Source organism: Spirillospora sp. NPDC047279 (assembly GCF_040643285.1).
In the GTDB taxonomy this organism is placed as follows: domain Bacteria; phylum Actinomycetota; class Actinomycetes; order Streptosporangiales; family Streptosporangiaceae; genus Spirillospora.
Genome location: NZ_JBEYUA010000021.1, coordinates 112,609 through 162,496 on the forward strand (window position 1 = coordinate 112,609; position 49,888 = coordinate 162,496).

The 49,888-nt window shown below is 72.8% G+C and carries 52 protein-coding genes (1 of these 52 cut by a window edge); 26 read left to right on the plus strand and 26 right to left on the minus strand.

The genetic code is table 11. The features are described 5' to 3' along the window. Positions 1-758 carry the start of an alanine racemase gene (locus ABZ810_RS39780; protein WP_358412081.1) on the minus strand. Its footprint begins 973 nt before the window's first position, so 758 of the gene's 1,731 nt are visible here — the first part of the coding sequence; its start codon is at positions 756-758; the stop codon falls past the left edge of the window. Positions 759-1,103: 345 nt separating this feature from the next. On the opposite strand from ABZ810_RS39780, the gene ABZ810_RS39785 reads away from it, so the two are divergent. Continuing rightward, on the plus strand, positions 1,104-2,846 hold the full coding sequence (locus ABZ810_RS39785; protein ID WP_358412082.1) for a hypothetical protein: 1,743 nt from the start codon (positions 1,104-1,106) through the stop codon (positions 2,844-2,846). Here the strand turns inward: ABZ810_RS39785 and ABZ810_RS39790 are convergent. The 8 genes from ABZ810_RS39790 to ABZ810_RS39825 form a co-directional block, all read right to left on the minus strand. Then, a complete protein-coding gene (locus ABZ810_RS39790; protein WP_358412083.1) occupies positions 2,819-4,054 on the minus strand; it encodes a 4-hydroxy-3-methylbut-2-enyl diphosphate reductase in 1,236 nt (411 codons plus the stop codon). The genes ABZ810_RS39785 and ABZ810_RS39790 overlap by 28 nt on opposite strands. 138 nt (positions 4,055-4,192) lie before the next feature. Next, a complete protein-coding gene (locus ABZ810_RS39795; RefSeq protein ID WP_358412084.1) occupies positions 4,193-4,894 on the minus strand; it encodes a class I SAM-dependent methyltransferase in 702 nt (233 codons plus the stop codon). Between the two features lie 122 nt (positions 4,895-5,016). Further along, on the minus strand, positions 5,017-5,913 hold the full coding sequence (locus ABZ810_RS39800; RefSeq protein WP_358412085.1) for an SRPBCC family protein: 897 nt from the start codon (positions 5,911-5,913) through the stop codon (positions 5,017-5,019). Between the two features lie 158 nt (positions 5,914-6,071). Further along, complete coding sequence (locus ABZ810_RS39805; protein WP_358412086.1) at positions 6,072-6,932, minus strand: xanthine dehydrogenase family protein subunit M; 861 nt, start codon at positions 6,930-6,932, stop codon at positions 6,072-6,074. Then, the gene (locus tag ABZ810_RS39810) at positions 6,929-9,355 is read right to left on the minus strand and encodes a xanthine dehydrogenase family protein molybdopterin-binding subunit (protein WP_358412087.1); all 2,427 of its coding nucleotides are present in this window, start codon (positions 9,353-9,355) and stop codon (positions 6,929-6,931) included. The genes ABZ810_RS39805 and ABZ810_RS39810 overlap by 4 nt, the downstream gene beginning before the upstream one ends. Beyond that, positions 9,352-9,846 carry a (2Fe-2S)-binding protein gene (locus ABZ810_RS39815; protein ID WP_358412088.1) on the minus strand — a complete coding sequence of 165 codons (495 nt, stop codon included), beginning with the start codon at positions 9,844-9,846 and terminating at the stop codon, positions 9,352-9,354. Before ABZ810_RS39815 ends, ABZ810_RS39810 begins: the two co-directional genes overlap by 4 nt. A 166-nt stretch (positions 9,847-10,012) precedes the next feature. Continuing rightward, a complete protein-coding gene (locus ABZ810_RS39820; RefSeq protein WP_358412089.1) occupies positions 10,013-11,932 on the minus strand; it encodes a DUF6596 domain-containing protein in 1,920 nt (639 codons plus the stop codon). Further along, a complete protein-coding gene (locus ABZ810_RS39825) occupies positions 11,929-12,249 on the minus strand; it encodes a YciI family protein (protein WP_358412090.1) in 321 nt (106 codons plus the stop codon). Before ABZ810_RS39825 ends, ABZ810_RS39820 begins: the two co-directional genes overlap by 4 nt. Positions 12,250-12,396: 147 nt before the next feature. Between ABZ810_RS39825 and ABZ810_RS39830 the strand changes: the two genes are divergently transcribed. From ABZ810_RS39830 to ABZ810_RS39840, 3 genes are all read left to right on the plus strand, one after another. After that, positions 12,397-12,738: a DUF1801 domain-containing protein gene (locus ABZ810_RS39830; protein WP_358412091.1), complete on the plus strand. Its 342-nt coding sequence runs from the start codon at positions 12,397-12,399 to the stop codon at positions 12,736-12,738. A gap of 61 nt (positions 12,739-12,799) precedes the next feature. Continuing rightward, positions 12,800-13,093, plus strand: a complete 294-nt coding sequence (locus ABZ810_RS39835; RefSeq protein WP_358412092.1) for an MTH1187 family thiamine-binding protein — start codon at positions 12,800-12,802, stop codon at positions 13,091-13,093. Positions 13,094-13,210: 117 nt separating this feature from the next. After that, a complete protein-coding gene (locus ABZ810_RS39840) occupies positions 13,211-13,483 on the plus strand; it encodes a WXG100 family type VII secretion target (RefSeq protein ID WP_358412093.1) in 273 nt (90 codons plus the stop codon). Here the strand turns inward: ABZ810_RS39840 and ABZ810_RS39845 are convergent. Together ABZ810_RS39845 and ABZ810_RS39850 are read right to left on the minus strand one after the other, a co-directional pair. Continuing rightward, a complete protein-coding gene (locus tag ABZ810_RS39845; protein WP_358412094.1) occupies positions 13,480-14,472 on the minus strand; it encodes a hypothetical protein in 993 nt (330 codons plus the stop codon). The genes ABZ810_RS39840 and ABZ810_RS39845 overlap by 4 nt on opposite strands. Positions 14,473-14,585: 113 nt before the next feature. Beyond that, positions 14,586-16,097, minus strand: a complete 1,512-nt coding sequence (locus ABZ810_RS39850; protein ID WP_358412095.1) for an alkaline phosphatase D family protein — start codon at positions 16,095-16,097, stop codon at positions 14,586-14,588. 353 nt (positions 16,098-16,450) lie between these two features. Here ABZ810_RS39850 and ABZ810_RS39855 point away from each other — a divergent pair, with 353 nt between their 5' ends. Continuing rightward, the gene (locus tag ABZ810_RS39855) at positions 16,451-16,888 is read left to right on the plus strand and encodes a cysteine dioxygenase (RefSeq protein ID WP_358412096.1); all 438 of its coding nucleotides are present in this window, start codon (positions 16,451-16,453) and stop codon (positions 16,886-16,888) included. Positions 16,889-16,980: 92 nt separating this feature from the next. Here ABZ810_RS39855 and ABZ810_RS39860 read toward each other — a convergent pair whose 3' ends face one another. The 3 genes from ABZ810_RS39860 to ABZ810_RS39870 all read right to left on the minus strand — a co-directional run bounded on the left by ABZ810_RS39860 (position 16,981) and on the right by ABZ810_RS39870 (position 20,225). Beyond that, positions 16,981-18,303, minus strand: a complete 1,323-nt coding sequence (locus tag ABZ810_RS39860; protein ID WP_358412097.1) for a dicarboxylate/amino acid:cation symporter — start codon at positions 18,301-18,303, stop codon at positions 16,981-16,983. A gap of 310 nt (positions 18,304-18,613) precedes the next feature. After that, the gene (locus ABZ810_RS39865) at positions 18,614-18,841 is read right to left on the minus strand and encodes a hypothetical protein (protein ID WP_358412098.1); all 228 of its coding nucleotides are present in this window, start codon (positions 18,839-18,841) and stop codon (positions 18,614-18,616) included. Beyond that, complete coding sequence (locus ABZ810_RS39870) at positions 18,834-20,225, minus strand: PspC domain-containing protein (protein WP_358412099.1); 1,392 nt, start codon at positions 20,223-20,225, stop codon at positions 18,834-18,836. The genes ABZ810_RS39865 and ABZ810_RS39870 overlap by 8 nt, the downstream gene beginning before the upstream one ends. A 155-nt stretch (positions 20,226-20,380) precedes the next feature. Here ABZ810_RS39870 and ABZ810_RS39875 point away from each other — a divergent pair, with 155 nt between their 5' ends. From ABZ810_RS39875 to ABZ810_RS39885, 3 genes are all read left to right on the plus strand, one after another. Continuing rightward, the gene (locus tag ABZ810_RS39875; protein WP_358412100.1) at positions 20,381-21,607 is read left to right on the plus strand and encodes a PspC domain-containing protein; all 1,227 of its coding nucleotides are present in this window, start codon (positions 20,381-20,383) and stop codon (positions 21,605-21,607) included. Then, entirely contained in the window at positions 21,604-22,239 is a 636-nt protein-coding gene (locus tag ABZ810_RS39880) for a response regulator transcription factor (protein WP_358412101.1), read from the plus strand. The genes ABZ810_RS39875 and ABZ810_RS39880 overlap by 4 nt, the downstream gene beginning before the upstream one ends. Before the next feature lie 321 nt (positions 22,240-22,560). Beyond that, the gene (locus ABZ810_RS39885; RefSeq protein ID WP_358412102.1) at positions 22,561-23,283 is read left to right on the plus strand and encodes a DUF4190 domain-containing protein; all 723 of its coding nucleotides are present in this window, start codon (positions 22,561-22,563) and stop codon (positions 23,281-23,283) included. Positions 23,284-23,406: 123 nt separating this feature from the next. Here the strand turns inward: ABZ810_RS39885 and ABZ810_RS39890 are convergent, their stop codons facing one another. After that, entirely contained in the window at positions 23,407-24,528 is a 1,122-nt protein-coding gene (locus ABZ810_RS39890; RefSeq protein ID WP_358412103.1) for a winged helix DNA-binding domain-containing protein, read from the minus strand. A 9-nt stretch (positions 24,529-24,537) separates the two neighbouring features. Then, a complete protein-coding gene (locus ABZ810_RS39895) occupies positions 24,538-24,966 on the minus strand; it encodes a helix-turn-helix domain-containing protein (RefSeq protein WP_358412104.1) in 429 nt (142 codons plus the stop codon). A 205-nt stretch (positions 24,967-25,171) separates the two neighbouring features. Between ABZ810_RS39895 and ABZ810_RS39900 the strand changes: the two genes are divergently transcribed. Next, on the plus strand, positions 25,172-25,774 hold the full coding sequence (locus ABZ810_RS39900) for a short chain dehydrogenase (RefSeq protein ID WP_358412105.1): 603 nt from the start codon (positions 25,172-25,174) through the stop codon (positions 25,772-25,774). Here ABZ810_RS39900 and ABZ810_RS39905 read toward each other — a convergent pair. Further along, positions 25,686-26,678 carry a hypothetical protein gene (locus ABZ810_RS39905; RefSeq protein ID WP_358412106.1) on the minus strand — a complete coding sequence of 331 codons (993 nt, stop codon included), beginning with the start codon at positions 26,676-26,678 and terminating at the stop codon, positions 25,686-25,688. The genes ABZ810_RS39900 and ABZ810_RS39905 overlap by 89 nt on opposite strands. Before the next feature lie 203 nt (positions 26,679-26,881). On the opposite strand from ABZ810_RS39905, the gene ABZ810_RS39910 reads away from it, so the two are divergent. The 6 genes from ABZ810_RS39910 to ABZ810_RS39935 all read left to right on the plus strand — a co-directional run bounded on the left by ABZ810_RS39910 (position 26,882) and on the right by ABZ810_RS39935 (position 33,058). Continuing rightward, positions 26,882-27,880 (plus strand): pyridoxal-phosphate dependent enzyme, encoded by a 999-nt coding sequence (locus ABZ810_RS39910; RefSeq protein WP_358412137.1) that lies wholly within the window; start codon positions 26,882-26,884, stop codon positions 27,878-27,880. A 100-nt stretch (positions 27,881-27,980) separates the two neighbouring features. Continuing rightward, the gene (locus ABZ810_RS39915) at positions 27,981-28,808 is read left to right on the plus strand and encodes a DUF364 domain-containing protein (protein ID WP_358412107.1); all 828 of its coding nucleotides are present in this window, start codon (positions 27,981-27,983) and stop codon (positions 28,806-28,808) included. Beyond that, entirely contained in the window at positions 28,805-30,118 is a 1,314-nt protein-coding gene (locus tag ABZ810_RS39920) for an MFS transporter (protein WP_358412108.1), read from the plus strand. Before ABZ810_RS39915 ends, ABZ810_RS39920 begins: the two co-directional genes overlap by 4 nt. Next, positions 30,115-31,167: an iron ABC transporter permease gene (locus tag ABZ810_RS39925; protein ID WP_358412109.1), complete on the plus strand. Its 1,053-nt coding sequence runs from the start codon at positions 30,115-30,117 to the stop codon at positions 31,165-31,167. Before ABZ810_RS39920 ends, ABZ810_RS39925 begins: the two co-directional genes overlap by 4 nt. 24 nt (positions 31,168-31,191) lie before the next feature. Then, on the plus strand, positions 31,192-31,962 hold the full coding sequence (locus ABZ810_RS39930) for an ABC transporter ATP-binding protein (protein WP_358412110.1): 771 nt from the start codon (positions 31,192-31,194) through the stop codon (positions 31,960-31,962). A 157-nt stretch (positions 31,963-32,119) separates the two neighbouring features. After that, positions 32,120-33,058, plus strand: coding sequence for an ABC transporter substrate-binding protein (locus ABZ810_RS39935; protein ID WP_358412138.1), 939 nt, complete (start codon positions 32,120-32,122; stop codon positions 33,056-33,058). Here the strand turns inward: ABZ810_RS39935 and ABZ810_RS39940 are convergent. After that, positions 33,045-33,695 carry a nitroreductase family protein gene (locus ABZ810_RS39940; protein ID WP_358412111.1) on the minus strand — a complete coding sequence of 217 codons (651 nt, stop codon included), beginning with the start codon at positions 33,693-33,695 and terminating at the stop codon, positions 33,045-33,047. The genes ABZ810_RS39935 and ABZ810_RS39940 overlap by 14 nt on opposite strands. 110 nt (positions 33,696-33,805) lie before the next feature. Here ABZ810_RS39940 and ABZ810_RS39945 point away from each other — a divergent pair, with 110 nt between their 5' ends. After that, positions 33,806-34,531 carry an NAD(P)H-binding protein gene (locus ABZ810_RS39945; RefSeq protein WP_358412112.1) on the plus strand — a complete coding sequence of 242 codons (726 nt, stop codon included), beginning with the start codon at positions 33,806-33,808 and terminating at the stop codon, positions 34,529-34,531. Here the strand turns inward: ABZ810_RS39945 and ABZ810_RS39950 are convergent. The 3 genes from ABZ810_RS39950 to ABZ810_RS39960 form a co-directional block, all read right to left on the minus strand. Next, a complete protein-coding gene (locus tag ABZ810_RS39950) occupies positions 34,521-34,883 on the minus strand; it encodes a DUF3703 domain-containing protein (protein ID WP_358412113.1) in 363 nt (120 codons plus the stop codon). The two genes, ABZ810_RS39945 and ABZ810_RS39950, sit on opposite strands and share 11 nt — an antisense overlap. Before the next feature lie 85 nt (positions 34,884-34,968). Then, positions 34,969-35,670, minus strand: coding sequence for a helix-turn-helix transcriptional regulator (locus ABZ810_RS39955; RefSeq protein ID WP_358412114.1), 702 nt, complete (start codon positions 35,668-35,670; stop codon positions 34,969-34,971). Positions 35,671-35,809: 139 nt separating this feature from the next. Further along, entirely contained in the window at positions 35,810-36,724 is a 915-nt protein-coding gene (locus tag ABZ810_RS39960) for a serine hydrolase (RefSeq protein ID WP_358412115.1), read from the minus strand. A 128-nt stretch (positions 36,725-36,852) separates the two neighbouring features. Here ABZ810_RS39960 and ABZ810_RS39965 point away from each other — a divergent pair, with 128 nt between their 5' ends. Next, positions 36,853-37,470: an AAA family ATPase gene (locus tag ABZ810_RS39965; protein ID WP_358412116.1), complete on the plus strand. Its 618-nt coding sequence runs from the start codon at positions 36,853-36,855 to the stop codon at positions 37,468-37,470. A 140-nt stretch (positions 37,471-37,610) separates the two neighbouring features. On the opposite strand, the gene ABZ810_RS39970 is transcribed toward ABZ810_RS39965, so the two are convergent. From ABZ810_RS39970 to ABZ810_RS39980, 3 genes are all read right to left on the minus strand, one after another. After that, a complete protein-coding gene (locus tag ABZ810_RS39970; protein ID WP_358412117.1) occupies positions 37,611-38,063 on the minus strand; it encodes an SRPBCC family protein in 453 nt (150 codons plus the stop codon). A 101-nt stretch (positions 38,064-38,164) separates the two neighbouring features. Then, entirely contained in the window at positions 38,165-39,112 is a 948-nt protein-coding gene (locus ABZ810_RS39975) for a nucleoside hydrolase (protein WP_358412118.1), read from the minus strand. 53 nt (positions 39,113-39,165) lie between these two features. Continuing rightward, positions 39,166-39,849, minus strand: a complete 684-nt coding sequence (locus tag ABZ810_RS39980) for a PIG-L deacetylase family protein (RefSeq protein WP_358412139.1) — start codon at positions 39,847-39,849, stop codon at positions 39,166-39,168. 172 nt (positions 39,850-40,021) lie between these two features. On the opposite strand from ABZ810_RS39980, the gene dhaK reads away from it, so the two are divergent. Genes dhaK through ABZ810_RS39995 form a run of 3 tightly spaced genes read left to right on the plus strand, consistent with a single transcriptional unit; the run spans position 40,022 to position 42,022 of the window. Further along, the gene (dhaK, locus tag ABZ810_RS39985; RefSeq protein ID WP_358412119.1) at positions 40,022-41,017 is read left to right on the plus strand and encodes a dihydroxyacetone kinase subunit DhaK; all 996 of its coding nucleotides are present in this window, start codon (positions 40,022-40,024) and stop codon (positions 41,015-41,017) included. After that, a complete protein-coding gene (gene dhaL, locus ABZ810_RS39990; RefSeq protein ID WP_358412120.1) occupies positions 41,014-41,640 on the plus strand; it encodes a dihydroxyacetone kinase subunit DhaL in 627 nt (208 codons plus the stop codon). Before dhaK ends, dhaL begins: the two co-directional genes overlap by 4 nt. A 1-nt stretch (position 41,641) precedes the next feature. Beyond that, a complete protein-coding gene (locus ABZ810_RS39995) occupies positions 41,642-42,022 on the plus strand; it encodes a phosphoenolpyruvate--protein phosphotransferase (RefSeq protein WP_358412121.1) in 381 nt (126 codons plus the stop codon). A gap of 55 nt (positions 42,023-42,077) precedes the next feature. On the opposite strand, the gene ABZ810_RS40000 is transcribed toward ABZ810_RS39995, so the two are convergent. Both ABZ810_RS40000 and ABZ810_RS40005 read right to left on the minus strand, forming a co-directional pair. Further along, entirely contained in the window at positions 42,078-42,428 is a 351-nt protein-coding gene (locus ABZ810_RS40000) for a protealysin inhibitor emfourin (protein ID WP_358412122.1), read from the minus strand. Positions 42,429-42,543: 115 nt separating this feature from the next. Beyond that, entirely contained in the window at positions 42,544-44,022 is a 1,479-nt protein-coding gene (locus ABZ810_RS40005) for a hypothetical protein (RefSeq protein ID WP_358412123.1), read from the minus strand. A gap of 275 nt (positions 44,023-44,297) precedes the next feature. Between ABZ810_RS40005 and pcrA the strand changes: the two genes are divergently transcribed. From pcrA to ABZ810_RS40035, 6 genes are all read left to right on the plus strand, one after another. After that, positions 44,298-46,562 carry a DNA helicase PcrA gene (gene pcrA, locus ABZ810_RS40010; RefSeq protein WP_358412124.1) on the plus strand — a complete coding sequence of 755 codons (2,265 nt, stop codon included), beginning with the start codon at positions 44,298-44,300 and terminating at the stop codon, positions 46,560-46,562. A gap of 108 nt (positions 46,563-46,670) precedes the next feature. After that, positions 46,671-46,907 (plus strand): hypothetical protein, encoded by a 237-nt coding sequence (locus ABZ810_RS40015; RefSeq protein WP_358412125.1) that lies wholly within the window; start codon positions 46,671-46,673, stop codon positions 46,905-46,907. A 41-nt stretch (positions 46,908-46,948) separates the two neighbouring features. Beyond that, a complete protein-coding gene (locus tag ABZ810_RS40020) occupies positions 46,949-47,332 on the plus strand; it encodes a RidA family protein (protein ID WP_358412126.1) in 384 nt (127 codons plus the stop codon). A 127-nt stretch (positions 47,333-47,459) separates the two neighbouring features. Then, a complete protein-coding gene (locus tag ABZ810_RS40025) occupies positions 47,460-48,044 on the plus strand; it encodes a hypothetical protein (RefSeq protein ID WP_358412127.1) in 585 nt (194 codons plus the stop codon). A gap of 87 nt (positions 48,045-48,131) precedes the next feature. Continuing rightward, the gene (locus tag ABZ810_RS40030) at positions 48,132-48,947 is read left to right on the plus strand and encodes a hypothetical protein (RefSeq protein ID WP_358412128.1); all 816 of its coding nucleotides are present in this window, start codon (positions 48,132-48,134) and stop codon (positions 48,945-48,947) included. Between the two features lie 128 nt (positions 48,948-49,075). Further along, on the plus strand, positions 49,076-49,591 hold the full coding sequence (locus ABZ810_RS40035; protein ID WP_358412129.1) for an NUDIX domain-containing protein: 516 nt from the start codon (positions 49,076-49,078) through the stop codon (positions 49,589-49,591). The last annotated feature ends 297 nt before the right edge of the window (positions 49,592-49,888 follow it).

Genomic DNA, 49,888 nt, shown 5'->3' on the forward strand with positions numbered 1-49,888 from the left:
TTGACCTCCAGCAGCTCCCCGGTGAGCAGGAACGCGTCGCGGTCGAGCGGCTCCCACGGGTCGTCGAAGAAGGTGTCCCGGCCGCCCTGGAGGATGGCCTCCCCGATGCGCAGGTTGTCGACGCCCGGCGGCATCCGGCCCTCCAGCAGGAACGGCAGGCTGCTGGAGTTGCCGCCGGAGACGTACGACAGCGTGACGCCGAACTCCTCCTCGATCGCCGCCGCGTACCCGGCGAGCTCGCCCATGTTCTTCTCGGACGGGAGGACGGCGCCGAAGCAGGTGAGGTTGGTGCCGATGCCGGCCAGCCGGACGCCGGGCAGGCCGAGCACCCGTTCGGCGGCCGGCATGAGGTCGTCCGGCCAGACGCCCTCGCGCAGGTCGCCGAGGTCGACCATGAGGATGACGTCGTGCACCCGGGCGCGGCGCTCGGCGAACCGGGACAGCTCCTCGATCACCGCGAGCTCGGAGTTGAGGCTGATGTCGGCCAGCCGCACGGTCTCGTCGGCCCGGGAGAGCGGCGGGCTGCGCAGCAGCAGGATCGGGCAGTCGATGCCGTTCTCGCGCAGCCGCCGGATGTTCTCGTAGCGCGACTCGCCGATGCCGGCCACACCGCCGCGCAACATCGCGCGGGCGACGTGCGGCATCCCGCAGGTGCCCTTGGTGACGCCGAACACCCCGACGCCGTGGGCCGCGCACGCCTCGGTCACGACGCGCGCGTTGCGCTCGATCACGTCCAGCCTGATGGTGACTCGCGGCACCGCTCGTTCCGCCTCCGACCTGGTCCGTCGCAGTGTCGGGGGGATGCCGGTGACCTACCCGCGGACGGCGCCGGGGAACCCGCGCGGGAGCCGCGCCGGAGCGGGTGTCGCACCGCCACGGGCAGCGGCCGGGGAGTGAGGGGTCGGAATGGCCAGGCCGCCGCCCGGTGGCGGTGGTAGCGCGGAACGGCGCCGGCGCCGCGCGCACAGGGAGGGGAGGCGCGCGGGCGGCGCGGAGGTCCGTGCACGCCAATCGTCCCTCCGGAGGTTCGCTCTCGGTGTTCAATTGGGAGCGGAGGGTGTCAAGGATCGCAAAGATCTTGACGCGGGCGGCGGGATCGGGGCATGGAAAAGCGACGTGACGGCAACGCCGGGCTGGCCGCCCTGCTCGCGGCGGCCGGCTGGAGCGGGCAGGACCTGGCGCGGGCGGTCAACGCGGTGGGGGCCGAGGCCGGCCTGGCCCTGTCGTACGGGCGGGCGTCGGTGGCGCAGTGGCGGGCCGGGATCAGGCCGCGGCGGCCCGTTCCCGAGCTGGTGGCCGAGGCGTTGTCGCGGCGGCTCGGCCGCGTGGTCGACCCGGCCGAGATCGGCCTGGCCGGGCCGCCCGCGGCGGGGCCCGGGAGGGCGCGGCCTCCCGCGGGGGTGATCCGGCCGCGCGTGGACGCGGTGCGCTGGTGGGAGGGCGAGGCCGTGCCGTTGCTCGCCGAGCTGGCCGACGCGGCCGGTCCGCGGCGTGGCGAGCTGCTGCGCGACTGCGTCTTCAACCTGGCCGCGCTGAAGGTCCCCGGATGGGACGCGGCGACCCGTCCCACCGGCCCCGGCCCCGGCTCTGGTCCTGCCGCCGCGCCGGTGCCGGCGGGCCGGGCGGGCGCCGGCGGGCGGCCGCTGCGCGTGGGGGAGGCCGAGGTCGAGGCCGCCTCGACCATGCTCCGGGTGTTCTCCGAGGCCGACACGGCCTTCGGCGCGGGACAGGTGCGCCTGGCCCTGGCCGACCACCTGGGCCGGACGATGACGCCCTGGCTGCGCGCCGCCGAGGGCGCGGTCCGCCGGGACCTGCTGTCGGTCGCGGCCAAGCAGGCCTACCTCTGCGGGTTCATGTGCTTCGACGACGAGCTCCACGGCATGGCGCAGCGTTACTACCGCTCGTCGTTGTCGCTAGCGGCGGAGGCGGGCGCGCTGCCCGACTACGCGGTGACGCTGCGCGCGATGAGCGTCCAGGCCCGGGTCCTCGGGCACGACCAGGCCGCCTACGGGCTCGCCGACTCGGCCGCCGGCGTCGACCTGCGCGGGGTCGCCGCGCCGACGCGGGCCTTCCTGCTCGGCCAGCTCGCGGTCACCTGCGCGGCGACCGGCGCCCGTGGCAGGGCGCTGCGGCACCTGTCGGCGGCCGAGCGCGAGCTCGACCGCGCGACCGGCGGTCCGGGCGTCGTCGGCGCCTACCATCCGGCCGCGCTCGCGCACCAGCAGGCGGCGGTCCGGTCGTTGCTGGGCGACCGGGACGGCGCGATCGGCGCGCTGGAGCAGTCGATCGCACGGCGGCCGGCGGGCGAACGCCGGTCCCGGACGATCACGCTGGCCCGGCTCGCCGAGCTCCAGCTGCGCCGCGGTCATCTCGAACGTGCCGCCGCCACCTGGCATCTGTTCCTGGACGAGTACCCGGCGGTGCGGAGCGGGCGGGCCCGGACCGCGTTCGCCTCGATGTACGCCGGGCTCCGTTCCTTCCGCGCCAACCAGGCGGCCCGCGAGCTGCTCGAACGCGCCGACGCGATGCGTTACCCGATCCCGGCGCGCCTCCCCTCCCACGCCACCCAGACCACCACACCCACCACGCCCCCTACAGCCCCCACGACCGCGACGGCCCCCGCGACCGCCGCGGCCCCTACGACAGCCGTGGAGGGTGTGACGAAACTGGGTGCTGTCGATGGGGGCGGCGTTGCGGCGGTTTCGTCACGTGACGGGCGGGTGCTCGCGCCCGGGTGCGTGGTCTGCGGGCGCCCGCTGGAGCGGGCCGGCACCGGGCGTCCCCGGCGTTACTGCGGCCAGGCGTGCCGGCAGCGTGCCTACCGCGCCCGGACGGCGTCCGGCTGAGCGGCGTCCGGCCGGGAGACGGCCGCCACCTCGCTGACGACGCGCCGCCTGACCACCGAGAGCGGGCCCAGCCCGGACAGCACGCCGACGACCGCGTCGGCGAGCCCGGGCGGCGCGGCGAGCGTGGAGTCGATCCCGATCGTGGCGGCGCCCGCGAGCTCGTACGGGTCGAGGTCGCCCAGCCCGCCGACGATCCGCGCGGCGGCGCCGCGTTCGCGGGCCAGGGCGGCCGGCCCGCGGGCGGCGGCCGAGTCGCCGGAGTCGCAGACCAGCACGAGGTCGGCCTGCTCGGCGATGGCGCGCAGGGTGTCGGCCCGGTCGGCGGCGGCGTAGCACCAGCCGTCGGGATGCGGCCCGCGCGTCCTGCGGTGGCGGGCGCGCAGCGCCGACACGATGGCCGCGGCCTCGTCGGCGGCCATGCCCGTCTCGACGACGTACGAGAGCCGGTCCGGGTCGCCGGGAGCCAGGCGCCGGGCGTCGTCGACGTTCTCGATCAGGACCGTGTCGTCCGGCGCCTGCCCGAGGAACGAGGCGGTCGCCGCGTGCTCGCGGTGCCCGACCACGGCCACGGTGTCGCCCCGGTCGGCGAACCGCCGGATCTCGCCGTGCGCCTCGTTCACCAGCGGGCAGGTCGCGTCGACGACCCGCAGCCCGCGCGCCGCCGCCTCCGCCCGCACCGCGAGCGTCACGCCGTGCGCGGGGAAGACGACCGTCCCGCCGTCGGGCACCGCGTCGAGGTCGTCGACCTCGACGAGGCCGGGCGCCTCGACGGCCTGCCCGACGACGTGCACCGGGCCGCGGTCCAGCGCCGGCTCGATCATCCGCAGGGCCCGGGCGGCCCCCTTGCAGCGCGCCTCGGCCCCGGACACCAGGACCCGGCGCGTGCGCGGGGTCCGCGACCAGGCGTGCATGGCGTGGCGGGCGGTCGCCACGGCCTCGGGGTCGCCGCGGTCGGCGGCCACGCCGAAGCCCTCCGCGCGCCCGTCCCCGGTGAGGTAGGTGGTGGCGAACAGGACGCCGTCGCCGTGCCGGTGCCCCACCCGTACCGGGCCCGTCACGGTGTCACCGCCCAGCCGCGCCGCGATCGCCGGGGCGGCCGCGCAGCTCACCGGCCCCCGGATCGGATGGTCGAACGTGCCGGCCACGAGCATCGTGCCCCGGGTGACGCCGTCCGCGTTGAAAGTCTCATGAAGCAGTGTGCGATTCACTGAAGCCCCCGACATTCCGGCATTTGCAGCCACATTCAGTATCGGAAGGCGGGGGCAAGGCCAGGGTGCGACCTGGTCACGTGAACGGCCGGTATGGGTTGATCGTCGGACAGGAGGGATGATCTTTGGAATTCCCGCTCACACCGGCCGGTGGGCCCTGGCGAAGAGCGTGCCCCCGGGCCACGACTTGAGCGGCAGGCGGCGTTCGAGCGCGATGAGCAGGCTCAGCCCCTCGTTGAGCGCGGGATGGATGTGCGCCATGTCCTCGCAGTGCGCGATCCGGTGCCGCCGCAGCCGGACCAGCGGGCGGAGCAGCACGTTGCGGCTCCACACCCGGTCGAGCGCCAGCCCGGCGTCCGCCAGCGTGTCGGTGAGGGACTGGCGCGTGTAGCGGCGGACGCGGCCCAGCGCCACGTCGTGCGTCGACCAGAGCCGCATGTCGCACGGCACCGAGACGAGCGCCGTCCCGCCGGGACGCAGCACGCGGGTGATCTCCGCGGTCGCGGCCGCGTCGTCCTCGACGTGCTCGAGCACGTTCAGCGCCAGGGCCAGGTCCTGACCGCCGTCGGGAAGCGGCAGGAACCGGGCGTCGGCGTGGTAGGCCTCGATGCCCTGCGACAGGCACAGGTCGACGGCCGTCTCGGCGTTGTCGACCGCGGTGGCCCGCCAGCCGTGGGCGAGGAGCACGCGCGTGTTGCCGCCGCCGGCCGCGCCGATGTCGACGGCACGCCCCGGGACGCCGATGCGGCGCAGCTCGCGGGCGATGATCTCGCGGCGCTCGCGGTACCACCAGTTGTCGTCCTCGATCTCGACGACCCGCTGGATCTCGATGGTGTCCACGGCACCAGCCGACGCGATCGACCGGCGGCACCGCCATCGGCGCCGCCGGTCCTGGCCGGATCCTTGGCCGTTCTTGATCCGGTGATGGCCGAGGCCCCGGTCAAGGGACCATGACCAGCGATCTACCCGCGCCGGCGCCGGATGAGGAAGCGCAGGGCCAGCAGGAACGCGACGGCGGCGGCGACGGCCGGGACGACGCGGCGCACGACGGACGGTCCCGCGACCTCGAGCAGGTCGATGGCGTCGTCCTCCTGCCGCTGCCGCTGCAGCGGCCTGACGTTCGACTCCGCCGCGCTCGCCGGACGTTGCGCCGGCACCGACGGCGCGGTCGCCGCCGCGGGCTCGGACGCCGGGGCCGCGGTCGCGGGGTCGACGACCGGGATGTCGGGACGGGTGTCCGACGACGACTCCGCCTCGGGGCTCGTGGCCGGGGAGCCGGCGGGGGGAGCGGTCGCCTCCTCGGCGATGCTCGCCGACGGCGTCCCGGGCACGGCGTCCCTGGCGGCCTCGGCCGCGGCCTGCTGGTCGACCGCCCCGCCGGCGGCCTGCTCGGCCGCCTCGGTGGCCGGCCCCGCGGGCGACTCGATCTCCTGCGCGAGCGCCTTGGCGAACCGCGAGATGAGCTTCGAGCCCACCTCGGAGAGGATGTTGCGGCCGAACTGCGCCGGGCGGCCGGTCACGTTGAGCTTGGTGTGGACGGTCACGCGGGTGGTGTCACCCTCGTCGTGGAGGCGGGCCTGGACGGTGGCGGCCGCGGTGCCGGAACCGCGCGCCTCCTTGGCCGACGCCTCGATGCTGACGGTGTGGGTGGAGTCGTCGGCGGAGGCGATCCGGGCGGTGCCGCGGTAGGTGATGGTCATCGCGCCGACCTTCACCTTCATCCGGCCCGAGTACTCGTCGCCGTCGATCGAGTCGAGGGTCGCACCGGGCATGCAGAGCGCGACGCGCTCCACGTCGAGCAGGACCGACCAGGCTTGATCCACCGGTACGGGGACGGTGAATTCGTGGTCGAGCTCCATGGTGGGGGTTCCTTCTCGTCAGAGGGGCCTTGTTCGTGACCCTACGACCGTCACGTGCCCGGCCGCCAGGTTCGCCGGGTAGATCACACGGTGGGCGATCAAGTGATCATGCGGCCGGGCCCTGGGGCGTGTGGACCCGGCCACATGATCACGTTTCCTCAGACGGCCGCGGCGGCGGTCAGCGCGCGGGCGGTGAGCACCCGGGCCAGATGGGCCCGGTACTCCGCCGAACCGTGCAGGTCGCCGGGCGGCGCCACACCCTCGGTGGCACGTTCGGACGCGGCGCGGAACGAGTTCTCCGAGACCGAACGGCCCTCGATGAACCGCTCGACCTCGCTCGCCCGCACCGGCGCCGGCCCCATGTTGGTGAGGGCCACCCGCGCGTCCTCGATCGCGCCGCGTTCGCGCCGCACGGCGCACGCGACGCCGACGATCGCCCACGCCTGCGCCGTCCGGTGGAACTTCTCGTAGTGCACGCCCCAGCCCGGCCCGAGCTTGGGCACGCGCACGCCGACGAGCAGCTCGTCGGGCTCCAGCGCCGAGGTCATCCAGTCGACGAAGAACTCCGCCGCCGGGATCTCGCGTTCGCCGCGTGCCGCCGACCGGGCGAGGAACACCGCGTCCAGCGCCAGCGCGACCGCGGGCAGGTCGCCGGCCGGGTCGGCGTGCGCCAGCGAACCCCCGAAGGTGCCGCGGTGCCGGACGGCCGGGTCGGCGACGGTGGCCGTCGCCTTGGCGATCAGCGGCGCGTGCTCCGCGATGAGCGGATGCCGCATGACCTCGTGGTGCGTGGCCATCGCGCCGATGAACAGATGCCCGTTCTCGGGCCGGATCTCGCGCAGCCCGTCGACCCGGTCGAGGTCGATCAGCGCCTCGGGGTAGGCCAGCCGGAGCCGCAGCAGCGGCATCAGGCTCTGCCCGCCCGCCAGCACCTTGGCGTCCTCACCGGCCTCGGCCAGCGCCGAGACCGCCTGGTCGACCGTCGTCGGCCGGATGTAGTCGAAGCTCGGAGGGATCATCGGTCCTCTCCTCCCTGGACCGAGCCGAGCCCGCCGCCGGCTCCCGGCCGCGGGCCGCCCCCGCCCTCGGGGTCCTCGCCGAAGGCGTCGCGGAGCGCGCGCCACACCCGTTCGGGCGAGCACGGCATCGGGACGTCGTTCACGCCGTACTGGCGCAGCGCGTCCACGACCGCGTTGACCACCGCCGGGGTGGACGCGATGGTGCCCGCCTCGCCGACGCCCTTGACCCCGAGCGGGTTGGACGTCGCCGGGGTCTCGGTCCGGTCGGTCGTGAACGTCGGCAGGTCGGCCGCCGACGGCACCAGGTAGTCGGCCATCGTGGTGGTCGTCAGGTTGCCGTCCGCGTCGTACACCGCCTCCTCGTACAGGGCCTGCGCGATGCCCTGCGCCAGCCCGCCGTGCACCTGCCCGTCGACGATCATCGGGTTGACGACCGAGCCGATGTCGTCGACCGCCACGTACGAGCGGATCTTCACGAAGCCGGTCTCGGTGTCGACCTCGACCGCGCACAGGTGCGTGCCGTGCGGGAAGGAGAAGTTCTCCGGGTCGAACGTGGCGTCGGAGTCCAGCGACGGCTCGACGCCCTCCGGGAAGTCGTGCGCCGCCAGCGTCGCGCCCGCGACCTCGGCCAGCGTCATCGACGCCCCATCGCCGCCGACCCCCTTCACGCTGAACGAGCCGCCCGCGTAGTCGAGGTCGGCCTCGGCCGCCTCCAGCAGGTGCGCCGCGACCTTGCGGGCCTTGTCGACGACCTTCTGGCAGGCGTTGTGCACGGCGATGCCGCCGATCGTCAGCGACCGCGACCCGTAGGTGTCCCAGCCGCGCGGCGCGATGAGCGTGTCGCCGTGGAGCACCTTCACGTCCTCGAACGCCACCCCGAGCGCGTCCGAGGCGATCTGCGCCCACGCGGTCGCGTGGCCCTGGCCGTGCGGCGACGTTCCGGTGACGACCTCGATCTTGCCGGTGCCGAGCACCCGGACGGTCGCGTGCTCCCAGCCGCCGGCCGCCGACCGCACCTGGGCCAGCGCCCGCGACGGCGCGAGCCCGCACATCTCGGTGAACGTCGAGGTGCCGAGGCCGAGCTGGACGGTGTCGCGCCGCTCGCGGCGGTCGGCCTGCTCCGCGCGCAGCTTGTCGTACTCGAACATCGCCAGCGCCTTGTCGGTCGCCGCCTCGTAGTTGCCCGAGTCGTACGTCATCCCGGTGATCGTCTCGAACGGGAACTCGTCGTGCCTGATCCAGTTGCGCCGCCGCAGCTCGATCGGGTCGAGCCCCAGCTCGGCGGCCAGCTCGTCCATCATCCGCTCGACGCCGAACGTGGCCTCCGGCCGCCCCGCGCCCCGGTAGGCGTCGGTCGGCACCTTGGTCGTGAAGACGCCGGTGCAGGTGAAGGAGTAGGCGTCCATCTTGTAGATGCCGTTGAACATCGGCGCGCCCAGCGTCGCGATGCCCGGGGTGAGCAGCATCAGGTACGCGCCCATGTCCGACAGGATGTCGACCTTGAACCCGCGGAGCCTGCCGTCCGCCTCGGCCGCCATCGTCAGCCGCTGGATCTGGTCGCGGCCGTGGTGGACGGTCATGTTGCCCTCGCTGCGCGACTCGGTCCACTTGACCGGCCTGCCCAGGCGCCTGGCCAGCAGCAGGAGGAGCACCTCCTCGCCGTACACCTGGAGCTTGGAGCCGAAGCCGCCGCCCACGTCCGGCGCGATCACCCGGAGGCGGTGCTCGCCGATGCCGGTCACGGCCGACAACATCAGCCGCAGGATGTGCGGCACCTGCGTGGCCGACCACATCGTGAACTCGTCGCCCACCGGCTGGCACACCACGGCCCGCGGCTCCATCGCGGTCGGGATGAGCCGCTGCTGGACGTACCGCCGCTCGATGGTGACCGGCGCGTCCCGGAACGCGGCGTCCACGTCACCGGCCTCGACGACCATCCGGTAACACTGGTTGGTGCCCAGGTCGGCGTGCACGGCGTCGGCGCCCTCGGCCAGCGCCTGCTCCATGTCGACGACGGCGGGCAGCGGCTCGTAGTCGACGTCGATGTCCTCGAGCGCGTCGATCGCGGCGTACCGGTCGCGTGCCACCACGCACGCCACCGGCTCGCCCACGTACCGCACCTCCTCCACGGCCATCGGCGGGTGGTCGGGGATGAGGATGTCCTCGGTGACGGGCCACGCGCACGGCAGGCTGCCCTGCTCGTCGGCGAGGTCCCGGCCGCCGAACACCGCGATCACGCCGGGGTGGCTCCTGGCGTTCTCGACGTCGACGCGGGTGACGCGGGCGTGCGCGTACGGGCTGCGCAGGAACGCCACGTGGCACAGTCCGGGCAGCTGGATGTTGTCGGTCCACTGCGTGCGGCCGGTGATGAGCCGCGCGTCCTCGCTCCGGCGGCGTGCCTTGCCGATCTCGCGTTCGGTCACGGGGCCACCTCCCGCTCCGGCGCGGACCGCCGCATCTCGCCGGACGCGCGGTGGACCGCGCGCACGATGTTCTGGTAGCCGGTGCACCGGCAGAGGTTGCCCTCCAGGCCTTCGCGGATCTCGTCCTCGGAGGGGTCGGCGTTCTCGCGCAGCAGGTCGATGGACGCCATGATCATGCCGGGTGTGCAGAACCCGCACTGCAGCGCGTGCTCCTCGTGGAAGGCCCGCTGCATCGGGTGGTTCGTCCCGTCGGTTCCCAGCCCCTCGACCGTGGTGATCTCGTGGTCGTCGGCCTGGACGGCGAGCACGGAGCAGCTCTTGACGCTCATCCCGTCGAACAGGACGGTGCAGGCTCCGCAGTTGGTGGTGTCGCAGCCGATGGGGGTGCCGACCTTCCCCAACCGGTCTCGCAGATAGTGGACGAGCAGGAGGCGAGGTTCGACGTCGTCCTCGTACGTCACACCGTCGACCTCGACGCGGATACGTGGCATTCGATCTCCAGGGGCGTCTCAGGGGTGGGTTGAGCGGGAGGACGTCCCTGGGGGAGGAGCGCGCTGGACAGGCCGCGGCATCGAGGCCACCTCCGGAGGAAGGAGGGCGACCTTATGAACGTATGCCTAGTCGGAAACGCGCACTAGACCTTGACATGGCCCTATTTCAGGTGTCGGGCTCACTTTTGAGTCGCCGGAGGGTATGGCCGGTCGCCTGCTTGAAGAGGTATTCGGCGCGTTCATAGGAGAGGCGGCGGCGCCCGGTCTCGGGGCAGAGATCGGCGGCCCCGGGCGTCCGCGCGGGGCCCGGGCGGCGGTCGGACAGGAAGAGCGGCCCGCGGGCGCGCCCGGCGATGAGGCGGGGGAGCAGCCGGGCGGTCTCCGCGCGCCACGCCACCCACCGGCCGGCGGCGCGGGCCCGCCGGTCGTCGAGGTCGAGGTCCTCCACGTTCAGCGCCAGCACGGCGGTCACCGGGGCCGCCGACTCGTACAGCAGCCGCCACAGGACACGTTCGCGCAGCGCCAGATCGTCCCGGCTCCACAGCGCGCCCGGATCGAACGTCACCTGCGGGGCCGCCACCTCCGGCCTGCGCTCGATCCCGGACACCAGATCGTCCAGCCCGGCCCACTCGCCGAACGAGCGCACGGCCGAACGGTGCCGGTTCCAGGTCCGTGCGGCGGCCCCATCCCACGCGGTCTGGAACGCCAGGGCGACGGCCTCCGGCGTCAGGGCGTCGAGCGGAGCCTGGTCGCCCACCGCCCGCCGCAGCCGGTCGAGCGTCTGGCCGTACGAGCGGACCGTCGCCGCGCCCAGCCCGCCCTGTTCGAGGAAGTCGCGAGCCGCCGCGCCCAGCGTCGGCCCGGCCGCGTCCGGGACCTCGATCGTGTCCGCCCGGCGCAGCAGGAAAGCCCGCTCCGCCTCGTTCCTCGTCAACGCCGCGGCCCGCTCGAACTCCCGCCGGGCCTCGCCCGTCCGGCCGAGCCGCAGCAGCAGATCTCCACGTACACCTGGAAGCAGGTGGTAATCGCGGAGCGAGGGATCGGCCACCAGCTCCTCGACCAGCTCCAGCCCGGCCGCCGGCCCCCGCGCGAACCCGACCGCGACGGCCCGGTTGAGCCGCACGACCGGGGTGGGCGTCAGCCGGACCAGCGCCTCGTAGAGGCCCGCGATCTGCGCCCAGTCGGTTTCCTCGGCCGTCGGCGCCTGCGCGTGCGACACCGCGATCGCCGCCTGGAGCACGTACGGGCCGGGTGCCCCGCCCACCGCGCGGGCCTTGAGCATCGCCTGGAACCCGCGCCGGATCAGCAGCGGGTCCCAGCGCCCGCGGTCCTGTTCGTGCAGCTGGACGGGCTCGCCCCGGGGGCCCGTCCGGGCGGCCGAACGCGACTCCTGGATCTCCATCAGCGCCACGAGTCCGTGCACCTCGGCCTCGTCCGGCGCGAGCCCGGCCAGCAGCCGGCCGAGCCGCAGGGCCTCCAGCGTCAGCCCCGGCCGCATCAGGTCGTCGCCCGCCGTCGCCGAGTAGCCCTCGTTGAACACCAGGTAGATGACCCCGAGCACCGACGACAAGCGCCCGGCCAGCTCACCGCCCTCGGGCAGCTCGAACGCCACCCCCTCCTCGGCCAGCGTGCGCTTCGCCTCGCCGACCCGCCGCGCGATCACCGGCTCGCTCGTCAGGAACGCCCGCGCGATCTCCGCGTTCGTCAGCCCGCCGAGCAGCCGCAACGTCAGCGCCACCCGGGCCTGGGTCGGCAACACCGGGTGGCACGACATGAACATCAGCCGCAGCAGGTCGTCCTCCTGCCGCGGCTCCTCCGGCTCCCGCCCGAGCTGCTCGTGCTTGCGCTCGAGGTTCTGCGAGCGCCGGACGAGGTCGACCGCCCGGCGCTTGGCGATCGTCATCAGCCAAGCGCCGGGATTGTCCGGCACCCCGTCCCTGGGCCACTGTTCGAGCGCGGCGACCAGCGCGTCCTGGGCCAGCTCCTCCGCCAGCCCCACGTCGCGCACGATCCGCGTCACCGCGGCGATGATCTTCGCCGACTCGAACTTCCAGACCCCGTCGAGAGTGCCGTGGACGTCGGTCACGGACCGAAGACCTCCTGGATGACGCTCTGCCCGTCGCCCACGATCGTGCGGAAGCGACGCCCCAGCTCGATCGCCTCCTCCTTGGACCGCACCTCGACCAGCGCGAACCCGGCCACCGCCTCCTTGGCCTCGGCGAACGGCCCGTCCGTCACGGTGATCTCGTCGCCCTCGGAGGTCAGCACGATCGCCTCCGGGCTCAGCCCGCCGGTCGCGAGCAGCACGCCCGCCGCCGACATCTCCTGGACGAACGCCGCCATCTCGGTGAACAGCTTCTGGTCGGGAGTGCCGCCGCCCTTGGACATCATCAGGTAACGCATGGTCGTTCCTTCCGCAGTGAACCCCGCCGTTCGGAGTTCTGCCCCCACGTCGAACGAATCTATCCGACAGGGAACCAGCCCATTCCCTGTCACGTCTTCTCAGCCGACGTGTCAGCGAGAACCTTCGACGGCACCTGAGGAGCCACCATGAACGTCCAGGACTACGTGACCGCCCTCCCCGACGCCCGGCGCGAGATCGCCGAGAAGCTCGTCCCCCTGATCGAGGCGGTCCTCCCCGGCAAGGGCGCCGTCTGGCACGGCCACCCCGTCTGGAGCCTGGGCCCCGCCCCGGGCAAGACTCCGGTCTGCCTCATCAAGGCCTACTCGTCCTACGTCACCTTCGCCCTGTGGCGCGGCCAGGAGCTCGCCGATCCCCGCCTGACCCCGGCCGCCCGCCAGATGGCCGGAGTGAAGATCCGCACCCTCGCCGACATCGACCCCGACCTCATCACCACCTGGCTGACCCAGGCCCAGGCCCTCGAAGCCTGACCCGAGCGCCGCCCGCCCCCCGCGCGGCGCCTAGGCTCGTCCCAGACCAAGGGGGAATGCCATGCTCGTCGCCTTTTCCGTGACCCCGCTCGGCGTCGGCGAGGACGTCGGCGAACTCGTCGCCGAGGCCGTGCGCATCGTCCGCGCCAGCGGCCTGCCCAACCGCACCGACGCGATGTTCACGACCATCGAGGGCGAGTGGGACGAGGTGATGGCCGTCGTCAAGCAGGCCACCGACGCCCTCGCCGAGCGCGCCCCCCGAGTCAGCCTCGTCATCAAGGCCGACGTGCGCCCCGGCGTCACCGACGCCCTCACCACCAAGGTCGAGACCATCGAACGTCACCTCGCCGGCTGACGAACCAGGCAACCTGCGACTTTTCGCGTTGACCTCGGGGTTGACTCGTGACACGGGGCTGGTCGGAGTGACGAACGGTCCCTATGCTGTGAAGCCCCCAATGAAGGGAAACCCCTCGTGAGCGGTGACAAGCGCGGCGCCAGCATCGGTGCGCTCGAGGACATGTCGCGGATGTTCAGCAAGCACTCCAAGAACCTGGACGCCCTGATCAAGGACCTCAACGGCCGTACCGTCTCCAGCACCGAGATCTGGTGGGGCCCCGGCGCCGACCGGTTCCGCAGCGCGTGGATGGAGGCCAAGGCCGCCTTCGACAAGATGGCGCTGGCGCTCGAGCAGGGCAGCCAGGACATCAAGCGCTCCCAGCAGAACATCGAGTCCGCCACCCGCTAGGACGGTCGACTTCGAGACACGCCCTGGCCGCCGTAGCGGTGGGCCACCTCGTGGAAGGCCTCCTTGGGCTGCCAGGGAGCACCTTCCGCGGGCGACTTGACGACGCCGAACCCCGCCATGTCCAGATCGTGGCGGGGTTCGTCGGCCGCGTGGGGGAAGTCGGCCATGGCGAAGGTGAAGACGAACCCGCCGTGCACGCCGTGCCCGGAGTACAGCTCGATGAGCTCGCCCAGATAGCCGGCCTGGGTCGGCTCGTCCCGCACGTTGCCCTCCTTCACGCGGGGAGGCCGGGCGAACCAGTCGACGATCAGGAACGACGCGGGGCCGCGCAGGTCGGCCCCCTTGTGCGCCCCGCAGCCGAACTCGGTGATGACCACCGGTTTCCCGGCGTCCTTCAGCAGGTCTTCGAGCCGCCGCTCGTACGCGGCCTTGTCGGAGCCCTGCCGGTAGAGGTTGACCCCCACGATGTCGAACGGCGTCCAGTCGACCCGCTCCCAGGCTCCCGCCGCGTACGTCACCGGGCCGTCGAAGGAACGCCGGGCGGTCGCGGCGGCCGCGGCGAGCAGCCGGTTGACCTTGCGCGTGATCCGCCGGTCGAAGCGCCGCCGCAGCTTGGGCCGGATCAGGATCTGCAGCCGGACGAACACCCGCGGACCAGGGATCATCCCGGGCGAGGTCAGCGAGAACTCGCTGCCCACCAGCAGGGTGACCCTCCCGGGGAACTCCGCCCGCAACTCCTCGGCGACCCCCGCCACCTCCGTGAGGTGCGCGAGCAGCGCGGGGCGCCGGCGGTCGGGCAGGTAGGGCCGGACGTAGACGTCCAGCCCCGCCTCCAGCGCCTGCCGCGCCGCCGCCCGGTGGTGCTCGGGATCGGTCCCGATGAGCATCACGTGGGTGCAGTGCAGCCCGTCGGCGATGGCCCGCATGTCATGGCGCAGGACTTCGGCGGGCGCGTCTCCGACGGCGTACGAGATCCCCTTGACGTCCACCCGGCGTCCTTCCGCGAAACCCTCTGGGACTTCGACGTTACGGAACGCCGGGCGGCCTCACGTCGGCCGTTCGGCCAGGGCGGCCCGACCAAAGTCGATGGTCGCTCCGGAGCTCAGCGGCGGGGGGTGAGGGTCTGGGTGTAGAGGGTCGTGCCGTCCAGGTCGCGCAGGTTGACGGTCAGGGCGGAGCTGCGGCCGTCGATCTCCACCTGGCCGAAGAACTGGTAGCCCTCGGCGGGCGAGGTGTTGGCGCGCGGCGGCACGGCCTGGAACTTCAGCTGGGGCCCGAACGTGGATTCCAGGCTGTTGGGGCCGAAGGCGCCGGCGTTGAGGGGGCCGCTGACGAACTCCCAGAACGGGGTGAAGTCCTTGAAGGCGGCCTTCGCGGGGTCGTAGTAGTGGGCGGCGGTGTAGTGGACGTCGGCGGTGAGCCAGACGGTGTTGTGGACGCGGTGCCTCCTGACGTACGAGAGGAGGTCGGCGATCTCCGCCTCGCGGCCGAGGGGTGCGCCGTCGTCGCCCTGGGCGATGCCCTCGAACGCGGTGCCGTCGGGGACGATCAGGCCGATGGGGAGGTCGGCGGCGATGACCTTCCAGGTGGCGCGGGAGCGGCGGAGCTCGTCCTTGAGCCAGGCGAGCTGGGCGGCGCCGAGCAGCTGCCCGCGGGCGGAGTCGTTGGCGTTGTTGGCGTCCTTGAACGTGCGCATGTCGAGGACGAAGACGTCCAGCAGGGGGCCGTAGGAGACGCGGCGGTAGATGCGGCCCTGGGGGGTCCGGGAGATCGGGGTGTACTCGAACATCGCCTGGCGGGCGCGGGCGGCGAGGACGTCGACGTTCTTCTCGCTGTACTGCGGCAGGTCGAGGATCTCGCCGGGGTACCAGTTGTTGACGACCTCGTGGTCGTCCCACTGGTTGATGACCGGGGTGCGCGCGTTGAACGCCTGGAGGTTGGCGTCGAGCAGGTTGTAGCGGAACTGGCCGCGGTATTCGGCGAGGGTCTCGGCGACCTTGGTCTTCTCGGGGATGACCAGGTTGCGCCAGGTGCGGCCGTCGGGGAGCGCGACCGTCTCGGCGAGCGGGTTGTCCGCGTAGACGAGGTCGCCGCTGCAGAGGAAGAAGTGGGGGTCGAGGTCGTTCATGGCCTTGAAGATGCGGAAGCCGCCGAGCTCGGGGTTGATGCCCCAGCCCTGGCCGGCCAGGTCGCCGGACCAGACGAAGGAGATGTCCTGGCGGGAGCGCGGCGCGGTGCGCAGGCGGCCTACGGCGGGAGCCGAGGTGGTGCGGTCGTCGGTGAGCGTGACGCGGTAGTGCAGCTCGGTGCCGGCGGGGAGGCCGCGCAGGAACGCCTTGCCGGTCAGGTCGGTGGCCGGGGTGACGGCCGGGCCGCGGAAACGCGCGGCGTGCCTGAAGTCGGGGCGGCGGCTGACCTCGACGAGCATGCGGGCGGGACGGTCGGCGCGGGCCCAGATGACGGCCTCGTTCGCGGTGACGTCGCCGCTCTGGACGCCGTTGGTGAATCCGGGGCGTGAACGGAGCAGGGATGCGGCCCCCGAAGGGCCGGGGACGAGGCCGAGGGTGGCGCCGCCCGCGATCAGGCCGCCGCGCAAGAGGGTCCGCCGGTCCATCGATCTCTCCGTTCACCAAGGTCGTTGACGTGCCGCATGGTCTCCCGGCGGGACGTACGCCACCAGGACCGGATGTGGCCGTTCCGTTAACACGGGACATCTGGTGATCATTTGGTCATCGACTTGACAACGCTCCGTAGCGGAGTGTCTCCTAGAGCCCATGTCAGCGCGATTCTCTCCCAGCAGCCCCGTGGCCCTGTGCCGCGCGGCCGGCGCGCTGTGTCCGTGTCTTTCGTGTTGTTGTCGCTGATCAGCGACTCCGCCGCCGGGTGACGGCTCCCCGGCCCGTTCGACCCAGTTCTCTCCTTGGCCCATTCGGCCGCTGAACGGCCGTACACGAAGGACCTCTCTCTGTGAACCTCGACATGGTTCCCGACATCACGATGCGTGGCCAGGACGACCCTCACGGGCGTGCCACGTCCCGCCGCCCGACCGTGGGGCAGCTGGCCACGCGCATCCACGAGCTGGCCGCGCGCCCCGGTGACTGGTGGCATCTGGCGCGCTTCGAGGACGGGCCGGTGCGCGTCCGGCTGGAGGCGGTGGACGGGATCCAGCCGTGGCTGATCACCTGGCCGCCCGGCCACCGCACGAACGTGCACGACCACGCGGGCACCGAGGTCAGCACGGTCATCGCCGGTGAGCTCGCGGAGGTGCGGATCACCTCCGACGGGGTGTCCGAACGTCCGCTGCGGGCCAACCGGGTGCGCGTCCACGGCGGCGGCCGCACCCACGAGCTGACCAACCCCGGTCCGGCGTACGCGATCACGCTGCACGCCGACCTCGCCTCCTGACCCGCCGGCCCCGGCCCTGATCGCGGGCCCGCGAACGCGACGACGCCCGCCGTCCCCGGCAAGGGGCGGCGGGCGTCGCGTTCCGTCGCGGGTCAGGCCGGGACGGGGGCCGTCTCGCGGGCGGCCGGAGCCTCCTCCGCGGGCGTCTCGGGCGCGCCGGTGATGTCGGGCGGGGTGCCCTTGAAGGTCTCCTCGTCGAGCAGCCCCTCGGAACGCGCGACCAGCACCGGGACGGTCAGCTGGCCGGCGACGTTCAGCGTCGTCCGGGCCATGTCGATCACCTTGTCGATGGCGATCAGGTAGCCGATCGCCTGGAGCGGCAGGCCGACGGTGGTGAGCGTCAGGGTGAGCGCGACCAGCGCCGGGCCGGGCGTGCCGCCGGTGCCGAGCTGGCCGATGATCGCGGCCAGCGCGATCAGCGCGTACTCGGCGAAGCCCAGGCTCGCGCCGGTGTACTGGGCGACGAAGACCGCGGCGACCGCCGGGTAGATCGCGCCGCAGCCGTCGAACTTGATCGTGGCGCCCAGCGGCTGGGCGAAGCTCGCGTACTCGGGCTGGACGCCGTTGCGCTCGATCTGCACCTTCTGCGCGATCGGCAGGGTGGCGAGCGAGGACGACGAGACGAACGCGAACTGCAGCGCGGGCCACGAGTTGCGGTAGAACTTCAGCGGCGAGACACGGCCGAAGACGCGCAGCAGGGCCGGGTAGCCGACGATCAGCATCACCGCGACGGCCAGGTAGATCGCGCCGGTGAACTTGGCCAGCGGCTGCAGCGAGCTCGGGCCGTAGGTGGCGACGACCGCGGCGATGAGGAAGAACGAGCCGATCGGGGTGAGCCGCACGACCCACCAGACGACCTTCTGCATGACCTGGTAGACGTCGTCGAGCAGGTCGGTCAGCCGCCGCCCGCGTTCGCCGATCGCGACCAGCGCGGCGCCGAACAGCGCGGCGAACGTGACGACGCCGAGGATGTTGCCCTCGGCCATCGCGTTCACGATGTTGGACGGGAAGAGGTTCTGCAGGATCTGCGTCCAGGTGACCGGCTCGGTCTCGGCGGTCTCGGCGGCGAGCCTGCCCAGGCCCTCGCCCGGGTTGACGAGCAGCGCCACGATCAGGCCGATCGCGGTGGCGATGGCCGAGGTGACCACGAACCAGCCGAGGGTCTTGCCGGTCAGCCGCGCGACGTTGCCGACGTCGCGGAGCCGGCCGATGCTCACCACGATCGCGGTGAAGACGAGCGGGACGACGACCACCTTCAGCAGGCTGGTGTAGACCGAGCCGAACGGGTCGAGCCAGTCCTCGGCGAGCGCGGCGCCGTCACCGAGGTTGTTGAAGAGGGCGCCGACGGCCACGCCCAGTACGAGGGCGAGCACGATCTGCTGCCAGAACTGCCATTTCCAGACACGCGGGTTCACGAACGGTTCTCCAGGGGAGTCGAGTCACCCGTGGCGGCGCGGTCCGGCTCGCGACGTCAGGGCGTGCCGGTGCGCTGGGTGAAGGGGAGCGGGAGGTGAAGAGAGAGAAGAGGGTGCCGGGGGCGTTCAGCCGCTACACAGCACGCTCGCGAGGCGGCACAGATCCACGTGCAGCCGGGCGACGAGCAGGATGCTCTTCTGGGAGAACCTCACGGGCACAGTCAACCGCGATGTCCGGATTCGTTGTTCCCGGTCCGGATGGTGATCCGCATCACGCCGGCGTCGGCGTCGGCGCAGGATCAGCGCAAGATCAGCGCAGGCGGCGGCGCCGGGACCGGGTGAAGACGCGCACGATGCCGACCAGGCCCAGCCCGGCCAGCACCACCGGGATGAGGAACTGCGGCTCGACGACCGGTTCGCCGGACAGCCCGCTCGCCAGCGAGACCGCGGCGACCGCGAGGAAGAACAGGCCGGTGAGCACGCCGCCCGGGTCGAACCGGTACCGCCGCTCGCCGGTGGGCTTCAGATCGTCAGACATGGTCCACCTGGATGTCTCCCACCTTGCCGCGGATGCGGAGGGCGATCACGGGCGGGTCGGGGGTCTTGGCGTCGGCGGGGAGGAGGACCTCGGTGGTCTGGGCGCGGGGGCCGCTGATGGTGCGCCGGTCCACCGACAGGTCGCCCAGCCCGATGCGCGCGTCCAGCTCGACCCTGGCGCCCGGCGGCAGCTTGACCTTGAGGCCGCCCAGCAGCACCTCGGCGTTGATCGTCACGCGTTCGCCCGGCTTGATCGGCAGGGCGGTGAGGTCCAGGACGGCCGACCCGACGCCGACCTTGTAGTCCTGCTCGGTGCGGGTGCCGTCCGTCGGGCGCCATTCGATCTCGCCGTAGCGGGCGCCGGCCGGGATCTCGGTGGCGGCCGTCCCGGCGAGCAGGCTCAGGGTGAGCACGGTGCCGACCGTGGCGAGCCCGCGGGCCCGGAACCAGCCGCCCATCAGGAGCCCGGCACCGATGACGGCGAGCGCGACGGAGCCGACGATCACGGCGTTCTGCGGGGCCGGGTAGCCGCTCGCGACCGGGATGATCGCCGCTCCCGCGGCCAGCGCGGCCAGCATCGTGATCTGCGTCAGCGGGGACGACTCGCGCGGCCTGCACGTCACGGTGGCGGCGGCCCTGGCCGGCGGCGGGTCGTCGTCCACCGGGGACCAGGCGGTGCCCGCGTGGCCGCCGGACCCGGCGCCGCTCAGGGCGGCGAGGTCGATCATGCCCTCGGGCAGCCCGCCGGGGTCGCGGTCGAGCTTCTCCAGCGAGATCCGTTCGGTGACGGGGGCGCTCGCGGTGCCGGTGCCGGTGCCGGTGGCGGTGGCCACGCCGCCCGTACCGGCGCGGTCGGCCGCCGCGCCCGCGCCCGCCGCGTGCCCGGCGGCGGCCGAGCCGAGCGGGTGGCCCTGGAGGCGTTCGGGGAACGAACGGGCGGCGGCCACGAGGTCGACGCCGCGCGCGTGGGAGACCACCAGCACCAGCCCGAGCACCGTGAAGACCGCCAGCGTGTCGCCGAACGCGGTACCGCCGGTCATGGTGAGCGCGAAGCTCAGGCACAACACCGCGGCCATGATCGACAACACTCCGGCCCGGTCGAAACGCCGCCGGAACAGGCGTTCGGCGGGCGCGAGGTCGGCGGGGCCGGAGGGCATGAAGAGCGCCGCGGCGATGTAGAGGAGGATGCCCTGGCCGTGCGTGAGCACGAGGATGCCGAAACCGACCCTGATCACCACCGGGTCGATCCCGGTGGCCCGCCCGATGCCGGAGCAGACCCCGGCCAGGATGCGCCCCTCGGAGACCCGGGGCATGCGCTCGTAGTCGCTCGGCGAAGGGGGCGGGCTGGTCGGAGGCGGGCTGGTGGTGCTGCGGTCCTCGGCCATGGTCACCATCGTGGCGGACGCCCGCCCCCGGGCGGTATCGGGGAGACCCCTGACCCGACCCTGAGGAATCCCGCAGGTAATCGGGGGCCTGCCCTGATGCGCACGCGCGCGTCGCGTGTGACGATCGTTGCGATGGGACTTTCGCGTATCGGGCCATGGAGACGACGACGATGACGGGACGGGCGCTGGAGGCGCCGAAGCTGCTGCGCCGCACCGACGGTCGGCTGCTGGTCGGCGTGTGCCGGGGGCTGGCCTCCCATCTCGGCGTCGACACGGTGATCATCCGCGCCGCGTTCGTCCTGCTGACCATGGCCAGCGGCATCGGCGTGGCCGCGTACGGCGCGCTCTGGGTCCTGCTGCCGAGCGACCGCATCGACGTCGAGGTCACGGGTGGCGACGGCGCCAAGGCCAAGGCCGCCAGGCCGTCGGTCCGGCGGCGCGACTGGGGCCAGCTGCTGGCCTATGGCGCGGCCGCGTGCGGGTTGTCGTTCCTGACCTGGGGCACCGGCGTCATGCAGGCCGCGTTGTGGCCGTTCATCGTCGGCAGCATCGGCGTCGCCATCCTGTGGCAGCAGGCCGACCGCGACCAGCGGCAGCGCTGGGTCGGCCTCACCCGGATCCCGCTCCGCCAGATGTGGCTGCGCAGCATCCTCGGCTTCGTACTGGTCGTCGGCGGCATCGCCGGCTTCGTGGCGCAGCGGGTGAGCCCCTCGCAGGCCGGCCCGGTGCTCATCGCCACGCTGGTGATCCTCACCGGCGTCGCGGTGATCGTCACCCCGTGGGTGGTCCGGCTCTGGCAGGACCTGGACGCCGAGCGGCACGAGCGCATCCGTTCGCAGGAACGCGCCGAGCTGGCCGCGCACGTGCACGACTCGGTCCTGCACACGCTGACCCTGATCCAGCGGAACGCCTCCGACCCGCGCGAGGTGCAGCGGCTCGCCCGTTCCCAGGAACGCACCCTGCGCAGCTGGCTCTACCAGCCGAAGGCCGACCCCGACCAGACGTTCGCCGCCGCGGTCCGCGAGATCGCCGGCGAGGTGGAGGACGACCACGGCGTGCAGATCGAGGTCGTCTGCGTCGGCGACACCTCGCTCGACGACCGGCTCGGCGCGACCCTTCAGGCGGCCCGCGAGGCGATGGTCAACGCCGCGAAGTACGCCGAGACGCCGACCGTCTCGGTGTACGCCGAGGTCGAGGGCGACGATGTGGCGATCTTCGTCCGGGACCGTGGCAAGGGGTTCGACCAGGACGCCATCCCGGAGGATCGGATGGGCGTGCGAGGGTCCATCATCGGACGTATGGAACGTAACGGCGGCAAGGCCACCGTCCGCACCGCCCCGGGGGAGGGCACCGAAGTGCGTTTGGAGATCAAGAAGTCATGAGTGCTACCAGGGTGGTGCTGGTCGACGACCACCAGATGTTCCGGACCGGCGTCAAGGCCGAGCTCGGCGACGGCATCGAGATCGTGGGGGAGGCCGGCGACGTCGACGAGGCGGTCACCGTGATCAAGGCCGCCGAGCCCGACGTGGTGCTGCTGGACGTCCATCTGCCCGGTGGCGGCGGCATCGAGGTGCTGCGCCGCCTGCACGGCAACGTGCAGTCGCGCTTCCTGGCCCTGTCGGTCTCGGACGCGGCCGAGGACGTCATCGGCGTGGTCCGCGGCGGCGCCCGCGGCTATGTCACCAAGACCATCTCGGGGCCCGAGCTCACCGCCGCGATCGGGCGGGTGTCCGAGGGCGACGCGGTCTTCTCGCCCCGCCTGGCGGGGTTCGTGCTGGACGCGTTCGCCGCCAGCGACGCGCCCGCCGTGGACCCCGAGCTCGACCAGCTCACCCAGCGCGAACGTGAGGTGCTGCGGCTGATCGCGCGCGGGTACGCCTACAAGGAGATCGCCAAGGAGCTCTTCATCTCCGTCAAGACGGTGGAGACGCACGTCAGCTCGGTGCTGCGCAAGCTCCAGCTGTCCAACCGGCACGAGCTGTCGCGCTGGGCCGCCGCGCGCCGCCTGGTGTGAGTCCGGTTGGAGTTCGGTGTCCGCGCGGTGTCGCGCGGTGTCGCCGCTGTGCCGCCGCCGTGCCGCCGCTGTGTCGGCTCGGTGCCGCCGCTGTGTTGGCCGGGTGTGAACCGAGATGTCCTGCCGGACAGTTGAAGTGTCCTTAGTTCCATCTGGGCCAAATTACAAGTCTTCTGACCACTTCGTGACCGTACTGTGATCACATATCCCGGCGGGGTGATCACCGTCGTGGAATGGTCGCTCGTCATGACGTACCCACCCGGTTCCGGCATTCCGGGCGGTCCTCCCGCCCCGGATGCCGCACCCCAACCTTCTTATCCCGTGCCGCCGGGACAACCCGGTCCGTCCGGGCAGCCCGGCTTCCCCGGGCCTCCCGGCCCGAGCTCGCACCGGCCGACGACCACGAACGGGCTGGCCGTGGCCAGCCTCATCACCGGAGTCCTCGGCTGCGTCTCGCTCATCTCGATCATCCTCGGTGTCATCGCGCTGAAGCAGATCAAGGAGCGCGGCCAGCGCGGCCGCGGCCTGGCCATCGCGGGCATCGTCATCTCGCTCCTCTGGGGCGTGGTCGGCACCGCGAGCTACCTCTTCCTCAAGTCCGTCGACGGCGACGACATCGCGGGCAAGCTGCCCAGCCCGAAGGCGACCGTGACCAAGCCGAAGGACGTGGGCGCCAACAAGATGCGCGTCGGCGACTGCATCAACGACAACTCCGCGGCGGCGACCACCGCCACCGACGGCCCGGTCGAGGTGGAGAGCGTCAAGGTCGTGCCGTGCACCAGCCCGCACGACGGCGAGGTGCTGGCGTCGTTCCGGCTCGCGGTGGCGACGCTGCCGACCGACGCCCAGATGAGCAAGCTGGCCTCGGCCGGGTGCAAGGCGCGGGTCGGCACCAGGCTGAACCGCGACCCCGCCGGCGCCAGCCTGGCGACCTCGTACTACTACCCGACGATCCAGTCCTGGGCGGACGGCGACAGGCTGGTCACGTGCGTCGCCGTGCACGCCACCGAGGGCAAGAAGCTCACGCGCAAGCTGCGCGTCTGAACGATCCGAGCACGTCCGGCGGCGCGCTAGACAGGGGCAGAGCGCCGCGGACGGCGGCCGTCGCAGGCCCGGCGTCCCGTGCGCCGGGCCTGGCCGCTTCCCCGCCGTGCGGCATGGCCCCTTCTACGCCTTTCCCGCCTGAAGGTTGTTGATCGGCGCCGACCCGTCCGCCACGAAGTCGACGGTCAGGTCGCCGCCGACGAAGGCGCGCAGCGCCTCGGCCTCGGCCAGCACCGCCTCGGCGTCCGCGTCCGGCAGCGGCCGGAACGGCGCCACCGTCAGCGTCCCGCCCCGGACCGTCCAGACGCCCGCGACGAAGCCGTCCACCAGGAACATCGGAACGCCGCCCGAGGCCACCTTCGCGTACCGCCGGCGGTCCTCCTCGGCGATGATCCGCCGCCGGTCCCTGTGGCCGAGCAGCACGTTGTCGAACGCGGGCAGGAACCGCACCGGAACGTCCTGGCCGGGGTCGGCGACCGGGGCGTCCGGCAGGTCGTAGAGCTCGCGCCCCTCCTCGTCCCGGACGACGCGCAACCGGTCGCGGAGCCCCTCGAAGACCCCGCGCAGCCGGGTGACGCCCGCCCACGACTGCGCGTCCATCACGCTCGCCGGGCCGAACGCCGCGAGGTAGCGGAGCACCAGCCGTTCATGGTCGGGCCCCTCGCCCATCGGCAGGCCCGACCACTCTTCGGCCAGCGTCACCGAGACGTTCGAAGGGCTTCCCCAGCGGCCCCACGCGCCCGCCTCGGGCCCGTGCGCCATCGCCGTCAGGAGCTCGACCGCGGACGCGAGCCGCCCGCCGTTGCGGCCCGGGAAACGTTCGGCCAGCAGCCGCCCGTACTCGCGCCGGGTCAGCGTCCGCCCGGCCAGCAGCTCGCGGCCGGTCCGCAGCAGGTCGGCGTGGTCAAGCCCGCCGATCTCGTCCAGGAAGTACGGCGTCCTGAGCGCCGACTCCACGACGGGCGTCACGGACGGCCGCAACCAGCGGAAGTCGTCGGCGTCGGCCAGGTGAACGGTCCGCCGCAGCATGGTGGAGCGCACCACCGCGCGCCGCTCGATCAGCTCGGCGAGGTGCTCGTGGCGGAAGCCCGCGAGCCGCGACCAGAGCCCGATGTAGGGCCAGTTGGGCTCCTGCCCCTGCAACGCGACCAGGTGCCGGACGGCCTCGAACGGCGTCCGCCCGACCCGTTCGGCCAGCATCTGGCGCCCGAGCAGCGTGCGGTTGAGCCCGCGCAGCGTGATCATGGCAGGAGGCTATCCGGCCCGGCCGAGGCCCCCGGCGCCCTCGTACGCCTCGCGGGCGGAGCCTTCGTACGCCTCGCGGGCGGAGCTTTCGTACGCCTCGCGGGCGTCGAGCAGCTCCTCCCAGTGCTGCTCGGCCCAGGCGCACGCGGCGGCCAGCGGTTCGAGCATGCTCCGGCCGAGGTCGGTGAGCTCGTACTCCACATGGCTGTCGCCGAGCACCGTCCGCCGGACGAGCCCGTCCCGTTCGAGCCCGCGCAGCGACCGCGTCAGCACCTTGGGCGTGACGCGGTGCAGCGGGATCCGCAGCTCGGAGAACCGCCGCGGCCCGCCCTCGAGCACGCGCACGACCAGCGCCGCCCACTTGTCGCCGAAGCGGAACGGCACCAGCGTGGACGGGCAGAGCTCGTCGAACATGTCAGGCCGGAGCGGCTCTCTCATGCCCGTCACGATAATCGTTCACGCGAGCTCGCCGAGGAGCTTCCAGGTGCGCAGGCGGTCCTCGCCGATGGTCATGAACGCGGCAACCCGGCGAGGCAACAGGTTATTCCGATCGGGTAGGTAGGATCATCGTTAGATCTGCTTCAGTTTCAATGAAGATTAAGTAGCTGGACTTCATCAACGGCTCCGGGCGATCCTTCGGAGCATGAGAATCCTCCTGATCGGCGCCACCGGAACGCTCGGCCGCGCCGTGCACGAAGCGCTCAAGGGCCGCGGGCACGAGGTCGTCACGGCGTCCCGCACCGGCTCGGACCTCTCCGTCGACATCACCGACCCGGAGTCGATCCGCGCCCTCTACGCGGCCGCGGGCCGGATCGACGCGGTGGCCAACACGGCGGGCTGGGTGCCCTGGAAGCCGTTCGGCGAGCTGACCGCGGACGACGTGCGGGCCGGGCTCGCCGGCAAGGCGTTCAGCCAGGTCGAGCTGGTGCGCCAGGGCAGTGCGCTCCTGGCCGGGGGCGCCTCGTTCACCCTGATCACCGGTGTCCTGTCGCGTGCGGCGGTCGCCGCGGGGACGATGGCGTCGCTGGCCAACGGCGCGGTCGAGTCGTTCGTGCGCGCCGTCGCGACCGAGCTGCCGCACCGGCAGCGCGTGAACGTGGTCAGCCCGACCCTCTTCGAGGAGTCGGCCGTCGACTACGACGCGATCTTCACCGGCTTCAGGCCCGTTCCCGTGGCCGAGGCCGCGCGGGCGTACGTCCGTTCCGTCGAGGGTGTGCAGACAGGCCAGGTGTTCGTGGTCGAGTGACCCCGGGGAAGGTGAGCGTGCGGTAGACGGTCGCGTTGCCCGCCAGGTCGGAGCACGCCCGCGCCGCCGCGCTCACGCGCCGCGTGTAGGCGGGGTCGGCGGCGTCGAGCAGCACGCCCAGCGTCGTGCCGCTGTGACCGGCCACGACGCCGAGCCCGCCGGCCTCGCGGCAGATTTCGAGCATCGGCTCCAGTGACCGCTTGGGGCGGAGCGCCTGGTTCATGCGGGCGCTCCGCGTGGCGACGGCCCCGACCTCGGCGAGGTCCCGCGTGCGGACGGCGGCGGTGAGCCGGTCCAGGAGCCGCGCGTACTCGCGCCGGTCGGCCGCCGTGAACGGCTTGGGGATCAGGTTGAAGTCCACCGTGTCCACGGCGCCGCCCTCGTCGATCCCCACCACCGTCATGCTCGGCAGCGACCCGAGGACGGTGCGCAGCCGCACGGCGCGATGGTGGAACGCGACGATCGCCGGGTAGAGCACGCCGTCGGTGGGCTCGATGCGCGCCAGCAGGCGTTCGATCCGGGTGGCGGGCATCGCCGTGCCGAGGGCCCGCCCGACCGCCCGCGCGGTGGCGACGAGGTCGGCCGACGAGCTGGCCAGGCCCTTGCCCTCGGGGATCATGCTCTCGACGGTGAGCAGCCCGCCCACCGGCCGTGGCAGCTCCTCGACGATCATCTGCGCCAGCCGCAGGGCCTTGGTCTTGTGCCCCGGCCGGACCTCCAGCCGGCCCGATGCGGGGTCGGGCCGGAACGTGGCGAGCGTCCAGCGTGCGATGGGCAACGTCACGAGGAAGTCCCCGTCCCGTTCCGGCAGCACGCCCTGGAGCAGCTCGCCGAAGGTCCCGAAGGCCGTGCCGACTCCGGCCCTGGGCGGGGACGCGCCGGCTCCGGCCGTGGACGACGACATCACGCGATCCGACTCCCGTTCGTTGGACGAAAACGATAACCGTTCTAGCTCACGTCGGACGCTCCGGGCAAGTGATAATGAATTTGACAATCATTTTCATTTCGTGTGATGCTCCTGGCCGCCGGGACACCCCGGCCCGCACCGGACGGCGGATGGCGACCCGATTGCGGCGGATTGCGGTGGATGGCGACGAGTGGGGACGGATGCACGAGCACATCGCCGAGGCGGTCAAGGCGCCCGACCTCGTCGCGCTGGAGCCGGGACTGGCCTGCCTGCGGTTCGAGACGATGAAGATCTACTCGGCGCTGGGCGCGGTCCGGCACCTCCTCGAATCGGGCGCCGTCGCGCCCGGCGACACGCTCATCGACAGCTCCAGCGGCATCTACGCGCAGGCGCTGGCGCTCGCCTGCCACCGCTACGGGATGAAGTGCCACATCGTCGGCTCGACCACCGTCGACCGCACGCTCCGCGCGCAACTGGAGATCCTCGGGGCGACGCTGGAACAGGTCAGGCCGTCCCGGAACCTGCGCCTCGACCAGGAGCTCCGCGTCCGGCGCATCGCCGAGATCCTCGACGCCAACCCCACCTACCACTGGATGCGGCAGTACCACGACGAGATCCACTACCTCGGCTACCGCGAGGTCGCCGAGAGCCTCGCCGCCGACCTCCCCGGCGTGCCGCTCACGCTGGTGGGCGGCGTCGGGTCCGGGGCGTCGACCGGCGCCCTCGCGAGCTATCTGCGCGCCGCGGGCCGGGACGTCGCGCTCGTGGGCGTCCAGCCGTTCGGCAGCGTCACGTTCGGGGCGGAGCACGTCACCGACCCGGACATGATCATCGCGGGGATCGGCAGCGCCATCGAGTTCCGCAACGTCCGCCACGACCTGTACGACCGGGTGCACTGGGTCGGCTTCGGCCCCGCCGCGTCAGGCGCCGTCGCGCTGCTGCGGTCGGGCGGCGTCTTCGCCGGGCTGTCCTCAGGCGCGGCCTACCTGGCGGCCCGCTGGGAGCGCCGCCGCGACGGCTCCCGGACCCACGTCTTCGTCGCCGCCGACACGGGCCACCGCTACGTGGACGCCGTGTTCGCCCGGCACCGCGAGACGCACGACGCCGGTGCGCTGAGGCCGCACGAGATCACCTCCCTCGACGACCTCCGGCCGCCGTGGTCGACCGGCTCCTGGCCCGGCCTTCGCCCCACCCCCTGACCCGCCCCACCCCCTGACCCGCCCCACCCCCTAACCCCTCCCTCAGCCTGACCCCGCCCTCAGCCTGACCCGCCCTCCGCTTGAAACGAGAGAGCCTCTGATGCCCCCACCCTCGCCGCGTTCGGTCGCGGACCTGACCGGCGCCGTCCTGTCGGGCGCGCACGGGCCCGATCCCCGCGACCTGACCGTCACCAGCGCGTTCTGGCTCTACAACACCACCCGGCTCGCCGGGAGCCAGGTCACCTACCACAACCACTACCTGCTGCTCCGGGTCGGGCCCACGTTCGGCGCCTGCTCGTTCGAGGCCGGGGAGCTCGCGCCCGGCTTCTGCGAGAAGGCGTCGGGAGAGTCCCTCGACACCCTGCTCGGGAACGAGTCGCCGCTCGTCCGCACCGCCGCCCTCGACGCGTACCTCGGGCACGTCCGGCCGCATCGCGACGCGCCGGACGCCGAGCGGGTCACGCTGCCCCTCGGGACGCCGGAGGTACGGGCCGCGGCGCGCGACGCCGCCGTGGCCGGGCTCCTCGACATCGAGCCCGGCGACCGGGTGGCCCTCATCGGCGTGGTCAACCCGCTCGTCGCCGCGATCCGCGACCGGGGCGGCGTCTGCCTGCCCTGCGACCTGAACCTGCGCGAGACCCAGTGGGGCGAGCCGGTCACCGACGACATGACCGAGGTGCTCGCGGACGCGGACGCCGTCGTGGCGACCGGGATGACCCTGAGCAACGGCACGTTCGACCTCGTCCTCCGGCACTGCCGCGAACGGGACGTGCCGCTGGTGGTGTACGCGCAGACGGGCGGCGCGGTGGCCCGCGCGTTCCTGTCCTCAGGGGTCACCGCGCTGTCGGCGGAGCCGTTCCCGTTCTCGCAGTTCAGCGCGGACCCGACCACCCTCTACCGCTATCGCGCGGCCGGGGCGGGGCGATGAGCGCCGGCGTCCGGGGCTCCGCGGCCGAGCCGATGCCCGGCGACCTGCGGATGGCGCGGACGTTGTGGCCGGTGCTGCTGGCCTCCGCGGTCGGGCTGCTGCCGTTCACCGTGTTCAGCACTTTTCTGGTGCCGATCGCGGACGAGGCGGGCGGCGGCGTCGCGGCGGTCGGCGGGTTCCGCGGGCTCGGCGGGCTGGCCGCGCTGCTGGTGGGCACGGCCCTCGCCCCGCTGATCGACCGCGTCTCCAGGGAACGGGCGGCGGGCTTCGGCCTGGTGGCCCTGGCGTTCTCGGCGGCGCTCGGAGCCGCCGGCGACTTCGTCCTGCTCGCGGTCTTCTGCCTGCTGGTCGGCGCCAGCACGGCCGTCCTGAACCCGGCGCTCACGGCCGCCGCCGCGGACACGTTCAGCTCGGGCGGCCTCGCGGGCAGGGCCGCGGACGGTGACGCGGGCAGGGCCGCGGAGGGCGCCGCGGGCAGGGCCGCGGAGGGCGCGGCGGGCCGGGCGGCGGGCCGGGCGGCGACGCTCGTGACGGCGACCCAGTCGCTGACCGCCATGCTCGCGGCGCCGGTCGTGGCGCTGCCGGCGCTGCTGTGGGGCTGGCAGGGCGACCTGCTCGCGGTGGCCGCCGGCGCCCTCCTCCTCGCCGCCGTCTTCCTGACGCGCAGGCCGCCGGACGGCGCGACGGCCGAGGGCGGAGACTCCGCGCCCAGGCTCGGCTACCTCGCCTCGTTCAGGACGCTCGGAGCCGTCCCCGGCGTCGTGCCCCTGCTGCTGATCGCCTTCCTGCGCACGGCCGTCTTCATGGGGTACCTGGCCTACCTCGCGGCGTTCTACGACGCCAGGTTCGGTCTCGGCCCCGGGACGTTCGCGCTGGTCTGGACGCTGAGCGGCGCGGCGTTCTTCGTCAGCAACCTGCTCACCGGGCGGTTCACCAACGCCGACGCCCCCCGTGTCGCCACCGAACGCCTGCTCGGCATCGGCCTGGTCGCCGCGCTGGCCTCGGTCACCGGCTTCTACCTCACGCACTGGCTGCCGCTGGCCCTGGCGCTGACGTCGCTGCACGCGGCGAGCCACGCGGTCGTGGCGGCCGCCGTGGTCAGCCTCCTGGTCCGGCGCACGGACACGCTGCGCGGCGCCGCGCTGAGCGTCAACGCGGCGGGCATGAGCCTCGGCGTCTTCGCGGGCGCGGCCCTCGGCGGGGCCGGGCTCGGACTGGCGGGCTACCCGGGGGTCGCCGTGGTGTTCGGCGCCCTGGTCGTCATGGCGCTGGGCGCCGCCGTCCTGGTCTCCCGTTCGGGGTCGGCATGAGGCGCCTGCTCGCCTCCCGCCGTGGGCTGGTCACCGCCTGCGTGCTGCTCGCCGTCCTGCTGCTCGGCTCGGTGATCGTGGCGATCGGGCTCGGGACCGCCGTGATCACCCCGCGCGAGACCGCCCGCCACCTGTGGGCGGCGCTGAGCGGCGGGCACATCCGGGCGGACGAGATCACGACCTACCAGATCATCTGGCAGATCCGCGCGCCCCGCGTGGTGCTGGCGGCGCTCGTCGGGGCCGGGCTGAGCGCGGCCGGGGTCGCCATCCAGGCGCTGGTGCGCAACGCGCTGGCCGACCCGTTCGTGCTCGGCGTCTCGTCGGGCGCGTCGGTCGGCGCGGTGGCCGTCACGGTCACCGGCGGGCTGGCCGCCCTCGGCGTCTACGCGGTCTCGGCCGGCGCGTTCGCCGGTGCGCTGGTGGCGTCGGTGCTGGTGTACGGGGTCTCGGCGCGCGGGGGAGCGGTCGCCCCGCTGCGGCTCGTCCTGACCGGCGTGGCCATGGCGCTCGGCTTCCAGGCGGTGATGAGCCTCATCGTCTACTTCGCGCCCGACAGCGAGGCGACCGGCCTGGTCCTCTACTGGACGATGGGCGGGTTCGGCGCCGCGAGCTGGGGCGCGCTGCCCGTCGTGGCCGTGACCGTGCTGGCCGGGGTGGTCCTGCTCCACCGTTCCAGCCGGGCGATGGACGTCATGGCGCTCGGCGACGAGACCGCGGTGAGCCTCGGGGTCGCCCCCGACCGGCACCGCCGGGCCCTGCTGGTCCTGGTCTCCCTGGTCACCGGGGTGATGGTCGCGGTCAGCGGCGCCATCAGCTTCGTCGGCCTGGTCATCCCGCATCTCGTCCGCATGGTGACCGGCGCCGCGCACGCCCGCGTCCTGGCCGTCGCCCCGCTGATCGGCGCGATCTTCATGGTCTGGGTCGACCTGGTGTCCCGGACGCTCGTGGCCCCGCGCGAACTGCCCATCGGCGTCATCACCGCGCTCGTCGGCGTCCCGGTGTTCGTGACCCTGATGCGGCGCCGCGCCTATCTCTTCGGAGGCCGCTGACATGTCTGTTCGAAGGGCTGTGGCATGGACCTGACCCTGGACGGCCTCACGGTCGTGACCGACGGGCGCACCCTGGTGGACGACCTGTCCCTCAAGGCCGGCGACGGCCAGGTCGTCGGCCTGGTGGGGCCGAACGGCAGTGGCAAGTCCACCGCCCTGCGCTGCGTCTACCGCGCCCTGCGCCCCACGGCGGGCGTCGTCCGGGTGGGCGGCGACGACCTGTCGCGATGGCCCGTCCGCCGCAGCGCCCAGACCATCGCGGCCGCCACCCAGGACGCCGCCGTCGACCTCGACTTCACCGTCGCCGAGGTCGTCGCGCTCGGCCGGGCGCCGCACCTGCGCGGCAACCGGCCGCTGAGCGCGCGCGAACGCGACCTCTGCGACCGGATGATGGACCTGCTCGACGTGCGCCACCTCGCCGGGCGCGGCGTCCTCACGCTCTCGGGCGGGGAACGCCAGCGCGTCTTCCTGGCCCGCGCGCTCGTCCAGGAGCCCCGGATCCTGGTGCTGGACGAGCCCACCAACCACCTCGACGTACGCCACCAGGTCGGGCTGCTCTCGCTGCTGCGCGACCTGGAACGCACCGTCCTGGTCGTCCTGCACGACCTCAACCTCGCCGCGGCCGCCTGCGACCGGCTCGGCGTACTCGCCGGCGGGCGCCTGGTCGCCGGCGGCGACCCCGCGGAGATCCTCACTCCGCGCCTGATCCACGACGTGTTCGGCGTGACCGCCACCGTCGTCCGACATCCCGGCACCGGGGTGCCTCAGCTTCTCTATTCGATGAAAGGCCCGTGACGTGCCGCTGCCCAGCCGAACCCGCCGAACCTCCCCGATCTCCCGGCCCTCCCCGATCTCCCCGGTCTCGCGGCCCTCCCCGGTCTCGCGGCCCTTCCGGGCGTCCCGCGCCTTCCGGGCGTCCGCGCTCGCCTCCTCCGCGCTCACCGCGACGTTCGTGCTGACCGCCTGCGGCGCCGACGTGGACGAGGCCGCCGCCACCGGCAGGACCACCGTCGAACGTTGCGGCGAGCCGGTCGGGTACAGCGTGCCGCGGCGGGCGGTCGCCTACGAGGCCGGCAGCGCCGACAAGCTCTTCAGCCTCGGCCTGACCTCGCACGTGCACGGGTACGTGATGCCGCCGGCCAACCCGCCCGTGTCCGAGTCGCCCTGGGCGGCCGACTACGCCAAGGTGCGGATGCTGAGCGACGACCTGCTCAACAAGGAGGTCGTCGTGGAGGCCAAGGCCGACCTCGTGGTGGCGGGCTGGAAGTCGGGCTTCAGCGACCAGCGCGGCATCACCCCGGCGATCCTGGACAAGCTCGGGATCCAGAGCTTCATGCACACCGAGAGCTGCTTCAACTATCCCGGCCACCCGGTGCGCGTCACCCCGTTCGAGGCGCTCTACAGCGACCTCCAGCGGCTCGGCCGGATCTTCAAGGTCGAGGACCGCGCCACCCGGGTCGTGGCCGGCCTGAAGCAGCGCGCCGCGGCCGTCCGGGCCAGGGCGCCGAAGGGCGAGCCCGTGCCGGTCTTCCTGTACGACTCGGGCACCGACCAGCCGTTCACCGCGGGCGCCCAGGTCCCGCCCACCGACATCATCGGCGGCGCGGGCGGGCGCAACGTCTTCGCCGGGCTCGACCAGCGCTGGACGCAGGTCACCTGGGAGGCCGTCGCCAAGGCGGCCCCCGAGGTCGTCATCATCCTCGACTACGGCGACCTGCCCGCCCAGAAGAAGATCGACTTCCTCAGGTCGTCCCCCCGGACGCGCGAGCTGCCCGCCGTGAGGAAGGGCAACTTCTTCGTCCTCGACTACAACGAGGGGATCAGCGGGCCGCGCAACATCGACGGGCTGGAGAAGTTCGGCGCCTACCTGCGCGAGCTCACCACCCGTTGAGGTGGAACACCTCGTCGAGCGGCGCGCGCGGTGCGGGCCTGAACGTGTCGCCGGTGTAGTAGGCGGTGGGGATCAGGACGCCCTGCCGCACGTCGCCGGGCAGGCCGAGCAGCTCGGCGACCTCGTTCTCGTACGCCAGGTGCAGGGTCGTCCAGGCGGTGCCGAGGCCGCGGGCGCGCGCCGCGAGCATGTAGCTCCAGGCCGCCGGCAGCAGCGAACCCCACAGGCTCGCCTGGCTGCCCTCGGGCAGCGCGCCGGTGGGCAGCCTGATGCAGCCGAGCACAAGGACCGGGACCTCGCCCATGTGGTCGGCCAGGTGGAGCGAGCTGTCGCCGACGCGCCGCTGCGTCGCCGCCCGGTCCGGGTCGTCCTTGTACAGGGACGCGGCGGACCGCCCCGACCGGTAGTAGGTGTCGAGCGAACGCCGGTAGTAGTCGGCGATGCGCTCGCGGAGCTCGGGCTCGGTGATGGCGATCCAGTGCCAGCCCTGGCGGTTGCTGCCGCTCGGCGCCTGGAGGGCGATCTCCAGGCATTCGCGGACGAGTTCCAGCGGCACCGGGCGGGTGAGGTCCAGCCGCTTGCGGACCGTGCGGGTGGTGGTGAGCAGTTCGTCCGGGCCGAGCGGTGACGTGGTCATGGGGGTCATCGTCGCGCGGTCCGGTATCCGGGAGGAAACCGGGCCCTCGGTTAACGTCCCGGCGACGGGCGGCGGACGGAACGCCGGCCACGGACGACAGGGGCGTCACCATGAGCAGGATCGTTGTTTTCGGTGCCGGCGGGCGAGCGGGGAGGACGGCCGTCGCGGAGGCCCTCCGCCGGGGTCACACCGTCACCGCCGTGGTCCGCGACCCCGCCTCCCACCAGGACCTCGCCGAGCTGGACGCGGCGGGCACCTCAGGGCCGGGCGGAACGGCGGGCTCGGACACGGACACTGGCGCGGACACGGGCGCGGGCGCGGGCGCGGCGGCGGGCGGCGGGCTCTCCGTCGTGGCCGGTGACGTGCTGGACGCGGCGTCCGTCGCCAAGGCGGCGGCGGGGACCGACGCGGCGATCGTCGCGGCGGCCGATCTGAGCATCCCGGCGCGCGACTTCTTCGGCCGCGCGGCGCGGGCCGTCGGCACCGGCCTGGCGGAGGCGGGCGTGCGGCGGGTGGTGTACGTGGGGATCGCGTCCCTGCTGCCCGGGAAGGACGGGGTGGCGCTGCTGGACGATCCCGGCTTCCCCGCCGAGCACCGGGAGTTCTCCCTGGGGCACGCGGCCGGCCTGGAGGCGCTGCGCGAGACCTCGCTGGACTGGCTCTACATCAGCCCGGCGGGCGACTTCGACCACGACGGCGAGCGGGCCGGGTCGTACCGGCTCACCGACCACGGCGACTGGGAGAGCCGGCTGAGCTACCCCGACTTCGCGATCGCGCTGCTGGACGAGATCGACGAGCCCGCGCACCGGGGCGTGCACCTCGCCATCACGTCGTGACCTCGGTCCGGCCGTCCAGGATCGCGGCCAGGTCGTCCGGAACGGGCATGACGGTCATCAGGCCGACGCTCGTGCGCCCGGTGTTGCCGGCCGGCGCGCGGCCCATCAGCGAGCCGGGGCCGCCGACCACAAGCCGGACGACCTGGCCGAACGCCTCGGCGCGGTCGCGGCAACGCACGGCGAGCACCAGCATGTGCCAGTGGGCGCGGGTGTGCGCCCACGCCCACGGCTGGGACAGGACGTGCGCACGTTCGAGCGCCGTCCACATCGCGTCGAGGTCGGTGGACGCGCGGGCCGCGGCGAGTTCGGCCTCGAAGGCGGCGCGGACGGCGGGCGGCATGGAAGTGGCCATGCCCCGAGCTTCACCCGGCGGCGGGCACGGCGCTTGAACGAACCTGCTGGACCGGCGCCCGGCCCGCGTCGGGTGCCCGGCCGCGTCAGTCCGGCGCGGGGACGAACTCCGACGGGGTGATGCCGAACATCCGCTTGCAGATGCGGCTGAGGTGCGCGCCATCGGCGAAGCCCGCGCCGTGGGCGGCCTCGGTCACCGAGGCGCCGGACATGACGAGCTCGGCCGCGCGTTGCAGCCGCAGCCACTGCACGTACGGCCTGATCGGCAGACCGACCTCCTCGCGGAAGAGGTGGGACAGGCGGCTCTCGGAGAGGTTCACCTCGCGGGCCAGGTCGGCCAGCCGGATCGGCGGGCCTTCGAGCCTGCCGGGCAGCCTCCGCAGCGTGCGCGCGACGGCCGGGTGGCGCACCTCGATCTCGCGCCTGGCCGGGAGCAGCCCGAGCATGTCCTCGGCCGGGCCGAGCGTCGCACCGGCGCGTTCCCAGCCCGCCACCGCGTCGTGCGGCGCCGGCCGCGACGCGAGCTCGCGGCCCTGCGCCGACTCGGGGTCCAGGTGCACCATCAGCGCGTCGGCCACGCCGTCGAGGACCTCGTGCGGGACGTCCGGCGGGACGACGGCGGCGCGGCAGCCGAGCCGACCGCCCGCCGCGTCGCCCAGGACGAACTCGCCCCGCCGCGCGATGAGGATCTGCACGGAGTGATGCGCGTGCCGCCCCGTGGTGCCGACCGCCCCGGTGTAGACGAGCAACCCCGGACGCACCGCGATGGCACCGCTCCAGACGCTCACGCGCCCAGGCTAGCCAGGTGTACCGCCTGTGCAGTGCTTCTAGTCGCTCTTTACACTTCTGGCCGCCCTTTCCATCTAGCCGCCCTTTACATCTAGCCGCCCTTTACATCTAGCCGCCCTTTTCCGGGTGCCACGACGCCTAGTCGCTCTTTCCGGGCGCCCCGGCGCGGCGCAGGGCGGTCACGATCATCGACGAGAGCCGTTCGACCGTGGTGACGCCGGTGGCCATCGCGGGGCTGCCGTTGCCGCAGACCGCGACGAGGAAGTCGTGGTGGCGTCCCCGGACGCGGCCGACGCTGTTGACCGCCCAGCCCGACCCCTGGTGGCGCAGCGGCGTCCAGCCGTTCTTGACCGCGACCTTCTCGCCGCGGCGGGCGGCGGCGCTCACGCCCCACGCCTGGCTCGCCTCGACCGACTCCATCAGCTTGAGCGCGTAGCGGCGGTTCGCGGCGTTCAGCGGGCTCGGGCCGGTGGCGAGGGCGCGGAGCAGCCGCACCTGGTCGGCCGGCGAGGTGCCGGACGCGCCCCACCGGGTCGGGTACGGCTCGGTGTCGCGGAGCTCGAAGGCCCGGTTGAGGCGGGTGAGGCCGGGCCCGCGGCCGACCCGCGCGTACAGGGCGTCGGCGGCTGTGTTGTCGCTGTGCCGGATCATGCGTGCGGCCAGCGCGCGGTCGCCGGCGGTGAGGCGCTTCCCGGCGCGCTGACGCTGGAGGAGGAAACCCGCGAGCACGTTCACCTTCATGACGCTCGCGGTGACGAAGCGGCGCCGCTCGCCGTACCCGAAGTTCCGGCCCGTCCGCAGGTCGGTGACCATCACCCCGGCACGGCCCGGCCGCCCCGAAAGGTAGCGCGCGACCGCCCGGCGCAACGTCCCGGATTCGAGCCGCGCGGGCGACGCCGGCGCCTTGTGCGCCTCGGCCGGTCGCGTGGCCCGCGCCGGGCCGTTCGCGCTCAGGTGCTGCCGGGCCGCCGCGCCGGGCGCCGGGCCCGGTGCGGCGCCGCACCCGGCCGCCGCGGACACGGCCAGGGCGAGGCAGGTCAGCCTTCGTCGCATCGATCCCCCCGAAGCGTGCGACGAGCGACCGCCCGGCCGCTCTGATCATGATCATCGGCGTACCCCCTGGCTCATGATCGAAGCCAGGCGGTGGCCGGCGGGACCCCGGGCGCTGAGATCATGGACGGATGGCGGCGGGCATCTACCTCATCACCGGGATCCAGGCGGCCGGGAAGTCGACCGTGGCGCAGGCGCTCGCCGAACGGCTCCCGCGGTCGGCGCACGTCCGGGGCGACACGTTCCGCCGTTTCGTGGTGAACGGGCGCGCCGACATGAGCGCGGACCCGTCGGACGAGGCCCTCGCGCAGTTGCGGCTGCGCCACGGCCTGGCCGCGGCCGCCGCCGACGCCTACGCGGAGGCCGGGTTCACCGCGGTGCTCCAGGACGTGATCCTCGGCGAGTTCCTGCCGTGGACGATCGAACGGATCCAGGCCAGGCCTCTGTACGTGGTCGTCCTGGCGCCGCGGCCCGACGCCGTCGCGGCGCGCGAGGAGGGCCGGGCCAAGCGGGCCTACGGCGCGTTCACGGTGGACGACCTCGACGGCGTGCTGCGCTCGGAGACCCCGCGGATCGGGTTGTGGCTGGACAGCTCGGACCTCACCGTCGCGGAGACCGCGGACACGATCCTCGCCCAGGCCGAGCCGTATGAGCCGCACAATGCGGGCGGACCAGACGAGCCGAGCGAGCCGAGCGAGCTGGGCGGGCCGTACGAGCCGGGCGGGCCGTACGAGCCGGGCAGGCCTTAAGAAGCGAGCCAGGCGGGCGGGCCGCACGAGTCGTACGAGGCGGGCGGGTCATACGAGGCGAGTGAGCCGAGCGGGTCATACAAGGCGTACGTGGCGGCCGAGCCGGGCGGCCGTGCGGGCCGTGCGGGCTCGGGGTCTGATCAGACGGGGAGGCGGGCCGGGCAGCCGGGCTCGCAGCGTTCGGAGTGCCGGGCGACCCGGCGGGAGAACGAGGTGAGCAGGCGGTTGATGACGAACCGGACGGCCGGGGCACTGCCGGGGATCTTGGGCTCGAAGCTCGCCTTCCAGCGGATCAGGGTGTTCGAGCCCTGCGGCTCCAGCGTGACGTCCGCGCGGTAGTCGCGGACGGGCAGCCCCGCGGTCGCGACGTAGGCGTAGTGCCGCGGCGGGTCGTACGCCACGACCTCCTCGCGGGCGGGCCCGATCGCGCGCACCGCGCCGACGCCGTTGGGCGTGTCGGTGCCCGCGCGTTCGCGGCGCGCCTTGGACGGGAACCGGCCCCATTCGCTCCACGCCTCGGCGACGGCCAGATGCTTGAAGATCTCCTCGGGCGGCGCGCTGGAGACGGCGGTGGCTTCGATCTCGTACGGCATGGACGCTCCCGGGTCGTGATCACCGCACCGTAGCCACGTCGGTACCGCCGCGACAAGCCACCAGACCGGATGTGGGCGGTGTTACAGGGCGAGAACGGGTGTCAGAGGGCGAGAACGGACGCGAGCAGCCGTTCCTGGAACCGTTCGACGTCGCTGCCCACCAGGACCTTGACCGGGCGGCGGAGGTCGTCGGCCCGCGGCTGGGCGCGGGCGTCCCAGACGGTGGTGCCCCGGGTGAGCTCGCCGCGCAGCTCGACGCGGACGGGCCGTTCGACGTACCGGCCCAGGTCCGGCTCGGGGATGACCATGGCGGCCAGCGCGTCGTGGACGACGCAGCCGCGGCGCTTGAGGATCGGCTCGTAGGAGTCGACGTAGAACTCCAGGATGCGGCTGGCGAACCGGGCGGGGTCGGAGCCGTGCGCGGCCAGCCGGTCGAGCCAGGGGCCCTCCACCGCGGTCGGGTGGGTGGCGTCCAGCGGGACGAGCACCACCGGCCAGTCGGCGGCGAAGACCAGCTCGGCGGCCTCCGGGTCGTGCCAGATGTTGGCCTCGGCGTGCGTGGTGATGTTGCCGGGGTGGTCGAACGCGCCGCCCATGACCACGACCTCTCGGATCAGGCCGGGCAGGTCGGGGGCCTGGAGGAGCGCGGTGCCGAGGTTGGTGAGCGGGCCGATCGCCAGCAGGGTCAGCTCGCCGGGGTGCTCGCGGGCCAGCCGGACGATCTGCGCCGCGGCGGTCTCGGTGGTGGGCACGGCGCGCGGCGCGGGCGGATGGGTGCCGCCGAGACCGTCCGGACCGTGGAAGTCCAGCGCGTAGTGCACGTCCTGGGCCATCGGGCGATGCGCGCCGATCGCCACCGGAACGCCCTCGACGCCGGCCAGCTCGAGGACGCGCAGCGTGTTGAGGGCGCCGGACTCGGGGTCGATGTTGCCGTGCACGGTGCCCACCGCGACCAGCTCGGCCTCGCCGGCGCGGACGAGGGAGGCCAGGTAGAGGAGCGTTATGGCGTCGTCGATGCCGGTGTCGCAGTCGAGAAGGATCTTGGGCATGGGGGGTCGCCTCTCCCGCGGGTGATCGTTCGCGGGAGGAGGTTATCCGCAAATCAGGCGGTATTGACCACCTGGAAGGATTCCGCGAGGGAACCCTCGGGCAGCCCGCCGGCCGCCGCGTTGGACGACAACCAGCCGCGCAACATGCCTTCGAGCTCGCCCTCGCCCATGTGGGCGGTCTGGGTGGCGTGGCACCTGAGCGCGGCGAGCTTGCGCTCGAAGTGGGCGGTGATGTCGACGTAGCGGTTGAGGGTGGGGCCGCCGACGATCCAGACCTCGCGGGCCGTCCAGGCCTCCAGGCCCTCCTCCAGGAGCTCGGGGAAGGCGTACGGGTTGCGCGCGTCGGGGTAGACCGCGTCGAGCGCCGCCGCGCCGACCGCCCGGTGGTCGGGGTGGCTCGGGTAGATCCGCTCGTAGTCGCGCTCCGGGCTCGGCATCACGACCCGGTCGGGCCGCACCTGCCGGATCACCCTGGCGATGTCGCGGCGCAGGCCGAGCGTGGCCTCCACCCGGCCGTCCGGGTAGCCGAGGAAGCGCACGTCGTCGACGCCCACGCACTTGGCGGCCGAACGTTGCTCGTCGCGGCGCAGCACGGCCATCTCCGCGCGGGTGATCCCGTCGTCGAAACCGCCCGCGTCGCCGTCGGTGACCATGAGGTACGCGACCTCGACGCCCTGCTCCGTCCAGCCCGCGATCGTCCCGGCCACACCGAAGTCGACGTCGTCGGGGTGCGCCATCACCACGAGAACGCGCCGTACGTCTCCATCTGTAGTCACGATTTCAACAATAAGCGGAGCCGCCGACGATTCGTATAAGGCGGATTCCGTATCGAGCCGATCGGGTTCGGTATCGAGCCGATCGGGCGGATTGGGCCTGGGACGGGCGTCCGGGCCGGGGTAGAGCAGAGGCATGCGCAAACTCATCAACGCCCCAGCTGACGTCGTCGCCGACGCGCTGAGCGGCCTGGCCGCGGCGCATCCGTCCCTGCGAGTCGATCCCGAGACCCGGATCATCGTGCGCGGGGACGCGCCGCGTGCCGGGAAGGTGGGCCTGGTGTCGGGCGGCGGCTCCGGGCACGAACCCCTGCACGGCGGTTTCGTCGGGTACGGGATGCTCGACGCGGCGGCGCCGGGAGAGGTCTTCACCTCGCCGGTGCCCGACCAGATCCTCGCCGCGACCACGGCGGTGAGCGGCGGCGCCGGCGTGGTCCATCTGGTGAAGAACTACACCGGTGACGTCCTCAACTTCCGCATGGCCGCCGAACTGGCCGACGACGAGGACATCGAGGTGGCGTCGGTCCTGGTCGACGACGACGTCGCCGTCGAGGACAGCACGTTCACCGCGGGACGGCGCGGCACCGGCGCCACGCTGTTCGTGGAGAAGATCGCAGGGGCCCGCGCGGAGGAGGGCGGCTCGCTGGCCGAGGTCGCAGCCGTCGCCCGCGAGGTCAACGAGCGCAGCCGCTCGTTCGGTGTGGCGCTGTCGCCGTGCACGGTGCCCGCGGCGGGCGAGCCCACGTTCGAGCTGGGCGAGGACGAGATCGAGCTCGGCATCGGCATCCACGGCGAGCCCGGCCGGGAACGCGCCAAGGCCATGACCGCGGCCGAGATCGTCGACGCCGCGCTGTCGGCGATCACCGCCGACATGCCGCTGTCCGGCGCCGAGGTGCTGGTGCTCATGAACGGCATGGGCGGCACCCCGCTGATCGAGCAGTACGTGGCGTACGGGGCGGCCGCGGGCTGGCTGGCCGACCACGGCGCGATCGTCGCCCGCACGCTGGTCGGGCCGTACGTGACCAGCCTGGAGATGGCCGGCTGCATGATCTCGGTGTGCCGGCTCACCCCGGAGCTGACCCGCCTGTGGGACGCCCCGGTCGAGACCCCGGCCCTCCGGTGGGGCCGGTGAACGGGCCCGAGATCGCGGAGTTCGTCCGCCGGGCGGCCGCGTCGGTCACCACGGAGGCCGAGCGGCTGACCCGGCTGGACGCGGCGATCGGCGACGGCGACCACGGCCTCAACCTGAGCCGCGGTTTCGCCGCCGCCGTCGGCGCGCTGCCCGCCGGCGGCCCGCCGGGCAAAGTCCTCATCGCGGCCGGGCGGGCGATCGTGTCCAAGACCGGCGGCGCGTCCGGGCCCCTCTACGGGACGGCGCTGCGCCGCGCGGGCAAGGCCTGCGGCGACGCCGACGACATCGACGCAGCCCTGCTCGGCGCCGCGCTGCGCGCAGCCCTGGAGGGCGTTCAGGAGCTGGGGCAGGCGGCCGAGGGCGACAAGACGATGGTGGACGCCCTCGCTCCGGCCGTCCGGGCGTACGACGAGGCGCTGGCCGGCGGGAATGGACTGGCCGACTGCGCGCGGGCGGCGGCCGAGGCGGGCCGCGAGGGCGCCGACGCGACCGTGCCGATGCAGGCGCGCAAGGGCCGGGCGAGCTACCTGGGGCCGCGCAGCGTGGGCCACCTCGACCCGGGCGCGGCGTCCACCGCGCTCATCCTGGCCGCGCTGGCCGACGTCGCCGAGGGGAGGGCCTGACGTGGTCGGGATCGTGATCATCTCGCACAGCCGGACGCTCGCCGAGGGGGCCGCCGAGGTCGCCCGGACCATGGGCGTGGGCAAGGCGGTGGTCGAGACCGCCGGGGGCGACGCCGACGGCGGGCTGGGCACCAGCCTCGACCTCGTCGAACGCGCGGCGCGGGCCGCCGACGACGGCGACGGCGTCGTCCTGCTCGCCGACCTCGGCAGCTCGGTGCTCAGCGCCAAGCTCTACGTCGAGGACGCCGACGGCGTCGCCGTCCTGGCCGACGCCCCGCTCGTCGAGGGCGCGGTCGCGGCGGCGTCCATGGCCGCCACCGGAGCCCCCCTGGACGCCGTGGTGGCCGCCGCCGAGTCGGCCCGCGACCACCGCAAAACCTGACCGGCGGGCGCTCGCCCGCCTCAGGGGACCCAAGCCGCCCAGGCCCGCGCCGTCGTCAGAGGCCGGAGGGGCTTGGGGGCTTGGGGGGCCGGCCGCCTTGGGGCGGGGCGGCGGGCTCCTGGGGGCCTCGCAGGAGGATGGTCAGGGGCTCGTCGAGGGCCGGTGGGTGCTCGCCCTCGACGTCGAAGACCCGGTGCTCGCCGTCCGGGCCGTCCACCGTGATGCGGTAGGCGGGCAGGTCCGCGCCGATCTCGCCGGGCCGGGCGGCCTCCTCGGCGACGGAGAGCGACTCCACCGCGTGCCGGATCTTCTTGGCCTCTGGCTCGGACAGGTCGGCGGTGTCGTACATCGCGACCATGACCTGGTCGCCCGCGAAACCGCCGGTGCTCTCGATCTTGACCTGCATCTGTCATCGCCTCCCGGGGCCGGCGCCGATGCCGGGCCCTCCGGTCGTCGTGCCCGCCATTGGACACGACGACCGGAATCCGGAGAGATCTTTTGGACGTTTTCCGCCGGCCCGCCTACTTGTTGAAGGCCCGGCGCAGCTCGTCCAGTTCCTCCCGCAGGATGTCGTCGTTGTCGAGCGAGCCCCGCTGGTTGAGCTTCTCGGCGTCGATGGCCTGGAATTCGGGCATCTGCATGGTGCCGCAGCACCGCGAACGGTCCTGCTCGGCGCGCAGGCTCGCCGAGTGCTCGTCGTGCATGGACACCTCGGTGACGTCCTGGCCGTCGCCGGTGTAGTCGGCGTCGGTCATGTTGAGCCGGCCGCTCATCAGGTCGGTGAGCGGCGTCGACACGGTGGTGATCTCACGGACGGCGAAGCGGTTGCGGATGAACGTCCGGTAGTTGGCCGGGTCGCCCTGGCTGCCGGAGATCTGCAACATCTTGTTGGCGACGTCCACGAACGTGGCGCCGGTGGCGGGGGCCGCGACGATGCCGTCGAACAGCAGCTTGGCGAGCTTGTGCGCGACCTCGATGAGCACCATCGCCGGGTCCTTGGTCTTGCGCTGCCGGTTGCGCTCGAACGCGAAGATGTCGGCCAGCACGTCGTAGATCGCGCCGGTGAACACCTGCGAGACCGCGTGCACCTCGTTGCTGACCTGGCTCAGCTTGAGGTCGTTGTCGGCGTTGCGCAGGCCGAAGTCCTTGCCCAGCGCGGCGCCGAACTCCTCGGCCATCGCGGGCAGGAACGACTTGTCGTGCAGGTTGGCGCGGGTGAGCGCGATCAGCGCCTCCGCCTGGTCCGGCTGGGCCAGCGCGAGGAAGATCGCGGTGAGGTCGCCGAACGCCTCGTGGATGCCGCCGGTCTGCGGCGGGTTGCCGGCGCCGAGCCAGCCCGGCTTGAGCCCGTCCAGCACCGCGTGGCCCATCTCGTGCGCGGCGATGTCGAACGAGCGGCAGGTGAAGACCTCGGGGCGCGACGGCGGGCCCTGCGGCACGAAGTGCAGGAACTTCAGCACCTTGGCGGTGCGGCTGTAGAAGGCGTTGGCGCCGACGCCCGCGCGCGGGTGCACGGTGATGCGCTCGGTGTTGCCGCCCACGTTCCAGGCGAACGGGATGGGGTTGCCGCCGTTGTGGCGTTCCCACATGGCCAGCGTCGCCCGGACGACCGCGAAGCTGTGCGCGCAGTCGAACTCGGGGGTGTTGGGGGTGAAGATGAAGTCGCCGTTGACGTTGCGCGCCACCGGTGTCGTGCCCTGGAGCAGCGTCGTGACGCGGGCGTCCGTGGGCCCGTTCAGCACGACGGTCGGGATGAAGACCGCGCGCACGCCGAGCTGGGTGACCGACGGGTCCTGCTTGTAGATCAGAGCGCGATGGCCGGTCACGACCGGCACCGGGATCGGCACCGGACGCGGGACCGGCTGTGGGGCGGCGGGCATCGCCGCACCCTCGATGCGCAGCTGGGGCGGGATCATCTCGATCCGCGCCTCGGGCACCTCGAGCTCCTGAGCGCGTCGCTGCGCTTCCTGCTGGCGTTGTGTCTCCTGCGGGTGGATCATCCTTGTTCCACCTTCCCGTCACTCGGCGTGGGCCCCGGCTGGCCCAGCGCGATCCGGGGCGGACATGGCAGGCCGAAGCCACGAAATGGTGGGGGTCCGGGCCAGCGTACGCGCCGCCCTCTGCGGATTACGCTCCGCCTGTCAGGGAGGTCAGTCAAGGCCTGGAAAAGGGCCCGGCGACCCTATCTCCGGTTTCGGACTGGTGATCTCTCGTCGCGGTGCGTGTCGGGCGTGCGGGACGTGTTTGTCGGTCCCTGGCTCTAGACTCGCTCGTGATGTCGAAGACCGATGCGCACCCCCTTCTCGAGGGCCTCAACCCGCAGCAGCGCGCCGCCGTCGTGCACGCCGGCGGCCCCCTGCTGATCGTCGCCGGTGCAGGCTCGGGCAAGACCCGGGTGCTCAGCCACCGCATCGCCCACCTGCTGGGCGAGCGTGACGTGCACCCCGGCCAGATCCTGGCGATCACCTTCACCAACAAGGCCGCGGCCGAGATGAAGGAGCGCGTCGACGCCCTGGTCGGCCCGCGTTCCCGCGCGATGTGGGTGATGACCTTCCACTCGGCGTGCGTGCGCATCCTGCGCCGCGAGGCCAAGCGGCTCGGCTTCCCGTCCTCGTTCTCGATCTACGACCAGGCCGACGCGCAGCGGCTGATGGCGCTGGTCTGCCGCGAGCTCGACCTGGACCCCAAGCGTTACCCGCCCCGGTCGTTCTCGACGCAGGTGAGCAACCTCAAGAACGAGCTCATCGACTACGAGTCCTACAAGGCGCGCGCCTCCACGCACATGGAGCAGACGCTCGCCGAGGCCTACGAGATGTACCAGGCGCGCCTGATGCAGGCCGGCGCGATGGACTTCGACGACCTGATCATGCTGACGGTCAACCTGCTCCAGGTCTTCCCCGAGGCCGCCGAGCACTACCGGCGGCGGTTCCGGCACGTCCTGGTCGACGAATACCAGGACACCAACCACGCGCAGTACGAGCTGGTGCGCGAGCTGACCGCGCCGGTCGAGGGCATCGGCGCCGCCGAGCTCTGCGTGGTCGGTGACGCCGACCAGTCGATCTACGCGTTCCGCGGTGCGACCATCCGCAACATCCTGGAGTTCGAGCGCGACTACCCGGAGGCCACCACGATCCTGCTGGAGCAGAACTACCGCTCCACGCAGACGATCCTGACGGCGGCCAACGCGGTGATCGAGCGCAACGCCGACCGCAAGCCCAAGAAGCTCTGGTCCGACCAGGGCGAGGGACACAAGATCATCGGCTATGTCGCCGACAACGAGCACGACGAGGCCGCGTTCGTCGCGCACGAGGTCGACAAGCTCACCGACAACGGCGACGCCCGGCCCGGCGACGTCGCGATCTTCTACCGCACCAACGCCCAGTCGCGTGTGTTCGAAGAGGTGTTCATCCGCGTCGGCCTGCCCTACAAGGTCGTCGGCGGCGTGCGCTTCTACGAGCGCAAGGAGGTCCGCGACCTGCTCGCGTACCTGCGCGTGCTCGGCAACCCCGAAGACACCGTGTCGCTGCGGCGCATCCTCAACGTGCCCAAGCGCGGCATCGGCGACCGTGCCGAGGCCTGCGTCGAGGCGTACGCCGCCCGCGAGCGCATCTCGTTCTGGCAGGCCCTCCGCAGGCCCGAGGACGTGCCCGGCATGGCCACCCGCTCGATCAACGCCGTCCGCGAGTTCGTGACGCTCCTGGACGAGCTGGCGGCCGCCGCCGAGACCGCGACCCCGGGCGAGCTGGTCGAGCAGATCCTCCTCAAGAGCGGCTACCTGGCCGAGCTCCAGGCGTCCAAGGACCCGCAGGACGAGACCCGCATCGAAAACCTCCAGGAGTTCGAGGCCGTCGCCCGCGAGTTCGAGGAACGCCTCGAAGGCGAGTCGGCCGAGGGCAAGCTGGTCGAATTCCTCGAGCAGGTCGCGCTCGTCGCCGACGCCGACTCGATCCCCGGCGGCGCCAAGAGCGCCCCGATCCCGCCCGGCGAGCAGCCCGACGAGACCGACCAGGGCGTCGTGACCCTGATGACCCTGCACACCGCCAAGGGACTGGAGTTCCCGGTCGTCTTCCTGACGGGCATGGAGGACGGCGTCTTCCCGCACCTGCGCGCGATGAGCAACCCCAAGGAGCTCGAAGAGGAGCGCCGGCTCGCCTACGTCGGCATCACCCGGGCCCGCCAGCGCCTCTACGTGTCGCGCGCGACGATGCGCAGCTCGTGGGGTGCGCCGCAGGTCAACCCGCCCTCCCGCTTCCTGGGCGAGGTCCCGTCCAACCTGGTCGACTGGGAGCGCGAGGCGTCCTCGACGTCCAGCACCCCGGCGATGGCCCGCATGGCGGCACGTCCCGGCGTGCGTTCGCCGGGCAACCGCGTCGTCCCGAGCCTGTCGCCCGGCGACAAGGTCACGCACGACTCGTTCGGCCTCGGCACCGTCGTCACCGTCGACGGCGCCGGCGACAAGGCCGCCGCCAGCATCGACTTCGGCGGCGAGTACGGCGTCAAGCGCCTCGTTCTGCGCTACGCCCCGGTCGAAAAGCTCTAGATTCGCCCGATAAATCCGCTCCGTAATCAACTCTTAACTCAGCGTGTGAACCTGTCTCGGGGCTCAGGCGTCTCACTAGGAGACGTCCACCTCCCCGGGAGCACATCGATGAGACCTGCCCACGAACGCAGCTGGCACCAGGAGCAACACCGGGCCTTCGTGGACCGCTGGGCCCAGGACGACGCCGACCGCCGCCGTCGCGGCGACGACCCCAACGGGGGCGGCATCCTGCAACTGATGATCCTCATGACCGTCGTCGCCGTGGGCCTGGTCGCCGCGCGCCACTACGGCTACTCGCTCTCCGACCTCTGGCACGAGATCGAGCTCTGGCTGGGCGCCGCGTAATTCGGATGCGCCGCCGCCCGTCCGGCTGCCACGATCCGACCATGGAGATCTCCGTCCACAACCCGTCCGAAGGCATCTATCCCGCCACCGACTGGGCGCACGCCATCGAGGTACGCAACGCGGAGCGCACCGTCTACGTCGCCGGAACGATGGGCCTCGACCCCACCGGCACCCCGGCCCCCACCCTCGACGAGCAGCTGGACCTGATCTGGTCCAACCTCCGCACGATCCTCGCCTCCGCGGGCATGACCGTGGACAACATCGTCCGCGTCACCAGCTACCTGCGCGACGCCTCGTACGCCGAGGCCAACATGAACGCCCGCCTCAAGGCGCTCGGCGGCCGGGTCGTCCCCACCACCGCCATCGTCGCCGAGACCCTCACCCCCGACTGGCTGGTGGAGATCGAGGTCATCGCCGCCGCCTGACCCCCGCCCTGAACGCCCGGCCGTCCCCGCCCGGCGCAGGCCCCGGACGCCCGGTGCCGTGGCGTTTTGTCGCCACGGACCGGCTTCCCCCGACCCGTCGTCGTGGGTGATCGCCATAATCGCCGTCATGGGAAATCCGGCGCTGAGCACCCTCCTGAACTTCGTCCCACCACCCGAGTCCCCCTACGTCGGCGAACGCGGCTGGGAAGCGATCTTCGCGGAGGTGGGCACCCGGCTGCCGAGCGAATACGTGGATCTGATCGACCAGTACGGCGCCGGGATGTGGGCGGGCTGGCTGCGGTTCCGCCCGCCGGGGCGGTCGGGACGGCACGGCATGCCGAGGTTCTCCGCGAGGGCCCGCGACGGGTACCGCCAGCTGCGCGAAGATGATGACGAAGGGGAGTTTCCCCTTGCGGTGTGGCCGGAGCCGGGCGGCTTCCTGCCGGTGGCCGATACCGCGCACGGCGACTGTCTGGGCTGGCTGACCGAGGGCGAGGACCCGGAGTCCTGGCCGCTGATCTTCTGGCCCCGGTACAACGACCAGGGCCCACCGCTGACCTGTGGTCTCGCCGACGTGATCTACGCACTGCTCATCGGCGACTACGAGAAGTTCGGCTTCCCCGCCGGCGAGGAGGAGGACGAGGACGACCCGGAGCCCCGGCAGCCCGACTTCCAGCCGTCCACCGCCGCCAGTTACGACCGGCATGAGTAGCCGCGGTCGCCGGCGCCTGTGGCGGGAGGCCGGACCGAGGTCCAGCGCCGGTATCCCGCTCCGTCCGTGTGTCCTGGGCTGTGCTCCATGAACGATGAGCAGCTGGTGGCGGACGCCCACAGGCTCATGTCGGCCTTCGACGTCGACCTGACCTGTGACGAGGCCGGGCACCCGGACGGGCACGCCTGCCTGGCGATCTCCGAGACCACGGACCTGGACAGCCTGGTGAGGACGTTCAGCCGGCGGAACGGGGCTTCATGGGCGGACATCCCCGATCTGCCCTTCGGTGACTGGACACACGCCTGGGTGCGATTCCGGCGGATGGTCCTGCTCGGACGGGCCCCCTCCGGGCGGCCGCTCATGGCCGTCACGGAGCGGAACCTGCCGAGCCCGGACGAACTGCCGCCGGAGCCGTCGTGGCTGGAACGCCTGGTCGCGATCACCGGCGGCGCACCGTCACCGGTGCCCGCACCCGACTGGACCGCGATCGAGTCACGCTTGGGGGTGCCCGTCCCGAGCGACTACAAGCGGCTCGTCGAGACGTTCGGCTGCGACGGCATGTTCGACCTGTTCTTTCGCGTCTTCGATCCGGACGAGCTGATCCTGAACGCCGATGACGGGAGTTCGCTGGACGACGAGCACCCGCCCTTCCCTGCCCCGGGCTCGCTGCTTCCCTGGTCGAACAACGAACACCAGGAGTGGTTCTTCTGGATCACCGAAGGGCGCGACCCCGACCGGTGGCCCCTCTACGCCATCGACAGTCTCGGCGCGGGAAGCCGTTTCGAGTGCACGGCGACGGAGTTCCTGTTCCGCCAGATGACCGATCCGGATCACCCCTTCTTCTCTCAGGCTGACCACGTCCGCGGACACTGGTTCCTGAAGTACGTCCGACCGGAAACCTGACACGCACCCGGGCGCCCGCAGCGGGGCGTGTCGACAAAGTGACAAGTGCCCTCGTCGCCATGGAGACGTCGATACCCTGCATGATCTCTGGGAGAGACGGTCTCGTTCGTGCAGGAGGAATCGCGCTGATGTTGCCCGAGCCGCGAAGCTCGACCGAGGCGGCGGACGTCGCGCGGGTCGAGGCCGTCCTCGGCGGCCCTGACCCGTGGGATCGGGGCACGCCGCTCCACCTCACCGCGTCCGCGCTGATCGTCCACCCGCCGTCGCGTCGCGTTCTCCTGCGCTGGCACACGCACATCCAGGCCTGGCTTCAGGTGGGCGGCCACGCCGACCCCGGCGAGACCGACCCGCTGAAGATCGCGCTGCGCGAGGGCGAGGAGGAGACCGGCCTCACCGACCTGCGCCCGCTCTCCGCCGAGCCGCTCCACCTGGTGATCGTTCCGGTGCCCGAGTCCCCGCGCGAGCCCGCCCACGAGCACGCCGACCTGCGCTTCGTTCTGGCGACGAACACTCCGGACGAGGTCCGTCCCGAGAAGCCGGACGCGCCCCTCCGCTGGCTCACGTTCCCCGAGGCCCACAAGCCGACCACCGAGGCCAACCTCCGCGAGACCCTGCGCCGGGCCGAGGGTCTCCTTGTCGCCTAGATGATCGATTCAAGGGCGAGGGTGCGCCGTGTGGCTGGTCGCTGGCTGCCAGCGCGACGCACGCAGGCACGCAGTCCTGAGCACGCGCATCGAGCACGCGCATCGAGCACGCGCATCGAGCACGCGCATCGAGCACGCGCATCGAGCACGCGCATCGAGCACGCGCGGAGCGCGCACGGGAGGCACGCGCACGAGAGGCCCCGCGCACGAGAGGCCCCGCGCACGAGAGGCCCCGCGCACGAGAGGCCCCGCGCACGAGAGGCCCCGCGCACGAGAGGCCCCGCGCACGAGAGGCCC

Excerpts from the sequence above, each read along its gene's own strand:
- ABZ810_RS39850 (WP_358412095.1), bottom strand. The coding sequence starts at position 16,097 with ATGGACCGGCGGACCCTCTTGCGCGGCGGCCTGATCGCGGGCGGCGCC.
- ABZ810_RS39890 (WP_358412103.1), bottom strand. The coding sequence starts at position 24,528 with ATGATCACGCTGCGCGGGCTCAACCGCACGCTGCTCGGGCGCCAGATG.
- ABZ810_RS40000 (WP_358412122.1), bottom strand. The coding sequence starts at position 42,428 with ATGCAGGTCAAGATCGAGAGCACCGGCGGTTTCGCGGGCGACCAGGTC.
- ABZ810_RS39980 (WP_358412139.1), bottom strand. The coding sequence starts at position 39,849 with ATGGCGCACCCCGACGACGTCGACTTCGGTGTGGCCGGGACGATCGCG.
- ABZ810_RS39910 (WP_358412137.1), top strand. The coding sequence starts at position 26,882 with ATGCACGAGCACATCGCCGAGGCGGTCAAGGCGCCCGACCTCGTCGCG.
- ABZ810_RS39895 (WP_358412104.1), bottom strand. The coding sequence starts at position 24,966 with ATGAGAGAGCCGCTCCGGCCTGACATGTTCGACGAGCTCTGCCCGTCC.
- ABZ810_RS39925 (WP_358412109.1), top strand. The coding sequence starts at position 30,115 with ATGAGGCGCCTGCTCGCCTCCCGCCGTGGGCTGGTCACCGCCTGCGTG.
- ABZ810_RS39905 (WP_358412106.1), bottom strand. The coding sequence starts at position 26,678 with ATGTCGTCGTCCACGGCCGGAGCCGGCGCGTCCCCGCCCAGGGCCGGA.
- ABZ810_RS40030 (WP_358412128.1), top strand. The coding sequence starts at position 48,132 with ATGAACGATGAGCAGCTGGTGGCGGACGCCCACAGGCTCATGTCGGCC.
- ABZ810_RS39785 (WP_358412082.1), top strand. The coding sequence starts at position 1,104 with ATGGAAAAGCGACGTGACGGCAACGCCGGGCTGGCCGCCCTGCTCGCG.
- ABZ810_RS39825 (WP_358412090.1), bottom strand. The coding sequence starts at position 12,249 with ATGCGTTACCTGATGATGTCCAAGGGCGGCGGCACTCCCGACCAGAAG.
- ABZ810_RS39805 (WP_358412086.1), bottom strand. The coding sequence starts at position 6,932 with ATGATCCCTCCGAGCTTCGACTACATCCGGCCGACGACGGTCGACCAG.
- ABZ810_RS39830 (WP_358412091.1), top strand. The coding sequence starts at position 12,397 with ATGAACGTCCAGGACTACGTGACCGCCCTCCCCGACGCCCGGCGCGAG.
- ABZ810_RS39835 (WP_358412092.1), top strand. The coding sequence starts at position 12,800 with ATGCTCGTCGCCTTTTCCGTGACCCCGCTCGGCGTCGGCGAGGACGTC.
- ABZ810_RS39800 (WP_358412085.1), bottom strand. The coding sequence starts at position 5,913 with ATGGAGCTCGACCACGAATTCACCGTCCCCGTACCGGTGGATCAAGCC.
- ABZ810_RS40005 (WP_358412123.1), bottom strand. The coding sequence starts at position 44,022 with ATGATCCACCCGCAGGAGACACAACGCCAGCAGGAAGCGCAGCGACGC.
- ABZ810_RS39960 (WP_358412115.1), bottom strand. The coding sequence starts at position 36,724 with ATGCGACGAAGGCTGACCTGCCTCGCCCTGGCCGTGTCCGCGGCGGCC.
- ABZ810_RS40025 (WP_358412127.1), top strand. The coding sequence starts at position 47,460 with ATGGGAAATCCGGCGCTGAGCACCCTCCTGAACTTCGTCCCACCACCC.
- ABZ810_RS39940 (WP_358412111.1), bottom strand. The coding sequence starts at position 33,695 with ATGACCACGTCACCGCTCGGCCCGGACGAACTGCTCACCACCACCCGC.
- ABZ810_RS39970 (WP_358412117.1), bottom strand. The coding sequence starts at position 38,063 with ATGCCGTACGAGATCGAAGCCACCGCCGTCTCCAGCGCGCCGCCCGAG.
- pcrA (WP_358412124.1), top strand. The coding sequence starts at position 44,298 with ATGTCGAAGACCGATGCGCACCCCCTTCTCGAGGGCCTCAACCCGCAG.
- ABZ810_RS39875 (WP_358412100.1), top strand. The coding sequence starts at position 20,381 with ATGGAGACGACGACGATGACGGGACGGGCGCTGGAGGCGCCGAAGCTG.
- ABZ810_RS39965 (WP_358412116.1), top strand. The coding sequence starts at position 36,853 with ATGGCGGCGGGCATCTACCTCATCACCGGGATCCAGGCGGCCGGGAAG.
- ABZ810_RS39915 (WP_358412107.1), top strand. The coding sequence starts at position 27,981 with ATGCCCCCACCCTCGCCGCGTTCGGTCGCGGACCTGACCGGCGCCGTC.
- ABZ810_RS40035 (WP_358412129.1), top strand. The coding sequence starts at position 49,076 with ATGTTGCCCGAGCCGCGAAGCTCGACCGAGGCGGCGGACGTCGCGCGG.
- ABZ810_RS39945 (WP_358412112.1), top strand. The coding sequence starts at position 33,806 with ATGAGCAGGATCGTTGTTTTCGGTGCCGGCGGGCGAGCGGGGAGGACG.
- ABZ810_RS39920 (WP_358412108.1), top strand. The coding sequence starts at position 28,805 with ATGAGCGCCGGCGTCCGGGGCTCCGCGGCCGAGCCGATGCCCGGCGAC.
- ABZ810_RS39900 (WP_358412105.1), top strand. The coding sequence starts at position 25,172 with ATGAGAATCCTCCTGATCGGCGCCACCGGAACGCTCGGCCGCGCCGTG.
- ABZ810_RS40020 (WP_358412126.1), top strand. The coding sequence starts at position 46,949 with ATGGAGATCTCCGTCCACAACCCGTCCGAAGGCATCTATCCCGCCACC.
- ABZ810_RS39930 (WP_358412110.1), top strand. The coding sequence starts at position 31,192 with ATGGACCTGACCCTGGACGGCCTCACGGTCGTGACCGACGGGCGCACC.
- dhaK (WP_358412119.1), top strand. The coding sequence starts at position 40,022 with ATGCGCAAACTCATCAACGCCCCAGCTGACGTCGTCGCCGACGCGCTG.
- ABZ810_RS39880 (WP_358412101.1), top strand. The coding sequence starts at position 21,604 with ATGAGTGCTACCAGGGTGGTGCTGGTCGACGACCACCAGATGTTCCGG.
- ABZ810_RS39870 (WP_358412099.1), bottom strand. The coding sequence starts at position 20,225 with ATGGCCGAGGACCGCAGCACCACCAGCCCGCCTCCGACCAGCCCGCCC.
- ABZ810_RS39950 (WP_358412113.1), bottom strand. The coding sequence starts at position 34,883 with ATGGCCACTTCCATGCCGCCCGCCGTCCGCGCCGCCTTCGAGGCCGAA.
- ABZ810_RS39865 (WP_358412098.1), bottom strand. The coding sequence starts at position 18,841 with ATGTCTGACGATCTGAAGCCCACCGGCGAGCGGCGGTACCGGTTCGAC.
- ABZ810_RS39815 (WP_358412088.1), bottom strand. The coding sequence starts at position 9,846 with ATGCCACGTATCCGCGTCGAGGTCGACGGTGTGACGTACGAGGACGAC.
- ABZ810_RS40015 (WP_358412125.1), top strand. The coding sequence starts at position 46,671 with ATGAGACCTGCCCACGAACGCAGCTGGCACCAGGAGCAACACCGGGCC.
- ABZ810_RS39975 (WP_358412118.1), bottom strand. The coding sequence starts at position 39,112 with ATGCCCAAGATCCTTCTCGACTGCGACACCGGCATCGACGACGCCATA.